Origin of the sequence: uncultured Microbulbifer sp., from assembly GCF_913055755.1 — a bacterium.
In the GTDB taxonomy this organism is placed as follows: domain Bacteria; phylum Pseudomonadota; class Gammaproteobacteria; order Pseudomonadales; family Cellvibrionaceae; genus Microbulbifer.
The window spans coordinates 1-57,671 of sequence record NZ_CAJXKH010000006.1 but is presented as its reverse complement, the minus strand read 5'-3'; the positions used below and the strand labels follow the sequence as shown (position 1 = coordinate 57,671).

The 57,671-nt window shown below is 57.4% G+C and carries 43 protein-coding genes and 2 rRNA genes (1 of these 45 running past the window's edge); 18 read left to right on the top strand and 27 right to left on the bottom strand.

What is annotated here, in order from left to right; genetic code table 11:
* From QZ511_RS02590 to glpQ, 9 genes are all read left to right on the top strand, one after another.
* Positions 1–173: the 3' portion of a hypothetical protein gene (locus QZ511_RS02590; RefSeq protein ID WP_295798514.1), read on the top strand. Its footprint begins 136 nt before the window's first position; the window shows 173 of its 309 coding nt (coding positions 137–309); the start codon falls outside the window, past its left edge; it ends in the stop codon at positions 171–173.
* Positions 174–262: 89 nt separating this feature from the next.
* Positions 263–1,057: a MotA/TolQ/ExbB proton channel family protein gene (locus QZ511_RS02585; protein WP_295798511.1), complete on the top strand. Its 795-nt coding sequence runs from the start codon at positions 263–265 to the stop codon at positions 1,055–1,057.
* Positions 1,058–1,139: 82 nt separating this feature from the next.
* Positions 1,140–2,444, top strand: a complete 1,305-nt coding sequence (locus QZ511_RS02580) for a hypothetical protein (protein WP_295798508.1) — start codon at positions 1,140–1,142, stop codon at positions 2,442–2,444.
* Entirely contained in the window at positions 2,434–3,516 is a 1,083-nt protein-coding gene (locus tag QZ511_RS02575; protein ID WP_295798505.1) for a vWA domain-containing protein, read from the top strand. Before QZ511_RS02580 ends, QZ511_RS02575 begins: the two co-directional genes overlap by 11 nt.
* Positions 3,513–4,517 (top strand): VWA domain-containing protein, encoded by a 1,005-nt coding sequence (locus QZ511_RS02570; protein ID WP_295798502.1) that lies wholly within the window; start codon positions 3,513–3,515, stop codon positions 4,515–4,517. The genes QZ511_RS02575 and QZ511_RS02570 overlap by 4 nt, the downstream gene beginning before the upstream one ends.
* Positions 4,518–4,542: 25 nt before the next feature.
* Complete coding sequence (locus QZ511_RS02565; RefSeq protein WP_295798498.1) at positions 4,543–5,211, top strand: hypothetical protein; 669 nt, start codon at positions 4,543–4,545, stop codon at positions 5,209–5,211.
* Between the two features lie 57 nt (positions 5,212–5,268).
* The gene (locus tag QZ511_RS02560; RefSeq protein WP_295798495.1) at positions 5,269–5,931 is read left to right on the top strand and encodes a hypothetical protein; all 663 of its coding nucleotides are present in this window, start codon (positions 5,269–5,271) and stop codon (positions 5,929–5,931) included.
* 54 nt (positions 5,932–5,985) lie between these two features.
* Positions 5,986–7,449: a M48 family metalloprotease gene (locus QZ511_RS02555; protein WP_295798492.1), complete on the top strand. Its 1,464-nt coding sequence runs from the start codon at positions 5,986–5,988 to the stop codon at positions 7,447–7,449.
* Positions 7,450–7,747: 298 nt separating this feature from the next.
* Complete coding sequence (gene glpQ / locus QZ511_RS02550; protein WP_295798489.1) at positions 7,748–8,893, top strand: glycerophosphodiester phosphodiesterase; 1,146 nt, start codon at positions 7,748–7,750, stop codon at positions 8,891–8,893.
* A gap of 16 nt (positions 8,894–8,909) precedes the next feature.
* On the opposite strand, the gene QZ511_RS02545 is transcribed toward glpQ, so the two are convergent.
* Complete coding sequence (locus QZ511_RS02545) at positions 8,910–10,766, bottom strand: diguanylate cyclase (RefSeq protein WP_295798486.1); 1,857 nt, start codon at positions 10,764–10,766, stop codon at positions 8,910–8,912.
* 282 nt (positions 10,767–11,048) lie between these two features.
* Positions 11,049–11,828, bottom strand: coding sequence for an enoyl-CoA hydratase (locus QZ511_RS02540; RefSeq protein WP_295798482.1), 780 nt, complete (start codon positions 11,826–11,828; stop codon positions 11,049–11,051).
* A gap of 265 nt (positions 11,829–12,093) precedes the next feature.
* Here QZ511_RS02540 and QZ511_RS02535 point away from each other — a divergent pair, with 265 nt between their 5' ends.
* The gene (locus QZ511_RS02535; protein ID WP_295798479.1) at positions 12,094–12,876 is read left to right on the top strand and encodes a tryptophan 2,3-dioxygenase family protein; all 783 of its coding nucleotides are present in this window, start codon (positions 12,094–12,096) and stop codon (positions 12,874–12,876) included.
* A gap of 127 nt (positions 12,877–13,003) precedes the next feature.
* Here the strand turns inward: QZ511_RS02535 and QZ511_RS02530 are convergent, their stop codons facing one another.
* Positions 13,004–13,435, bottom strand: coding sequence for a biopolymer transporter ExbD (locus QZ511_RS02530; RefSeq protein WP_295798475.1), 432 nt, complete (start codon positions 13,433–13,435; stop codon positions 13,004–13,006).
* A 168-nt stretch (positions 13,436–13,603) separates the two neighbouring features.
* On the bottom strand, positions 13,604–14,074 hold the full coding sequence (locus tag QZ511_RS02525) for a methylglyoxal synthase (RefSeq protein WP_295798472.1): 471 nt from the start codon (positions 14,072–14,074) through the stop codon (positions 13,604–13,606).
* Between the two features lie 200 nt (positions 14,075–14,274).
* On the opposite strand from QZ511_RS02525, the gene QZ511_RS02520 reads away from it, so the two are divergent.
* On the top strand, positions 14,275–14,688 hold the full coding sequence (locus QZ511_RS02520) for a hypothetical protein (protein WP_295798469.1): 414 nt from the start codon (positions 14,275–14,277) through the stop codon (positions 14,686–14,688).
* A gap of 103 nt (positions 14,689–14,791) precedes the next feature.
* Here the strand turns inward: QZ511_RS02520 and QZ511_RS02515 are convergent, their stop codons facing one another.
* Positions 14,792–15,613 carry a hypothetical protein gene (locus QZ511_RS02515; protein ID WP_295798466.1) on the bottom strand — a complete coding sequence of 274 codons (822 nt, stop codon included), beginning with the start codon at positions 15,611–15,613 and terminating at the stop codon, positions 14,792–14,794.
* Between the two features lie 122 nt (positions 15,614–15,735).
* Here QZ511_RS02515 and QZ511_RS02510 point away from each other — a divergent pair, with 122 nt between their 5' ends.
* Positions 15,736–16,548 (top strand): hypothetical protein, encoded by an 813-nt coding sequence (locus QZ511_RS02510; RefSeq protein WP_295798461.1) that lies wholly within the window; start codon positions 15,736–15,738, stop codon positions 16,546–16,548.
* Between the two features lie 78 nt (positions 16,549–16,626).
* Here QZ511_RS02510 and QZ511_RS02505 read toward each other — a convergent pair whose 3' ends face one another.
* The 3 genes from QZ511_RS02505 to QZ511_RS02495 form a co-directional block, all read right to left on the bottom strand.
* Positions 16,627–19,794: an efflux RND transporter permease subunit gene (locus tag QZ511_RS02505; RefSeq protein ID WP_295798458.1), complete on the bottom strand. Its 3,168-nt coding sequence runs from the start codon at positions 19,792–19,794 to the stop codon at positions 16,627–16,629.
* The gene (locus QZ511_RS02500; RefSeq protein WP_295798454.1) at positions 19,791–20,984 is read right to left on the bottom strand and encodes an efflux RND transporter periplasmic adaptor subunit; all 1,194 of its coding nucleotides are present in this window, start codon (positions 20,982–20,984) and stop codon (positions 19,791–19,793) included. Before QZ511_RS02500 ends, QZ511_RS02505 begins: the two co-directional genes overlap by 4 nt.
* A 299-nt stretch (positions 20,985–21,283) precedes the next feature.
* Positions 21,284–21,985 carry a cyclic nucleotide-binding domain-containing protein gene (locus QZ511_RS02495; protein ID WP_295798453.1) on the bottom strand — a complete coding sequence of 234 codons (702 nt, stop codon included), beginning with the start codon at positions 21,983–21,985 and terminating at the stop codon, positions 21,284–21,286.
* A 398-nt stretch (positions 21,986–22,383) separates the two neighbouring features.
* On the opposite strand from QZ511_RS02495, the gene QZ511_RS02490 reads away from it, so the two are divergent.
* The 3 genes from QZ511_RS02490 to QZ511_RS02480 all read left to right on the top strand — a co-directional run bounded on the left by QZ511_RS02490 (position 22,384) and on the right by QZ511_RS02480 (position 27,943).
* Positions 22,384–23,583 (top strand): TonB family protein, encoded by a 1,200-nt coding sequence (locus tag QZ511_RS02490; protein WP_295798451.1) that lies wholly within the window; start codon positions 22,384–22,386, stop codon positions 23,581–23,583.
* A 238-nt stretch (positions 23,584–23,821) separates the two neighbouring features.
* Positions 23,822–25,900, top strand: a complete 2,079-nt coding sequence (locus tag QZ511_RS02485; protein ID WP_295798448.1) for a M13 family metallopeptidase — start codon at positions 23,822–23,824, stop codon at positions 25,898–25,900.
* A 156-nt stretch (positions 25,901–26,056) separates the two neighbouring features.
* Positions 26,057–27,943: an MFS transporter gene (locus tag QZ511_RS02480; protein ID WP_295798445.1), complete on the top strand. Its 1,887-nt coding sequence runs from the start codon at positions 26,057–26,059 to the stop codon at positions 27,941–27,943.
* Positions 27,944–27,998: 55 nt separating this feature from the next.
* Here the strand turns inward: QZ511_RS02480 and QZ511_RS02475 are convergent, their stop codons facing one another.
* The 6 genes from QZ511_RS02475 to prfC all read right to left on the bottom strand — a co-directional run bounded on the left by QZ511_RS02475 (position 27,999) and on the right by prfC (position 33,697).
* A complete protein-coding gene (locus QZ511_RS02475) occupies positions 27,999–28,637 on the bottom strand; it encodes an RpiB/LacA/LacB family sugar-phosphate isomerase (RefSeq protein WP_295798442.1) in 639 nt (212 codons plus the stop codon).
* A gap of 191 nt (positions 28,638–28,828) precedes the next feature.
* Positions 28,829–30,235: a M20/M25/M40 family metallo-hydrolase gene (locus QZ511_RS02470; protein ID WP_295798439.1), complete on the bottom strand. Its 1,407-nt coding sequence runs from the start codon at positions 30,233–30,235 to the stop codon at positions 28,829–28,831.
* A gap of 29 nt (positions 30,236–30,264) precedes the next feature.
* Entirely contained in the window at positions 30,265–30,612 is a 348-nt protein-coding gene (locus QZ511_RS02465) for a hypothetical protein (protein ID WP_295798436.1), read from the bottom strand.
* A 3-nt stretch (positions 30,613–30,615) separates the two neighbouring features.
* A complete protein-coding gene (locus tag QZ511_RS02460) occupies positions 30,616–31,383 on the bottom strand; it encodes a TSUP family transporter (RefSeq protein WP_295798432.1) in 768 nt (255 codons plus the stop codon).
* A 17-nt stretch (positions 31,384–31,400) separates the two neighbouring features.
* On the bottom strand, positions 31,401–31,925 hold the full coding sequence (locus QZ511_RS02455) for a 1-acyl-sn-glycerol-3-phosphate acyltransferase (protein ID WP_295798553.1): 525 nt from the start codon (positions 31,923–31,925) through the stop codon (positions 31,401–31,403).
* 188 nt (positions 31,926–32,113) lie between these two features.
* Positions 32,114–33,697 carry a peptide chain release factor 3 gene (gene prfC / locus QZ511_RS02450; protein ID WP_295798429.1) on the bottom strand — a complete coding sequence of 528 codons (1,584 nt, stop codon included), beginning with the start codon at positions 33,695–33,697 and terminating at the stop codon, positions 32,114–32,116.
* A gap of 290 nt (positions 33,698–33,987) precedes the next feature.
* Here prfC and QZ511_RS02445 point away from each other — a divergent pair, with 290 nt between their 5' ends.
* Positions 33,988–35,763: an aminopeptidase P family protein gene (locus QZ511_RS02445; protein WP_295798427.1), complete on the top strand. Its 1,776-nt coding sequence runs from the start codon at positions 33,988–33,990 to the stop codon at positions 35,761–35,763.
* A gap of 32 nt (positions 35,764–35,795) precedes the next feature.
* On the opposite strand, the gene QZ511_RS02440 is transcribed toward QZ511_RS02445, so the two are convergent.
* The 7 genes from QZ511_RS02440 to QZ511_RS02410 form a co-directional block, all read right to left on the bottom strand.
* Positions 35,796–36,824 (bottom strand): alpha/beta hydrolase, encoded by a 1,029-nt coding sequence (locus tag QZ511_RS02440; RefSeq protein WP_295798422.1) that lies wholly within the window; start codon positions 36,822–36,824, stop codon positions 35,796–35,798.
* Entirely contained in the window at positions 36,821–38,209 is a 1,389-nt protein-coding gene (locus QZ511_RS02435; protein ID WP_295798418.1) for an MATE family efflux transporter, read from the bottom strand. The genes QZ511_RS02440 and QZ511_RS02435 overlap by 4 nt, the downstream gene beginning before the upstream one ends.
* Positions 38,210–38,242: 33 nt before the next feature.
* Entirely contained in the window at positions 38,243–38,737 is a 495-nt protein-coding gene (rimI, locus tag QZ511_RS02430; RefSeq protein WP_295798415.1) for a ribosomal protein S18-alanine N-acetyltransferase, read from the bottom strand.
* A 43-nt stretch (positions 38,738–38,780) separates the two neighbouring features.
* Positions 38,781–39,578, bottom strand: coding sequence for a hypothetical protein (locus QZ511_RS02425; RefSeq protein ID WP_295798412.1), 798 nt, complete (start codon positions 39,576–39,578; stop codon positions 38,781–38,783).
* A 26-nt stretch (positions 39,579–39,604) separates the two neighbouring features.
* Positions 39,605–41,140 (bottom strand): 2-isopropylmalate synthase, encoded by a 1,536-nt coding sequence (locus QZ511_RS02420; protein ID WP_295798409.1) that lies wholly within the window; start codon positions 41,138–41,140, stop codon positions 39,605–39,607.
* 443 nt (positions 41,141–41,583) lie between these two features.
* Positions 41,584–42,060, bottom strand: coding sequence for a MarR family transcriptional regulator (locus QZ511_RS02415; protein ID WP_295798406.1), 477 nt, complete (start codon positions 42,058–42,060; stop codon positions 41,584–41,586).
* Positions 42,060–42,539 carry a glutathione peroxidase gene (locus QZ511_RS02410; RefSeq protein WP_295798403.1) on the bottom strand — a complete coding sequence of 160 codons (480 nt, stop codon included), beginning with the start codon at positions 42,537–42,539 and terminating at the stop codon, positions 42,060–42,062. Before QZ511_RS02410 ends, QZ511_RS02415 begins: the two co-directional genes overlap by 1 nt.
* 183 nt (positions 42,540–42,722) lie before the next feature.
* On the opposite strand from QZ511_RS02410, the gene QZ511_RS02405 reads away from it, so the two are divergent.
* Positions 42,723–44,651 carry a cytochrome c/FTR1 family iron permease gene (locus QZ511_RS02405; RefSeq protein ID WP_295798401.1) on the top strand — a complete coding sequence of 643 codons (1,929 nt, stop codon included), beginning with the start codon at positions 42,723–42,725 and terminating at the stop codon, positions 44,649–44,651.
* Between the two features lie 138 nt (positions 44,652–44,789).
* Here QZ511_RS02405 and QZ511_RS02400 read toward each other — a convergent pair whose 3' ends face one another.
* From QZ511_RS02400 to wecB, 4 genes are all read right to left on the bottom strand, one after another.
* Complete coding sequence (locus QZ511_RS02400; RefSeq protein WP_295798397.1) at positions 44,790–45,665, bottom strand: DUF4434 domain-containing protein; 876 nt, start codon at positions 45,663–45,665, stop codon at positions 44,790–44,792.
* Positions 45,665–48,832, bottom strand: coding sequence for a tetratricopeptide repeat protein (locus QZ511_RS02395; RefSeq protein ID WP_295798395.1), 3,168 nt, complete (start codon positions 48,830–48,832; stop codon positions 45,665–45,667). The genes QZ511_RS02400 and QZ511_RS02395 overlap by 1 nt, the downstream gene beginning before the upstream one ends.
* Positions 48,833–48,902: 70 nt before the next feature.
* Positions 48,903–51,083 carry a glycosyl transferase family protein gene (locus QZ511_RS02390; RefSeq protein WP_295798392.1) on the bottom strand — a complete coding sequence of 727 codons (2,181 nt, stop codon included), beginning with the start codon at positions 51,081–51,083 and terminating at the stop codon, positions 48,903–48,905.
* Positions 51,076–52,188, bottom strand: coding sequence for a non-hydrolyzing UDP-N-acetylglucosamine 2-epimerase (gene wecB, locus QZ511_RS02385; protein ID WP_295798390.1), 1,113 nt, complete (start codon positions 52,186–52,188; stop codon positions 51,076–51,078). The genes QZ511_RS02390 and wecB overlap by 8 nt, the downstream gene beginning before the upstream one ends.
* 425 nt (positions 52,189–52,613) lie before the next feature.
* Here wecB and QZ511_RS02380 point away from each other — a divergent pair, with 425 nt between their 5' ends.
* Positions 52,614–54,572, top strand: coding sequence for a DUF2334 domain-containing protein (locus QZ511_RS02380; protein WP_295798386.1), 1,959 nt, complete (start codon positions 52,614–52,616; stop codon positions 54,570–54,572).
* Between the two features lie 471 nt (positions 54,573–55,043).
* On the opposite strand, the gene rrf is transcribed toward QZ511_RS02380, so the two are convergent.
* Together rrf and QZ511_RS02370 are read right to left on the bottom strand one after the other, a co-directional pair.
* Positions 55,044–55,159: ribosomal RNA gene (rrf, locus tag QZ511_RS02375) — 5S ribosomal RNA — on the bottom strand.
* A gap of 190 nt (positions 55,160–55,349) precedes the next feature.
* Positions 55,350–57,671 (bottom strand): 23S ribosomal RNA (locus QZ511_RS02370); the annotation flags it as partial.

The following is a 57,671-nucleotide window of genomic DNA, read 5'->3' as shown; positions in this document are numbered from 1 at the left end:
CGACCGCGACAGCCGAGGAAGCAAAAGCCCAGGAAGTAAAGGCACAGCAAACGAAAAGCACTACCCAGAAGGCCACGACCATCAAGGCCCAGAGCGCCAAGAACGCCGACAGCTATGAGGCGTCGGAAGAAATTTCAGAAGACCTGTCGGTTTCCTACCCGATAGATATCTGAGCGCACCGCAAACCGGGAAGCGATCAACACGCCCATAAACACGAGAAGTCGCCGCCGGAACGCGGCAAGCAAACAAGGCGGGAATGCCCATGAAATTCAAGTCATCAGATTTTGTCTTCCAGATATTCGCCCTGCTCGGGGCTGTTATTCTGGTGCACGCCATTTATGTGGGCATCATCCGCCCCAACGCGGATGCCCTGATCGAGGAACAGCTGGCCCGCGAGGCCGCGGGAGAAACCTATATCCAGCAGCGCTCCCTGTACATCGTGATGCGCGACTACGAACAGGAAGCCTGCTTCGTGCTGATGCTCTGGGCTATGGCCATCATGGGGCTCAAGGCGCGGCGCAGCATGCGCGAGCGCAAGTTACTGGACCAGGCCCTGCTAAATGTCAGCGAGGGCACCCCGATTCTCCCGGAAGACACCCGCGACCTGTCGCGCCCCATCCAGGCGCTGCCGGAAGAAGAGCGCAATTTCCTGCTGCCCCGCGCGCTGCTGACGGCACTGCAACGCTTTGGCTCCACCCGCAATGTGGCCGCGGTGTCCAACTCCGTGAAGGAGGTGTGCGAAACCGAAGGCGACCGGCTCGATTCCGAGCTGGCGATGGTGCGTTACATCACCTGGGCGATTCCCTCCATCGGGTTTATCGGCACCGTGCGCGGTATCGGCGAAGCCCTGGCGCAGGCGCACAAGGCAGTGGAAGGCGATATCGCCGGCGTCACCGTCAGTCTGGGTGTGGCCTTCAACTCCACCTTTATCGCGCTGGTGATCAGTATCGTCATCATGTTTTTCACCCACCAGCTGCAGCTTATGCAGGAACGCCTGGTACTCGACACCCAGAATTACTGCGACAACAAATTGCTGCGATTCCTCAAGGTCAGCTGAGTAGCTGTTGATCGGATTTTTTGTCGCTACCGGAAAAGGCGATACCAGGGAATTGGTATCCGGATCATACACAGGAGCTCCCATGAGCAAAGGCGTACTGGAAATTAACGACTGTGGACTGCGGGTGTTCAACGGCACCGACGAGGTGCTGGAAAGCCCCGGGGTGGCCATCATCAACAACCGGGAAATACTCACCGGCACCCAGGCTCTGATGCGCGCACGCAGCCACCCCACCCAGGTCAATCACCAGTTCTGGCGGCGGTTGAGCCTGGAATCGGTGAAATCGGACAATCCCGGCTGTCGACACCATGCAGACCTGGCGTTTTTTCACCTGAGGGAAATTGCCGGACTTTGCGACATTTCAGACGAATATGCCCTGGCGGTGCCGGGTAACTTCACCCGCGAACAACTCGCCCTGCTGCTGGGTGTGATCAAGGAGAGTCCATTCAACGGTGTCGCGCTGGTGGATGCCGCCGCCGCCTGTATCAGCAGTTGCGCCCCCCGGGGTGTGCACCTGCATATCGAGCTGCAGCGCCACCAGACCCTGGTGAGCAGGGTTGCAGTACATGAGCACGCAGAACTCGACATTGCGGAAACCGTCACCGATGCCGGCCTGCACCATTTCCAGGACGCCTGGGCGCGCGTATTTACCGATGCCTTCATCATGCAGTGTCGCTTTGATCCGCTGCACTCGGCAGAAGCGGAACAGCAGCTGTACGACCTGCTGCCCCAGTGGATCGCCAAAGCAATGCGCCAGGGAGAAGTGATGGCGGAGCTGGATGATCGCACCGCCAAGGTCAGCCTGCGCCAACTGCAGGATGCCAGTACACCGATCCTGTCCCGGGTGCGCGCGATGATCGACAACCTCAGCGAAGGCAGCAGCATCGTGTTTGTTTCCCACCGCTGGGCGGATATTCCCGGCGGCGCGCAGCTCGCCGAACGCATTCACCTGCTGCCCCACAATGCCGTGGCCCAGGCCATCGAACAGCGCTGGCATGAAGTCCACAGTGAAAACGACAGCCTGCGCCTGGTGAACGCACTGAGTGCGGCGCCCCCAACCGAAGTGGCGATCCAGGTAAACGCCGCCGCCGAAGCAGCCGCCACCCACCTGCTGTTCGGTCACCGCGCCCTGGCCGCGATGCAACCGCTGTTTGTGAGCTGGCAGGCGGGCAAACTCGATATCACCCCGACCCCTCCGGAGCACCCTGCCGCCACCATCACCAACCACGCCGGCCGCCTGGCACTGCGGGTGGATGCCGGCGCGGAATTGATGCTGAATGGCGAACGGATTTCCGCCCCAGTGAACCTGAATGCCGGCGACCGCATCGGTGCCGCCAACTTCGACGATGTAATCACTGCAATCAGCGTGGAGCATTATGGCGCGTAGAAACCGGCGTTTCAGCACTTCCAGTCTGTCGTTTCTCGACATCATGTCCTGTGGCTTCGGGGCCGTGGCACTGATCTTCCTGATCATCAAACACGGCTCCGACCATGAGATCGAAGCCGAGCACGAAGACCTGTCGGCGGAGGTCAACCTGCTGGAAGAAGAGGTCCAGTTCGGCCGCGAACACCTGGTGCTGGCGCGCAACACCCTGGACTCCACCAGTGATGACCTGGCCAAGGCCCAGGGTCTGGCGCGACGGATCATGGAACAGATCGAGGAAGTGCGCGGCAATATTGCCGAGGTCGACAGCACCACAGAAGAAATGGATGTCGCCCGCCTGCAGGAAAAGCTCAAAAAACTCGAGCAGGCCAAGAAAAAGCTGGAAGAAGAAAACAAAAAGCTTGGCAACAATGTGCGCATACATGTCGGCGATGGCGACCGCCAGTACCTCACCGGACTGCGTCTCGGCGGCGACCGCATTCTGATCCTGCTGGATTCGTCCGCCAGTATGCTGGGGGATGAACTGATCAAGGTCATCCGCACCCGCAACATGTCGGACGCGGTAAAAAAAGACACGGAGAAATGGCGTCGCGCCAAACAGACGGTGTCCTGGCTGGTTTCGCAGTTTCCCCAGGACAGCCAGTATCAGATCTACACTTTCAACACGGGCTTTCGCGCGGCCATTGTTGGCACCGAAGACCGCTGGCTGAATGTGGATGATCGCGACCAACTGGACCAGGCGATCAGGGAACTCGACGACATAGTGCCGGATAATGGCACCAGCCTGGAGCGGATATTCAATGCCGTCAACAGCATGTCGCCGCTGCCGGACAACATCATCCTGATCACCGACGGCCTGCCCACCCAGGGAATGAAGAAACCGCGCGGCAATACCATTTCCGGCAAGGAGCGGCTCAAGCTGTTCCGCGATGCGGTGCACGCCCTGCCGAAGAGTATTCCGGTCAACGTGGTATTGGCCCCCATGGAAGGCGATCCCTTTGCCGCCAGTGAATTCTGGAAACTGGCGATGGAAACCCAGGGCTCCTTCCTCGCACCGTCAAAGGACTGGCCATGAGCAGGAAACGCAACAAGAGACAGCAGGAAGAATTCAGCATCTCCTTCCTCGACGTCGTGTGCTGTGGCTTCGGTGCCATCGTTCTACTGTTGATGATTGCCAAGACCGTGGAGCCGATTGTACTGGAAGAGGCCGAAATCGACCTCGATGGCCAGGTGCAGCAGCTGCAGGAACAACTGGCGGAGATCCGCGGCGAGACCACGGTTCTCAACCGTGATCTCAACGCCAAGAAGGAACAGCTGGATATCGAAACCAAGCGCATTGCCAGGCTCAAGGGAGAACTGGAAACCCTGCAGGCCATGTATGCGCGCAAAGCCGAGGATGAGAGCGAGGAAGGCAAACTGAAGGGCGAGCTGACCATTGCCCTGCAGAGTATGACCGACGAAATGCGCCGCCTGTTAGGGGAAAACTACCAGCGCAAGAACAACGTGATCGGCGGCATCCCGGTGGACAGCGAGTATATCCTGTTCATCATCGACACCTCCGGCAGTATGTTCAATTACGGCTGGGACCGCATGATCCAAGAGATGGTCAACACCCTCAATCTCTACCCCAACGTCAAGGGCATCCAGGTAATGAATGATATGGGGGACTATATGTTCTCCAACTACCGCAACCGCTGGATTCCCGACACCCCCGGTCGCCGCAAGGCGGTACTGGATCGCCTGCGCTCCTGGAACCCGTTCAGTAATTCCAGTCCGGTAGAGGGCATCCAGAAGGCGGTGCGCACATTTTACGACCCCAACAAGAAAATCAGCATTTACGTACTGGGTGACGAATTTACCGGCAAGTCCATCCGCAACGTGATGATGGCGGTGGACCGGGTAAATGCCCAGCGCGGCGAAGACCAGCGCATGGTGCGCATCCACGCCATTGGCTTCCCGATCCAGTTTTCACGGCCACTGCACCTGCAGACCACGGGATTGCGCTTTGCTGCACTGATGCGGGAACTCACCTACCGCAATGGCGGCACTTTTGTGGGACTAAACGATTTCAGATAGCCCGGGAAACGGGCAGGAGCCAAGGATGAACTGCTTGCCATACGGAATAAAAGCCATCGGGAAATGCGCCGCGCTGGCACTGGCCGCCCTGGTGGCGGCCTGCTCACATACGGTCAGGGTAGACGGTCAGTTTCCCCAGCCTATCGGCGACAAGCACCCCCTTACCGTCGGCGTATACCTGAGCGACGACTTTCGCCAGTTCACCTATTCCGAAAACCGCGATGATCGCGACGAGTGGAATATCAATACCGGGCGCGCGCAAAAAAACTTGTTCGAAACCGTACTGAGTTCCATGTTCAAGGAGACTGTGAACATCAATCAGTACCCCTCGAACCTGCCCACGGGAGTCGACCTGGTGATCGTGCCCGAGGTGCGGGAACTGCAGTTCACCATGCCCCGGGAAACCCGGGTGAATATTTTCGAGGTGTGGATCAAATACGACATGCATGCCTACGACTCACAGGGCGATGCGGTTGCCGAGTGGGTGATCACCGCCTATGGCAAGACCCCCACCGCCTTTCTGAAATCTCAGGAGGCGGCACTGGCACAGGCCATCAATGTGGCGTTGCGGGATGCCGGGGCCACGCTCTATACCGGGTTTGAGCGGGTACCGGAGCTGCAGGCATTTCTCGCCAACAAGCAGCGGGCACTGACCCTGCAGCAAACCGAACCCGATGAGGTTCCGCCGCAATAGCCAACGCGCAGCGGAACGCATACTGGAAATGCCCACTGGCAATACGGAGGTTACCCAGTGAAAAGTCTGACTCTAATTTTGTTAGCGCTACTCAGCAGTGGCTGTACCACGGTAGTGATCGATGAATACCGCCGCAGTACCGGAGAACTGGCCATGGGGGACTCGGTGGTAATCCTGGGTCGCCGCCATTCCAGTGAATACGAGACCGAACCGGACCTGATCGATTGCGTGGGCAAGTCGCTGCACAACCCGGAAGCGGGAATCAACATCATTCCGGAAAACCAGTTCGTCGATGCGCTCTACCCCTGGTTTGAGCCCCGCACTGCGCCCATGCATATCAAGTCGCTGGACAAACTGATGGATATTCCGGAAGTGCGCGATCGTATGGCCACCTACGGGGTGAAATATATCGTGTGGATTGACGGCTCCACGGAAACCACGTCCAGCGCCGGCTCCATCGGCTGCTCCATCGGTACCGCGGGCGCCGGCTGCTTTGGTTTCGGCACCTGGGACAAGGAGTCCGATTACGAAGCTTCGGTGTGGGATTTCCGCGACCAGGAACTTTCGGGAAAGATCAGCGCCGATGCCCAGGGCACTTCCTACATGCCCGCGATCGTGGTCCCCATCCCGCTAATAGCCAGAGTGCAGAACAACGCCTGCAAGGGCATGGCGGCACAGCTACAGGAGTTTTTACTGCCCCCGCAATCTGCCAGCCGCTGACTGGTAACGGCAAAACAATAATCACCTGAAGTAACTCACGACAGGAGAATAATGATGCACATAGTCAATAAAGTACTGGCGGGGATATTGCTGGCCACCGTTACCGGCTGCGCCTTCAACCCCGCCACCAACAGGCCCGACCTGGTGCTGATGTCCGAGGAAAAGGAAATCAAGATCGGCCGGGAAATGCATGAAAAACTGGTGGCCAGCACGCCCATCTACAACGACCCGATCCTTACCGCCTATGTGGAACACGTGGGCCAGAAAGTCGCCAAGGCCAGTGATCGGCCGGAACTGACCTATCACTTCACCATTATCGACAGCCAGGACATCAACGCCTTTGCCCTGCCTGGCGGCTACGTCTATATCAATCGCGGATTGCTGACCTACCTGCAGTCAGAGGCGGAAATGGCCGCGGTGCTGGCCCACGAGGTGGGCCACATTACCGCCCGCCACGCGGTGCGCCAGAAGACCGCGGCTACCGGCGCGGGGGTGGCCTCGGTGCTGTCGGTTCTGGTGACCGGCAGCGGTGTGGTGGGTGACGTTACCAACCTGTGGAGTACCGCCGCGGTAAAAGGCTACGGCCGCGATATGGAGCTGGAGGCCGACCGTTTCGGTGCCCAGTACATGTACAGCGCCGGCTACGATCCCCAGGCAATGATCAATGTTATCGCCCTGCTCAAAGATCAGGAGACCTTCGCCCGCCGCCGGGCCCGGGTGGAGGGCAAGAAACAGCAGAGTTACCACGGTGTTTTCTCCTCGCACCCGCGCAACGATGTGCGCCTGCGGGAAGTGGTGGAAGCCGCCGGCAAGCTGCCGGAAGACAAGAAGATTGTGAAAACCGAATACTACCGGGAAAAAACCGAAGGGATTGTGTACGGCAACAATGTGCAGGAAAGCGAGAAAAACCGCTATAACCACAAGAATCTCGGTTTTTCCCTGTTGTTTCCCGAGGGCTGGAAGGTGAAAAACGAGCGCACCGCCATCGTCGGCACGGCGCCGGACAATTCTGCCTCCCTCACCATCCGCGTAGCCCGCAGGGATGGCAACCAGCCGGCGGACATGGCGTTGCGGGGCGTCTACGATGTGCGCAGCCTGGAACAGGACGAGGCGCTGAACCAGTACCGCCTGCAAGGCCATACCGGCAAGCTTCCGGACAAGACTGCCGCTGCCCCGGACCGGGTAGCGATCCTGTTTTACGGCAGCCGCCAGTACATCCTGGAGGGCAAGGTTCTGAATGCGCCCGCGTCGAAAAAGGATTCTGCGGAATCGGCAAGCGAATATGACAACCTGTTTATGACCAGTATTCGCAGTTTCCGCCCACTGCGAAAGAGCGACATAGTCCAGCCGGATATCAAGCGCGTGCGCTATGTGCGCGCGAATGACAAGACCACCTTTTCTTCCCTCGCCCGGCATATGGAAATCGGGGACTATGCGGAGGAACAACTGCGCCTGCTGAATGGATACTACCCGCGGGGTGAGCCCAAGCCGGGGGAGTGGATCAAGATCGTGCAGTAGTGACCTGCGACTTTACACGGAGAACGATTGAGTTAAGTGGCGGTGACGCTGCCGGGTATAGCTATGCGAGACACGCCGTGAACCCATCCCTGGGGGCTCTTCGAAAACATCCTTGTTTTCGAAGGTCTCGCAAAGCTGTACCCGGCATCGTCACTTTCGCAGATAGTTCAGAAGGCTAATTAACCTAAAACTGTCATTACACATTAGATTATTCACCCATGCCCCGGTTTTTCTTGTCATGGTAACCGGGTAAGGTTATTTCCCTATACATGCCTCCGTATTGGGACTCTGATCTGTCATGAATCTGAAATTTTCGCTTCCACCGCGTATTTGCGCGGTTCTGTTACTGGCAACGGGGTTTTCAACAACCTCAGCGGCAAACGCCTCGGAAAATCACCAACCCCTGGTCATCGCCCACCGCGGTGCTTCCGGTTACCTTCCCGAACACACCCTGGAGGCCAAGGCTCTCGCCTACGGTATGAAGGCGGACTATATCGAACAGGACCTGGTGCTCAGCAAGGACGATCACCTGATCGTCATGCATGACATCTACCTGGACGACACCACCGATGTGGCCGCGCGGTTTCCCGGGCGGGCGCGGGACGATGGCCATTTCTATGTGATTGATTTCACCCTCGAGGAGCTGAAGCAACTGCGCGTCACCTCGACTTTCCTTCCGCAGACTGCGGGGAGTCCGGCAAAATATCCGCAGCGCTTCCCTCTGTGGAAATCCGAATTCAGGCTCGCGACTTTCGAGGAAGAACTCGAGCTGATTCAGGGGCTGAACCATTCCCTCGGCTACAACACCGGCATTTACCCGGAAATCAAGAAGCCCTACTTTCACCACCGGGAGGGCCGCGATATCGCGCGGCGGGCGCTGGAGGTACTGCAGCAATATGGCTACACCGGCCCCCAGCACAGGGTTTTCCTGCAGAGCTTCGATGCGGAAGAACTGCAGCGCATCCACCGCGAGATGATGCCGGCGATGCACATGGCGTTACCGCTGGTGCAACTGATTGCGGAAACCGGCTGGGGGGAAAAGCTTGTTGAGCGGGACGGGGACTGGGTAAATTACGACTACGACTGGATGCGCACCCCGGCCGGCCTGGAAAAGATTGCCGGCTACGCCAGTGGCATTGGCCCCTGGTTCCCGATGCTGGTGGAGGGCAAAGACAACCGCATTGTGGCCACTGCGCTGACCGGGTCGGCGCAACGGCTGGGGCTCCAGGTGCACCCGTATACCTTTCGCGCCGATCCCGGGCAGGTTCCCGAGGTCATCGGCAGCTTCGAGCAGATGCTGGCACTGTTTGTGGATAAAGTGGCAGTGGACGGGCTATTTACCGATCAGCCGGACAGGGTGCGGGCGTTTTTGCTGCAGCGGCAACGGCAGGCGGGCGAGCAGGCCCGCAAGGCCGAAACCGCGGCGCTTCTCCAGCCAAACTGATCAGTGACGGCGGAACTCAGGCCGGCTCTGGTTCTGGCTCGGCGGTAACGCGCGGGAGCTGATATTCAACGACGACGTCGCGCCCCCGCTCCTTGGCGATATATAGTGCCTGGTCCGCCAGTTTCAGCAGCTGCTCCACGGATTCGGCGTGGTGCCTGTGGGCGATGCCGATACTGGAGGTAAAGCGTATTACGCCGGCGGGACACTCGAGGCGGATGCCGGCAATACAGCCCCGCATCCGCTCTGCGGTGCGCACGGCATCCTCCGGGCTCTCCACAATCAACAGTGCAAATTCCTCACCGCCAAGGCGACCGAAGACATCGGTTTCCCGCACCTTTTTCTGGATGGTATTGCTGAACTCACGCAGCGCCTCGTCTCCGATACTGTGGCCGTGGCAGTCGTTGATGCTCTTGAAGTGGTCGATATCAAACATCAGCAGACTGGCAGGCAGGGATTTGCGCTGCGCGTGCTTCAGGCAGAATTCCGCATCGGCGAGAAAACTGCGACGGTTGCGGATACCGGTGAGCGGATCTGTGCGGGCTTCCAGCTCCGCCTGCCGCTTGGCAATTTCCAGTTCCTCGGTGCGGGCCCTGACCTGTGCCTCCAGTTTCACCTTGGACTGCTCCAGATGCCGGCGGTACTGGCGCTCAGACCGGATACTCTGGATCCGCAGGCGGCGCAACTTCATGCCCATGGCCGCCATGATGGTAATCATCTCGATAAAGGAACTGAGTGGCGGCAGGTAATAATTGACCAAGTTGTGCTCGACGTAGCCGAGGTCCCGCAGCGCCTGATAAAACAGCCCTGCAAGTAACAGGGTCCAGCCCACGGCAAACACCGCCGCTTCGCTGGAACCCTGGCGCCAGCGCACCAGCGCGATCACCGTAGACATCGGGTACAGCAGCAACGCGAAGGTGATGGTCATCAGGGCCATGGCCTTGATCTGGAAGATTGCGCTCAGCAGTAACAGGCTGGCGTTCACCATCATCAGCAGCAGTACATAATCCAGTCGCGGGGTGTACTTGCGGGTCTGCAGGAACATACGATCAAAGATGACCCCGCAGAGAATACTGATGGCCCCGGTCATCGACATGTAGGACCAGTGGAAATCGTTGCGTAACAGGTATTGATGGGTAAGCCCGAGAATGGTCCCCCAGGCAACGATCTTGGAAACGCCATAAATACTGTAGGCAAAGAAACTGACCTCTCCGGTGGTCAGGCCCACAATAAAGGAAAAGACCGCGATCAGCGCGATACCCCCGAACAGGAACGCCAGCAGCGCAGTCTCACCGGTATGGGACTGGCTCAGGTGTTCCGGGCTCCAGATACGCATACTGGGAAACACAAAGCCCGCTTCGTGGGAATCGAAGCGCACCAGCAGTTCCCGTCCCTCGCCGGCATCCAGCGTGATAGGAAAGACGAAGCGGTTGTGAAAAACCGGGCGCTCGGAAAATGGGGCTCCCATGGATAACCGCACCAGCTGTTCGAACTGCCCGGAGGTGTCATTGGACCTGTCGTAGGCAACGAGGTCGATCAGCTGGTGATCCACATATTCGATATTCAGGGTGAGGGGCGCAGGCGAGGTGTTCTGCAGCACAAACCTGGACCAGTAGGTGCCCTTTTTCAGCCCGGTAGACCCCGCCGAATGCAGAGGTCCGAATTCCCCGGCGCGGTATGCGGCCAGTACCTCTTCCAGACCTGCGGTACCACTGGGGTCATGCCAGATCTCGCGCTGACCGGTGCGAGTGTTCCCCTCCTCCCCCGGCCCCACCAACACCGGCGCAGCGGAAACCGCAGAGGCCAGCAACAGGGCTATCAGCAAGGAGATCGCGGTGCGGATGAACGAATGGGAAGTGAAAACGCGGCTTATCATTATTCGAGGTCACGGTAATTGCCGGAATTTGTACGAGTGTACCGGTTAGCAAACTGAGAATCATGTCCCAATCGCGACCGGCGATACTCCACAAACTGTTGCCGCGGGACTCTAGCACAGGCGCGGTGGAACAAACGTGACAGACTGCCAATCGTACCCTCGGCCACCGAAAGGGGCGCGCCATTGCACACAGCCTTAGTCGCTACCGCAAAGCGCAAACGCCCTGAAACAAAATGGCCACCCCGAGGTGGCCATTTTTTCAGCGATTATACTTGCCGCAGCTCAGTCAAACTTGGAGAAATCTGCCGGCCGCTTTTCCATAAACGCGGTTGCCGCCTCGCGAAACTCTTCCGACTGCAGTCGCTGCTGGAAGTGTCCCGCCTCCTCCCGGATGAACTCCAGCCCGCGGGCGTGGATCCCCTGGCGCAGCAGCTTCTTGGTCAGCCGCACCGCCTCGGGGGCCTTGGCCGCCAGTTCCCTGGCGTATTCCCGTGCGCGCGCCAGCGTCTCACCGGAATAGACTACCTCGTTGAGAATATTGACGTTCGCCGCGGTCTGCGCATCGAACTTGCGCCCCAACAGGAGCAGCTCGGAGGCTTTCGCGTGCCCCATGATTCGCGGCAGCAGGTAGCTGGATGCATACTCGGGACACAGCCCCAGGTTCACGAAAGGCATCTGGAATACCGCGTGCTCATCGGCAATCGCGAGGTCGCAATGCAACAGCAGAGTCGTGCCTATACCGACCGCCACACCGCTGACCGCGGCTACTACCGGTTTCGGGAATTCGTACAGTGCCCGCATAAACTGGAACACCGGAGAGTCCTCACCGGACGCGGAACCACCGAGAAAGTCCGTGAGGTCATTGCCACTGGTAAATGCCCCGTCGCAGCCGGTAACAATCACCGCCCGCACACCGGGGTCTGTGGCAGCGTCTCGCAACAGCACTGCCATGGCCGAATACATGGCCATGTTCAGCGCGTTTTTGCGCTCCGGGCGCTGGATGGAGATTTCGAGTACCCGGTCGCTCACCTGGGCCTGAATTTCTGCACATGAGCTCTGCATGAATATTTGCCTGTCTGGTTCGTTTGCTGCCAATTCCGGACTCTATAGTAGTGGCAACTCCCGTTTGTGCGAGGTCCGAATCAATCAGATTGCTTAGCCGATAGAGCAGTCACCACCCGCACCCCTTAAGGATTTTTTCACTCTACCCGCCTGCAACATTATAATAACGCCCAACCTGATATATTTGCGCAATTTCATCTCAAATTTCGCATTTTAGAAGAATTTTTTTCCACCTCGGGTGGATATCAGCAAGAGACCTGAATATATGACCGTTACTTACAGCTCCTATCTGAAAGTAGACGAACTTCTGCAGTGCCAGCAGCCCCTGTCCGAGGGCCCGGAACACGATGAACTGCTGTTTATCGTGATCCACCAGAGCTACGAACTGTGGTTCAAGCAGCTGCTGCACGAACTGGACTTCCTGGTCCGGCTTTTCAATGACGGTGAGCGCAACCGGGCCCTGCATACCCTGAAGCGGGTCGATACCATCTATCGCACCCTTATTCAGCAGGTGGACATCCTGGAAACCCTGACTCCGCTTGAGTTCATGTCATTCCGGGATCGCCTGTCCACCGCCAGCGGCTTTCAGTCTTACCAGTTCCGTGAGCTGGAATTCCTGTACGGCGCCAAGGATGCGAAAAAACTGAGCAACTACGAGCCGGGGTCGGAGCACTACAACCGCCTGCAGAAGCGCCTGCAAGCGCCCACCCTGTGGGACGCTTTCCTCAGGTTCCTGGCCCACGAGGGGCACGACATCCCCCGCGCAGAGCTCGAGCGCGACTTCAGCCAGGTGGCCGCCCCGTCTACCGCAGTGCAGCACGTACTGATTGATGTCTATCGCAACGATCCCCTGGTGAGCGAGATCTGCGAAGCACTGGTGGATATCGATACCTCACTGCAACAGTGGCGCTACCGCCATGTGAAGATGGTGGAGCGCACCATCGGTAGCAAGATGGGCACCGGGGGCTCCAGCGGTGTGGGCTACCTGCAAGGCACCCTGTTCCGGCCAATCTTCCCGGACCTGTGGGCCATCCGCTCCGAGTTCTGAGCGGCCATTCCCGGGGCCTTGCGCCCCGGGCGCACAAACCCGAAGCACAAATTCCGGACACAAAAAAAGCCAGCAAATGCTGGCTTTTTTCGCTCCTGTGAGAGGAGACTCCCCACCGGGAGCAGTATTAGCGCTTGGAATCCTCGAACGGGACCAGGGATACCTGGATGTTCGAGTTAACCTCTTTCGCCGCGTCCGCGATGGTTACGTAGGTGTCAGCACTGGACTTGATGTGCGCACGAACGATCACGATGGCCTGCGGGTTTTCAGCGAAAAGCTGCGCGATACGGGCGCGCACTGCACGGCTGTCGATACGGCTGTTGCCCATCCAGATCTCATCCGCGGAGTTTACGGTCAGCAGGATGTTCTGTTTGTCGGGATCCGGAGGAGTCTGTTCAGTCTCGTTCGGATCGGGCACGTTTACGTCCAACGCCTTCTCTTTCACGAAAGATGCCGTCACGATAAAGAAGATCAGCATGATGAACACGACGTCCAGCATGGGGGTCAGGTCGATATCGGCCTTTTCTTCTTCTACGGCCTTACCGCGTCGTCTACTCATATAACACCGTACAGTTTTAAAATTAGAATAACGCCGGTTTCACCGGTCTAATCAGGTGGGCAAGATTGCCGGGATTTGGCCAGCAATGCAAGTGCAACCTGCCCAACAAAAAGAATACCCTTTAAAATCAATCAGTTACAGACAGAGGCCAGCCCGAAAGGTCAAATTTCAGACAGCAGTTTCCACCTTTCTGGCGGCAAGATAGCCCTGATAGTCAGGTACCAAACGGGAAAAGCTGCGCTCCATCAGGGCCGACTGGACCATCATATCCGCGCTGCTCGCGTTGCAGGCAACGGGAATATTCCACACCGCGGCAATACGCAGCAGGGCCTTCACATCCGGATCGTGAGGCATGGGCTCGAAGGGGTCCCAGAAGAAGATGAGGATGTCCACATCTCCCTGACAGATCTTTGCCCCCAGCTGCTGATCTCCACCCATGGGGCCGCTGAACAGCTTTTCGACCGCCATCCCGGTTGCCGCTTCAATTTTCGTGCCGGTGGTGCCGGTGCCCAGTAACTGGTGCTGCTCGAGAATGTCCCGATGCTTATGGCACCACTCGATCAGGCTGGCTTTGCGGTTGTCATGGGCCACCAGGGCAATGCGCTTTTTCTCAGCGATGGGCTGATCTATATATTCCACTTGAAATCCCGATCATTGGTCGACTGAAAGCCGATTATGCAGAATTCCCCGCATCCAATCCATTTCCCTGGCCGCCAGGACTGTCCCGGGGTGCACGCACCGGCTTCACGCTGGCGATTCGGCAGGCGCCCCGAGCGCCTGTATACTGCCGAATTCTACTTTTTGTTCAATTGATCACAGAGCCGATCCAAGGGGTACTTATGAGTGTGGGCGCGTGGGAGCCGGAAAAGGCGCCGGGAGACAGGGACAATGACCACTCGAGAGACGAGATCGATCGCGCACTGCTGGAAAAGATTATTGCCTCCATGCAGGGCGACGTAAACACAGTGGCAACCTTCCCGCAGGAAATTATTGAAGCCAAATGGCTCGCGGGCCTGCCGGCACAACAGTGGCTGGATGAAGCCACCGCACTGGACCCGGATCGGCTCTGGGCCCTGATCCGCTTTTTCACCCTGGCAGAAATGCAGCTGCCGGATTGGCAGGGTGGTGCCGAGTCACCGGTCATCCCGCTGGCCAAATCCCTGCGCCGGCGCAAAACGCCGCTGAGTCGCGATCAGTTGATGTGGATCCGGCAGCATTCCGACAACCGCTACCTGCCCTACGGGCCACTCTGATTCTTTTCACCTCAGGCCACTTGCACGGAGCGGGTTTCAGCTGACCCGCTCCATTCCCCTCTTCAGCGACTTCCCCAAGGCTATTCCCGGAGCCCACAGAAGCTCAGTCATCAAGTCGGTATAGCTGGTCCGCAAACAGTGCGGCGGTACCCGGCACACGATAGTTACCGGGCAGGTGCCGCCAGATCACGGTTCCCTCACAGTCCAGTAACCAGGCACTCGGACGGACCGCCTCTTTCTGTCGGGGCCACAACAATAGCGGCGCCCCGAAACCGGCAACGAAAGATGCGTTTTCCTGCGCTTTCGGATCCGCTTGCCAATAGGAGAATTCCCCCATTACAAATCGCGGCCACTGCAGCCGCGGCTGCGCTCCGACTACCAGTAATGACACCTCTCGCTCTTTCAGCCGCATCTCCAGCTTGTGCAATTGCCCAAGCAAGGTGCGGCTGCCCGCACAAAATGCCCCGCGCAGAAACACAACCAGCACACCTTTTTCGCCTACCTTACGGCACAGCTCGGCGGGATTCCCGGAGGCATGATTGCAGACAGTTAATACAGGAAAGTGCGCGCCCACGGCCGGCAACCTGGAATGTCCTATGGTGCTGAGGTGAAACAGATAAATCAGAACCACGAACAGATTGTAAATCGCCAGGTAAAGCGGAAGCCCCTTTTGCGTATCGGCCAACAGCGCGAACCCCAACCCCAATAACACACCGGCAAAGGCCGGCGATTCCCGCAAATCACTCGCAGTTTTTTCCGGTAGCAGGTATCGAATCAGCATCCATAACGGCAATGCGAATGCGTTGATAACCAGCCCGGCCCAGGCGGCATTTCCGGAGCCAAACAAAGCGTAAATTCCCCAGAAACCACACAGACAGAGCCAGAGAAATGCCAAAAAGGTAAAAAAAGCCTTAAATTTATTCATTATGGAGCAAAAACACCCTTAAAATACTTGCATTCCAGTATATAAATAAGCTGCAATTAGCGCGATGAATTCCACTCATCCAAAATAAATCTTAAAACCACGTTCAGACACAGGGATATTTTATGGCCGCACGTAAAAAAGCCACCACTCCGGTGAGCGCCGTTGCCAAACTGGAAGCGGAGCTCGCATCACTGAAATCTCAGCTGGAGAGCGCCCGCAGCAAGCAGGAAGCCGACTTTAAAAAGGAAGCTGACAAGCTCGGCAAGGCTGCCGACCAGGCGGCCAAGAAAGCCGAAGCTGCCCTGAAAAAAGTAAAAACCATCCGCGCTAAAAAGAAATCTGCCGCACAGCAGAAGCAGCTGAAAGCAGCCCAGACTGCCTCCGCTGCCGCCAAGAAAGTGGCAACTGCAGCCAAGTCTGCAGCCAAAGCCGCCAAGGACAAACTGGCCGCCGTTGTTGCCGAGAACAAGCTGGCAGCCAAAATTGGCAAGGCTGTAGCCAAAGAAGAGGCTGCGATCACCAAGAAGCTGGCCGCTGCAGAGAAGAAGAAAGCAGCTGCTGCCAAGAAGAAAGCCGACGCCGCCGCGAAGAAGAAAGCCGCTGCAGAGAAGAAGAAAGCCGCTGCCGCCGCCAAGAAGAAGGCCGCTGCAGAGAAGAAGAAAGCAGCTGCTGCCAAGAAGAAAGCTGCTGCCGCCACCAAGAAAAAGGCCGCTGCAGAGAAGAAGAAGGCCGCTGCTGCCAAGAAGAAAGCCGCAGCCAAAGCCAAGAAGGCTACCGCCAAGGCCAAATCTACGGCCAAGAAAAAGCCCGGTCGTCCGCCGAAGGCTGCCGCCAAGTCCGGCGCTGCCAAGAAGAAGCCAGGCCGTCCGCCGAAGGCCGCTGCGGCCAAGAAGACCCCGGCTCGCCGCGGTCGTCCGCCGAAGGCCAAGTCCTGATAGCCTGGGATACCGCCAGCAAGCAAAAAACCCCGGTTACCCGGGGTTTTTTCGTTTTGGCAGAAGTGAACCCTGCCTTTAATCCTCCCCCCACTGGGCGCCCCGGATACCCGGAGGTATCAGCCCGGCAAACAGCTCCCGCAGCGCCCCCGGCAGAGCGAGCATTACCGGGGTCACCACCAGGGTCAGCAGTGTCGAGAAGCTGAGGCCGTAGACGATGGCGCTGGCCAGTTTCACCCAGAATGAAGCAATCACGCCGTTGACCACTACCGTACGCCCCAGCATGTCCACACTGGCGCCGAGAGCCAGGGGCAGCAGGCCGAGAATGGTGGTAGCGGTAGTGAGGAATACCGGTCGCAGGCGCTGCGCTGCAGCCCTGACCGCGGCGGTGCCGGCACTCAAATCGGGCTCTGTCCGGCGCACGTGGTTATAGGTATCGATCAGTACGATATTATTGTTCACCACGATGCCGGCCAGCGCCACAATCCCCACTCCGGTCATGATCACGCTGAACGTACTCTGGGTGAGGGTCAGTCCCAACATCACCCCCAGCGTCGACATAATCACCGAGGACAGAATCAATGCCGACTGGTAGAAGCTGTTGAACTGGGTCACCAGTAAAATAAACATCAGGAAGAGCGACAACGAGAAAGCTACCTGTAAAAAGACCAGGGACTCGTTCTGATTCTCGTCCGCGCCCCGGAAAATCAGCTCGACCCCATCTGCCACCGGGTGCTGTTCCAGCCAGTGGCGAATTTCCCTGACCTTGTCGTCCGCCAGCACCCCGTCCTCGACGTCCGCCTTGACCTGCATCCGGGTAATACCATCGATGCGTTCGATCTTGTCCACCTTGGGGCGGGCAACCGTTGTTACAAAACTGCTTACCGGAACCGCTCCCTGTGCGGTGTTAACCTTCAGGCCATCCAGCGCCGTGATTCCGCGGGCGTGATCCGGATAACGGATACGGATATCCACTTCCTCATCGGAATCGTCGGGCCGGTACTCTGCCATCAGTACACCGTTGGTAACCAGCTGCACCGCTCGCCCCACGCCGGTGAGGTCAGCACCGTAAAGCGCAGCCTTGGCGCGATCGACCTTCACCTCCCACTGAATCCCCGGCAGTGGCGCGGTGTTGACGATATCCCGAATCCCCCCGATCTCAGTTTCCAGCGCCCGGTGCAGGCGCCAGGTTTCAGCCAGCAGGCGGTCGTAATCCCGTCCGCGGAACTCCAGCACAATATCCTTGCCCACCGGAGGCCCGCCTTCGAACGCCTTGGCACTGGTCTTGATACCGGCAAAATCGGTGGTGCGTTTGCGAATGTCGGCAAAGATTTCCCGGCTTTTGCGCTCGCGCTGCGACGCTGGCACCAGTTCCACCAGCAGGTTGGCGATCTGATCCGGTGCTTTTTCGTTGTTTCCGGAAATACCGCCGTCGCCCACTGCGGTATACACCACGCGCACCTCCGGCACGTCCATCACCGCGCGCTCCACCGGGGATACCAGTGCCTTTTTCTCCTCCATGGAAAGGTTGCCCTGGGCGCGCACCTCCACGTTGCCATACTGCTCCTCGGTGTCGGTAAAGAACTCCACCCCGGGATTGAAGATGTTGAACGCTAAGAAAATGGCAACCAGTGCCGCCACCGTGCCGCCGAAAGAAATCAACGGGTGACGGACGATGGGCTCCAGCATCCGCACATAGGCACCGGTAATTCCCGGCAGGCGCCCTGGGTCGCCAGACTCCAGCTGTTTCAGATATTGCTGTGTCTGCAGGTCCAGCTGGCTTTTGCCGAACATTGAACCCAGCACCGGGGCAAAGAACAGGGCATAAATCAGTGATCCGGCGAGTACGGCGAAAACCGTTACCGGCAGGTACCGCATGAAATCGCCCACCACACCGGGCCAGAAAATGATTGGCAGGAAGGCCGCGAGCGTAGTGCCGGTTGATGCCAGCACCGGCCAGAACATCCGCCGTACGGAGATGCTGTAAGCCACCCGGGGGGAGAGCCCCTCGGCCATTTTTCGGTCCGCGTACTCCGTAATCACGATGGATCCGTCGATCAGCATACCCAGTGCCAGCAGCATTCCGAACATCACCATGAAGTTGAATGAATAACCCAGATACCAGCATACGATGGCGCCGAACAGCAGGGAAAACGGAATCCCGAAGCCTACCAAGAGTCCAGAGCGGAACCCGAGCGCTGCGACCACGATGATCATGACCAGCAGCATTGCAGTGAGAATATTCCCCTCCATCTCGCTGACCATATCCCGGGCAAATTGCGACTGGTCGAACACGAAATTGACATCCACACCCCGGGGCAGGAAATCCCGCTCGGCGTCCACCGCAGCCCGCACGGCATCCGCGAGATCCACGGAACTGGCGCCGGTGCGCTTCTCGACGCTGATGGAAAGTCCCGGGCGGCCGTTGACACTGGTATAGCTGGTGGCGTCTTTGAATGTGCGGCGCACGTCGGTGACCTGCCCCAGGGTCACCACGCCCTGTCCGGACTGCTTCAGCGGTATCTGATAGACATCGTCCGCGCTTTCAATCAAACCCGGCACCTTGACCGAAAAGCGCCCTTTGCTGACATCCATTTCGCCGGCGGGGATCAGCAGGTTATTGCCCAGGACCGCATTGATCAGTTCGCCACTGGTGATCTGGTAGTGCTCCAGGCGTACCGGATCAATAGTGGCTTCAACCACTTCCTCGCGATTGCCGTTGATGTTCGCACTCAACACCTCGCCAATGTTTTCGATTTTGCGCTTGAGCAGCTGCGCACCCTGCAGCAGTTCCCGCTCGCTCACGCCCTCCCCGGCGAGTGTCACCACGATCGCCGGGAAAGGTTGCGCCGACGCCTCCTCGACAACGGGTTCTTCCGCATCCCTCGGCAGTTCCGCCTTGGCCCGGTCTACCGCATTGCGCACCTCGTCCACCGCGAGGTCGATATCCACCGCAGAGTCGAACTCGATCACCAGGTAAACCAGGGATTCGCGGGCGGTCGCCATCACCTCTTTCACCCCCTCCAGCGCACGCACCTCCTGCTCTAGCGGGCGAATCAATAACCGCACACCATCTTCCGGCGAAATCCCTTCGTGCATCACCTGCACGATCACTATCGGCGGATTCACCTCGGGACTGGATTCCACTGTCATGGCCGAACGGGCGGCAATGCCCACGATGACGATAAGCAGCATTAGGCTGATGCTGCTGCGAAAGCGATCGACGGCTCCTTCCAGCAGGCTCATTGTGGCAATGCCTCGTCCTGGGATGCGGTCATCTCGCCCGCCTGACCACCCTCCCGAGTATCACCCAGTGCTGCAGAGGGCGCCGGCAGGTCGCCGGCGGACTGTTCCAGCTCCACCGCGACCTGCTCCCCCACGCTCACATATTCCTGGCCTACGGTAATAATGGTGGGCTGTGGCGGCAGACCGGTTACCCACACACCGGCATTTTCGTCGCTCACCAACTGCACATTGGCAAAGCGTACCCGCTGGTCCCCATCCAGTATTCGCACCCCCAGGTCACCGCGGTCATCGAGGGTCAGCAGTGATGCATTGATGCGGTGCGCCATCACCTCTCCAGTGGGCAGCGCCATCCTCGCGCTGATGCCGCTGCGCAGCTGCCCTCGCGGGTTCGCCACCGCCACTTCAACCCGGTAGGCCCGGGTCACCGGGTGCGCCTGCTGGCTGATATAGCGCAAGCTGCCCTCAACCACCTCGCCGAGCTGCAAGCGGGCACTGGCGATACCGCCCTGCTGCAGGCTGGCCACCTGGGTTTCAGAAACTTCACCGACCACCAGGATCGGGTCCAGGTCGAGGACGGTCGCGCACTCTTCGCCGCGACGAATAAAATCCCCCAGCTCTACCGCGCGGCTGTTTACCACGCCGGCAAAAGGCGCGCGCACCTGCAGGTTCTGCACATCCACTTCCGCGCGCCGGAAATCCGCACGGGCGCTGGCCAGCGCCACTTCCTGCTGTGCCATCGCAGCCTCCGACTGCAACCCCTTGCGCTGCAGTTTCTGTGCGCCGGCATAATCCAGCTCCGCTTTGCGCAGCGCGGCGCGGGCCTTGGCGAGGCGCTCGGGGCGATCCTCCGCGGCGATTTCGCAAATCACTTCGTCCGCCTCAACCCGGCGCCCCTCTGCCACCGGCAGGGCGGCAATCACGCCGTCCAGCTCCGCGCGAACCTGAACCGCGCGATTGGGCTCGGTGCGACTGTTGACCACCACCCGGGTGGTATAGGGCTGGGCCTGCAGCCTGCGCGCTTTCACTCGCAGCGACTCGCCCGCGTCAGCGGAATTTCCCTGCAGTACCTTTTCCGGCGCAGCGCCGCTTTCACCCAGCAACCCGCTGCCCAGCCACAGAAGTGCCAGCAGAGTCACAATCAGTGCCACGCGATAATTGCGCTGGCCCCAGAGGTTCGACAAAAATTTCATTTCGACAAGCCGCCCCAACATCCAATAAGTGATCATTCACTGACCAGGTTTACCGCGCGCATTTTATGCGCAATATGACCGCCGCACATTGGTCAAATCTGCCGGATTACGAAATCCACAGGGAATTGGATCAGATTTGCGGTTGATAGCATTCCCGCACCAGCCCCACCCGGTGATTCAACCCATAAAAAGTAGTCAATGAAGTGGGGAGGGACGCGGATAACACAAGGAGGGGGTTGGGAGGCGGTGCACAAGGGCGTACACCGCAGGTCTTCGCTTCGCCCCGGGCGGGCAAAACGTCAGGAGAGTATCGACTCCAGGAAATCTGACATATCGGACTCCTCGGCCGCCAGGTGGCCGCTACCGAATTCGGCATTCCAATCGAGTAGGATACGGGCCAGGGACCTGGCCTGATCCGCCAGCGCTACCAGTTCTTCCTTGCTGTTTTTTGGGCCGGTGTACAGCTTGAGACGTCGGTGACTATTGGCCAGCTCGTGGGTCGGGTACTTGGAGCGATACACCTCCAGCTTCCAGCGCAGGGAATGGACCATATTGCGGTAGAAAACCAGCTTGGTGGGAAGGTGCAGCAGAGAAAAGTCTTCCAGGTCGCCGAACAGGGTACAGTCCACCGCCAATACCTGGATATCCTGGCCAACGGGAGCCGCAACAATGGTCGCACTACGCGGCTCCGTCAGCAGCATGGACAGGTCCCCGAAAACCTCACCCGGCCGGATCACCGCCAGTGGCCGCTCTCCATTGTTGGCCGCCGCATCGTCCACATGCACCTGAAGCTCACCGCGCAACAGGAAATAAACCCACTGATCCACATCACCGGCATGCAACAAGGGTTCACCAGCAGATAGCGTCACCAGCCGCGAACGTTTCAACAGGACGTCGTACTGCCATTCACTGGTGGCACGAATATCACGAAACAAATGAATGACATTTAAAAGACGGTCAACCGCATCGCGCGGGTAATCACTGAGAGGTTTGTAATCCATGGAAAAACTGAATTTTATGTCGGTCGGGTATCGGGCCCTGAGCCCGCCGGCGGTGCATGGCGGCACATGAGTGCACTATTTAAGCCAGCATTCTAGGCCGAAAGTGACAGCTGTCTGCCCCGGGCTTTCAGGAAATTGAGAAAACGAGACATTTTACCCATTTCAGGGTTGAACTCCGTTGCAGTTGAAGTAGAGTTGGGATGTGATCCGGTTAATTTTTTGATTTTTCTGTGCGCTTTCTCACACGGTTAAATCACAGCCTTTTCCGGACCTGCACCTTTCGGGGGGAAGGTGCTTTCGAAGCGCAAGAAAAGTTTTCCGGGGTATTTTGATTATTTTTTCAGCGCTTAATCTGCCGGTTTCTTCCCATCCGGCGATTCAGAAGATACCAAAGCAAAATGAAATCTAACAATTTTGTCATTGCCCTGCTGCTGTTCGCCACGGCCCTGACTGCAAAAGCGGCTCCGCTGCTGAATGGCCTGGCGCTGGAACAGCAATTCAATAAAGACCGCTATATCGCTGCAGTATATTCCGAACGCCTTTCCGGAAATGCCCACGAGCTGCTGGACAATAGTATGCCGCGCAGCCTGCAAGTCAGGATTATCGCCGACCGCCTGTCTGCACGCCGTTTCCGCAACCAGTGGATGGAAGGGATCGCCATTAATAACGCGGGGAACACCCTGTCCGGACAAGCGGAAAACATGGTGACCTTTGCCAATCTGTTCAAGGGCCGTTTTATCGCCGGTGACCAGTTGCGCGTGGACTACGCTGCGGACAGCGGCACCACGTCAATTTTTCTTAACGATGTTCTCCTCGGAAAAGTGGCGGACCGGGAGTTCTTCAATACCCTCCTGAACGCCTGGATCGGTCCGGTACCTCCCTCTACGGAATTCCGCGATAACCTGATGCGCTCCGGCAACGTGGATTCCGGACTGCTGGCCACCTACGAAAGCCTGAAGCCGGCAGATGATCGTATTGCCCAGGTCACCGACATGGTTGAGCAGCGCAATGAGCCCAAGGAAGCGGCCCCAGAACCCGCCAAGCCTGAACCCGCTCAGGTTGCCGCCGCCAAACCCAAGCCGGAACTCAAGGCGGACATCCCCGCGCCGACCCTGGCCTCCCTCGGTACCCCCCCGGTAGAGAAGCCCGCAGCCGCTCGCCAGCAGGCGTCGCAACAGAAAACCGCAGCCGCCCAGGCACCCTCCAAGCCGCAACCGCTGAAACCCACCAAGTCCCGCCCGGCGGCTCCGGAAGAGGAGTTCGAGGATGAAGAGGAAGAAGCACCGCTCACCGCAGATATGATCCTGGCGCGCCAGATCTATCACTCCATGCTGCTGCGCCACACCTTCAAACACATCCGCTACCCCAAACGCGCCCAGGAGCGTGGCCAGGAAGGCAGTGTGCGCCTGAATGTCACCATCGATGCCAAGGGTAAGGTAAAAGACGTAACCACCGTGCAGGAGTCCCGCTACGCGAGCCTGAACCGCGAAGCGGTCGATGCGGTCGAGCGTGCCGGGCCCTTCCCCGCCACGCCGTCACAGCTGAATATGGATGAATACAGATTCTCCGTCCCAATCACTTTCCGACTGCCGGACTGAGACAATAAAAAGCCCCGCGAAAGCGGGGTTTTTTATTGCCTGAATCGCACACAGTTAGAACTTTTTCCCACCCCACAACCTGCCAGCGCACTCTCTCCCTCCGCTACCACAGTCCACCGGATACAAGACACCTTTGACCGCAGTCCGGCTTGCTCCCGAACCGAGGTCTGAATACTATCCGGGATCGGGTTTACTAACCCCAAAGATCATTCTGCATAACAAGCCCAAAAGGCCAAAGATGAAAAAGCTGCTTTTACCTCTCGCTATTGCCGGTGCCATTGCCGGTTGCTCCCAATCCGACAAGCCCGCGGCCACAGCCAGCGCCAAGGAATCCCCCGCTGCCCAGGAAACTGCTGCAGTCCAGGTGACCGAGCTGGGCTCCGGTATCGACCTCACCGCCATGAACACCAGCATCCGTCCCCAGGACGACTTTTATGGCTACGTGAATGGCAGCTGGATGGAGAAAACCGAAATTCCGGCGGACAAGTCGCGCTGGGGTGGCTTTAGCATGCTGCGCGACAAGGCCACCAAAGAGGTGAAAGAGCTGATTATGGAGGCCGGCGAGCACGCCGACAGCGTCGACGCCAAGCAGATCGGTGCCCTCTACAACAGCTTCATGAACCAGGACCAGATCGAAAAGAGCGGGCTTTCCGCCATTTCCGGTGAACTGGAAAAAATCGATGCAATCGAGTCCATGGACGACCTGACCCGCTACTTCGCTTACGCGGATATGGCCGGTTACGACGCCCCCTTCGGGACCACCGTTTACCAGGACCTGAAAAACGTCGAATCCTATATGGTGTTCTTCTGGCAGGCCGGCCTGGGTCTTCCCGACCGCGACTACTACTTCGACGAATCCGAAAAAGGCCAGAAACTGCAACAGGCCTACAAAGCCTACCTGGTAAAAGTACAGCAGCTGGCAGGTATCGAAAATGCGGAGGCCGGAGCGGAATCCCTGTACGCGCTGGAGAAGAGCCTCGCTGAACACCACCGCACCCGTGTGGAAAACCGGGATCCGGACAAGTACTACAACAAAACCGCTGCCGGTGACATGGCCAAGCTGATGCCCGCGATCAACTGGGACATCTACCTGGCCGATGCCAAGCTGGACAAGGAAGCTTACTTCTCCGTGGGCCAGCCGGAATACCTGGAAGCCGCCAACAAGGTGATCGCCGACACCGACATGACGACCTGGAAGCGCTACCTGAAGGTCAAGGTACTGACTTCCATGGCCCCGTACATGCACGACGAGCTCGCCCAGGCTCAGTTCGATTTCTACGGCACCACCCTGCGCGGTACCAAGGAAATGGAACCCCGCTGGAAGCGCGCGGTGCAGTTTGTAAACGGCTCTGTCGGTGAGCTGGTCGGCAAGCGCTATGTAGAAAAGCACTTCCCGCCGGAAGCCAAGGCGCGCATGGTCGAGCTGGTAAACAACCTCAAGGCTGCCTACAAGGAGTCCATCGAGGAACTCACCTGGATGAGTGACACCACCAAACAGGAAGCCCTGATCAAGCTGGCAAACTTCACCACCAAGATTGGCTACCCGGACAAGTGGCGCGATTACAGCGCACTCCAAGTGAGCGCTGACAACCTGACCGGCAACGTGCTTGCCGCGCGCCTGTTCGAAGCCAACCACGAGCGCAGCAAACTGGGCAAACCGCTGGATCGCACCGAGTGGGGCATGTCACCGCAGACCGTGAACGCTTACTACAGCCCGGCGCGCAATGAAATCGTATTCCCGGCTGCCATCCTGCAACCGCCGTTCTTCAACATGAACGCCGATGACGCGGTGAACTACGGTGGTATCGGCGGTGTGATCGGCCACGAAATCGGCCACGGTTTCGATGACAAGGGCAGCAAGTTCGACGGCAAGGGCTACCTGAACAACTGGTGGACCGACTCCGACCGCGACAACTTCGAGCACCTCACCGGCAAGCTGGTTGCCCAGTACGACGGCTTTGAGCCCCTCGAAGGCGAGCATGTGAATGGCGAACTGACCCTGGGCGAGAATATCGGCGACCTGTCCGGTCTTGGCATTGCCTTCAAGGCGTACAAGATGTCCATGAGCGGTGAGGAAGCACCGGTGATTGACGGCTTTACCGGTGACCAGCGTGTATTCCTGGGCTGGGCCCAGGTATGGCGCAGCAAAATCCGCGACGAAGCCCTCAGCGAACGCATGAAGACCGACCCGCACTCTCCGGCGGAGTACCGGGTGAAGGGCGTGTTGCCGAACATCGAAGCGTTCTACAGTGCCTTTGACGTGAAGGAAGGCGACGGCATGTACCTGCCGAAAGAAGAGCGTGTTGCGATCTGGTAACAGGTCTCCCGGCTAGCGCCGGGGTAACACGCTCCAACAAAAAAGCCCCGCAATTCGCGGGGCTTTTTTGTTGCGCCGGGTAGTTGGCGCCAGAAACTGTCCTCCAGCGGAGAATTATTAGTAACATTGGGCGAGAGCCAGCCAAAGGAGTCTCCCATGGCCGCAAAAGGTCAGTTTCAGCTGCTCGGCAGCCGCCGCTTTCTGCCGTTCTTCTGCACCCAGTTTCTCGGCGCCTTCAACGACAATGTATTCAAGAATGCACTGATCGTGATGATCGCCTTCCGCCTTGCCGCCAGCGAGGCCAACTTCCTGATCAACCTCGCGGCGGGCCTGTTCATCCTGCCGTTCTTCCTTTTTTCCGCCACCGCCGGCCAGGTGGCGGACAAGACCGACAAGAGCGTGCTGATTCGCCGGATCAAGCTGGCGGAAATCGGCATCGGCGCCTTCGGCGTCGCCGCGCTGTTCAGCGGCAACAATTATCTCTGCCTGGCGGTGCTGTTCCTGCTCGGCGTACAGTCCGCTTTCTTCGGCCCGGTCAAGTACGCGATCCTGCCCCAGCACCTGGCAAAGGCCGAACTGGTGAGTGGCAATGCCCTGGTAGAAATGGGGACTTTCGTATCCATTCTGCTCGGCACCATTGTCGGCGGCCTGCTGGCGGGAAAGACCGGCGAGGGCGAGTCCGGTCTCTGGTGGATATCCGCCATCATCATGACCACCGCCTCCCTGGGTTATCTCGCCGCGCGCAATATCCCCAGGGCCAAGGCCCCGGCGCCGGACCTGAAGATCAATTACAACCCGGTTTCGCAGACCGGCAGAATCCTGCGCGAAGCGGCCAAAACCCCGGCGGTGTTTTACGCCATCATCGGCATTTCCTGGTTCTGGCTGCTGGGGGCGGCCTACCTGACCCAGATTCCCAGCCTCACCCGCAACGTGCTCGGCGGCAGTGAATCCCTGGTGACCCTGCTGCTGTGCTGTTTCACCATCGGCGTCGCCATCGGTTCGCTGCTGTGCGGAAAGCTGTCCGGCGGGCGTGTGGAACTCGGCCTGGTCCCCATCGGCGCGGCCGGGCTGACCCTTGCCGGGGTATTGCTGGCGAGCGCGACCGGTGGCTATACGCCACCTGCAGAGATGACCATTGCCGCATTCTGGGCGAGCCCCGGCGCTTTTTCGATCCTGATCAACCTGACCCTGATTGGCATTTTCGGCGGTTTCTATATCGTGCCACTGTACTCCATGATGCAGGAGCGCTCGGCACCGGAAATACGCGCGCGGATTATCGCGGTAAACAATGTGCTAAACGCACTGTTTATGGTGGTGGCCGCCATCATGGGCATCGTTTTCCTGAACATGCTGGGCGCGACCATTCCGCAGTTTTTCCTGATCATCGCGCTGATGAACGCGGCGGTGGCGGTGTTCGTGTTCAGCAAGGTGCCGGAGTTCGCCATGCGCCTGCTGATCTGGCTGCTGTCCCACACCATGTACCGGGTAAAGCATCAGGGCCTGGAACTGGTACCGGAAGAAGGCCCGGCGATCATCGCCTGCAACCACGTAAGTTACGTGGACGCGCTGCTGCTGGCAGGTGCGGTGCGCCGCCCCATCCGCTTTATCATGTACAAGCCCATCTACGAAATCCCGGTACTGCACTTCATCTTCAAAACCGGCCGCGCCATTCCCATCTGCTCGAGACAGAAAGACCCGGAGGGATATGCTCGCGCGTTTGAAGAGATCGAACAGGGCCTGAAAGACGGCGACCTGTTGTGTATTTTCCCGGAGGGCCAGTTGACCCGAGACGGGGAGCTGCAGCCCTTCAAGGCTGGGATTGAAAAGATTCTGCAGCGCACACCGGTACCCGTCATTCCGATGGCCCTTAGTGGGCTGTGGGGCAGCTTTTTCAGCCACAAGGACGGGCACGCCTTCAGTACATTACCGAAGCGTTTCTGGTCAAAAGTCTGTGTGGTGGCCGGCCAGCCGATGGAGGCAGCGGCGGTCAAAGCCGAGCAACTGCAGGAAACCGTCTTGGGACTGCGCGGCGAACGCCGCTAACGGTTGAGGGAAGCCATGTCATTGCGCCGGGATCCGGCGCAATGACATGACTGGATCACGCGTCCAGCAGACTGCGCACGTAATCGGTCAGCGCCTGGTCCTGGCTGTGCTCGAAGAAGCACGCCTGGAAGCGCTCGCCGGAAACTGCGGTTTTCACCAGCTCCTGATCCAGCGACTTCAGCGCGTCCAGATAATCCTTGGATACCGCATTTTTAACCTGAGTCAGGATGCCCGCGTTGCGCACCTGGGATTCCTTGCGCTCCGGCGGGTAGCCCTGCCCCTTCACGCCGGTAAAGGCTTTTTCAAACATGTAGCGGATATTCAGCTCCGCACCCCAGCCGAAGCCCTTGGCAAAGGGAATGGCCAGCGCATTGCCGTTATTGATCTGTGCAAACAGGAAGGCGTCCGCCGGGTCGATGCAGTAGCCGCAGAAAACGCCGGGATAGGCATTCAGGGACATCAGCGCGCCCTGGCCGGTACCACAGCCACTCACCACAAAATCCACCGCCCTGGAATTCAGCAACAGGCTGCCCATGACGCCCAGGTGGATATAGGTGAGGTAGTGATCGTTATCATCGCTCATGCCGGTATTGAACACGGTGTGCCCGAGTTCACCCGCCACATCCTGCAGCTCTTTCAGCACGATGGCATTTTTCGACGCCTGGCTGAATTCGTTCATCAGTGCGATTTTCATCAGTGGATCTCCGTCTGAATCGGTACGTTTACGCCGGCGGTTCTGCTGTTGCACGCACACAGCAGCCATGCCCCGGTCGCCCCAAATTGGTCAGTCCGGATATTGTACACACTTGCCAAGCAAACTAAACCGGTCTGACAACAACAAAAAAGCCCCGCGGGTGCGGGGCTTTCTGGAGAGTGAGTATTTACTCAGTGCTCTGTGGGCACCCGACCAAAGTCCCCTTCCATTTCTGCGGCCAGGAAGGACATCACTACCCAGGCGGCGACGTTCTGCTTGAGGTTGTCCGGATCCACCTTGTCCAGGGTGTCGTTGGGCGTGTGGTGGTAATCGAAGTAGTCACTGCCGTCCTGGTATAGGCCCATGGCGGGGACACCGCGGGCAACGAATACACTGCTGTCCGGGCCGCCGGAGGACTTGTTGTTGCCTCGCTCGATGCCCAGCGGCGCCAGCAGCTGCATCATCTGGTCGGCGATGGCGAACTTGTTCTCCGGGATACGGGTGTCGAAGCGCCAGATTTTGCCGGCACCGAAATCGGACTCGGACACCATCACGATTTTTTCCAGTTCGTCCCGATGCGCTTCCACATACTGCCTGGCGCCGACCAGGCCAATCTCCTCGGCACCGTAGAGCACTACCCGCAGGGTACGGCGCGGGCGCTGGGGTAGCTCGGCGATCAGTCGGGCAGTTTCCATCACGATGGCGACACCGGCACCATCATCCAGGGCACCGGTGCCCTCGTCCCAGCTGTCCAGATGCGCACCGATAATCACCACCTCTTCCGGCTTTTCGCGGCCGAGCACTTCGCCAATCACGTTAAACGAGGGGCCGTCTTCCAGGCGCTGGTTGTCCACATTCAGTTTTACTTGCACCGGCTTGCCGCGCTTCAGCATGGCTTCCAGCAGGTTGGCATCCGGCGCGGACAGGGCCAGGGCCGGAACCGGGTTTTCCACCCCGTCGATGGACATCATACCGGTGTGGGCGAAGCGGTCGGAGTCGGTACCGACGGAGCGCAGCAGCAGCGCCGCCGCCCCCTTTTCCGCCGCCGCGCGCATGCCCTTGCTGCGCCCCTGTACCGCCGGTCCGTAGCCCTCACCGGTGCGAGCGCGCTCCATGCGCTTGTTGATAAAGGCAATCTTGCCCTTCACCTTGCGCGCCGGTGCCTTCATCAGTGCTTCAACGTCTGCGAACTCCACAATTACCGCGGTCAGGCCGGCTTCCGGGGTGGCGGCACCGTAACCGAGGGAAGTGACCACCAGTGGCTGCGGGAAAGGTGCCACCACTTCCGCGTGGGCGTGACCGCGGGCCCAGCGCTTTACGTCGATCTGCTCGGTGTATACCCGGTCAAAGCCCAGGGATTGCATTTTCTCCTGCGCCCAGGCCACCGCTCGTTCGTCCCCCTTGGTGCCGGCACGGCGGGGGCCCACCTCAACGGTCAGCGACTCTACCAGGCTGTAGGCGTCGGAGGACTCCAGCGCGCGGTCGCGCAGGACTTCTGCCACCGAGAGGTCTTCCTGCTTGAGGGGCGCAGCCTGCGCAGTGGCGACCAGCAGTGCTGCGGCCAGGCCACCGGTAAGATGCATCAGGGGTTTCAACATGTTTTTCTCCAATTTACGGCGCGTTGGAATTATTCGGATTGGTCTTGCGGCGGCAACGCCAGTAACTGTTCACGTACTTCGCGCAGGCGCTCCAGCCCCGCTTCGGTGAACAGATAGGGCATCCTGCCGGTATATTCGGTTTGTTCGATTTCCAGGCACTTGAGCCGCAACTTTTCCAGCGGCGGATCGTGGCGCATGGGGTAACCGGTGAGCACCCGCCACTCGTTGTCATCTGCCTGCCCGGTAATCACCTCCTCCAGGCCATGCAGGAACTGCGCCCGCTCCATGCGAAAGCGCGGCGTGCGCATGTGCATCAGCCCCCACACAATCACAGCGAAGACCGCGAACGACAGGCACAGGGTTATAACAATTGTCATTGCCTACGCCTCCAGCAACAGCTTGATCGCCACCAGCAGCGTGGCGACGATGATGACCGGCTTTACCAGTGCGGCACCGCGGGCAATCACCAGGTTCGACCCCAGACGCGCACCGACAAACTGCGCGCCGGACATACACAGTGCCAGCGACCACAGCAAATGGCCACCGGCCATGAAAATAATCAGCGAGGTAGTGTTGGTGGCCAGCACCAGCGGTTTGGTATGCGCCGTGGCCCTGCGCATGTTGTACCCCAGCAGGGCAGCAAATGCGAGGGCATAAAAGGACCCCATGCCGGGGCCGAAAAAGCCCCCGTAAAAGCCGACGCCCCCGCCCACCAGCAGGTTGAACCAGCCGTTGCCCATTCGCGGCTTGCCATCCAAATCCGAAATCCGCGGCGAAAAGGCAAAATACAGCGCGATGGCAATCAACAATACCGGCAGCAGGGTGCGCAATTGCTCGCCGCCCAACCGGGTTACCGACCAGGTTCCGGCAGCCGCCCCCGCGGCCGCGGCCAGCAACCCCGGCCACAGGGGACGGAAATCCAGGTGCCCCTTGCGAAAGAAATTGAGAGTGGAGGAGAGAGTGCCGAACACACTCTGGAATTTATTGGTACCCAGGGCGTCCAGTGGTGGGATGCCGGCCCACAACAGTGCCGGCAGTGTGATCATGCCACCGGCGCCGGCAATCGAGCTGATAAAGCCTGCGGCGAACGCCACCGCGGTCAAAATCAGATAAACAACAGCTGTCAGCTCGCCGGTAATTTCCGTCACGGAATCCCCAGTCTGGCTCAGGCCGCCTCGTCAAAATCCGTCTGGTTTTGCGGGTTGCGCCCCTGGTATTTGTGAAAGCGCTTCTGTATCTCGCGCATATCGATATCCCTGTCGCCGGTAGGGCGATAAAGGGAATCCACCACAACCCGCTTGGAGGGAAAATCCCACGCAATGAGCAACACCGGCACGTCGGCGGCATAGGCTATGCGCAGAAAACCGTTTTTCCACTTGTCGGTTTTCTTTCGAGTCCCCTCGGGAGTGATCGCAACCCACATTTTTTCATTCTGGCGAAACTGGTTGGCTACCTGTTTCGCCATCCCCCCCGCCGCCGAGCGGTCGGTGGGAATGCCGCCAAGCGCTTTGAACAGGTTCTTGAAGGGAAAGAAAAAAGCCTCTTTCTTCATCAGCCAAGAAGCTTTCAAACACAGCGCCATAATAAATGGCATCGCTACGATAAAGTCCCAGTTGGAAGTGTGCGGAGCCAGGGCCACCATCACCTTCTTTTCTGGCGGAAACTCGCCCTCAAGACGCCAGCCAAGCATTTTCACGATCAGCAGGCCGAGGCCCTTGGTAAATGCATTGCCGGCTCGCGGCATTTCTTCCGGCAGCCCGGTGGGAATTGTAGGCTTTTTGGCAGCGCTCACTTTTTTCAGTCTCTTCTGTTTTGTCACCGCAACGCTTTCTGTTACGGCCAAATTTGTTTACTGCGAAATCATTGCCGTAACGGCAATCAGTGCTCGCGGGTCGCATAGAAACGCACATCCGGATAGCGCTCCTCTGCCAGCTGCAGGTTTACCCGCGTCGGCGCCAGATAGGTCAGGTGGCCGGAGCCGTCCAGGGCGAGGTTGATGCTCGCCTTGCGCTTGAAGTTTTCCAGTTCCTTGGCGCTCTCACTGTCGACCCAGCGGGCGGTATTTACATTCACGTTCTCGTAAATGGCTTCCACCTTGTACTCGTCTTTCAGACGGTAGGCCACCACCTCAAACTGCAGTACCCCCACCGCGCCAACGATAATGTCGTTGTTATCCAGGGGGAAAAATACCTGGGTAGAACCCTCTTCCGACAGCTGCTGCAAGCCCTTCTGCAACTGCTTCAGTTTAAGCGGATCCTTCAGGCGGATTCGGCGAAACAGTTCCGGGGCAAAGTTCGGGATACCGGTAAACTTAAGGGCCTCTCCCTCGGTAAAGGTATCGCCAATCTGGATGGTGCCGTGATTGTGCAGGCCGATAATGTCACCGGCAATGGCCTCCTCCACATGGGTGCGGTCGCCGGCCATAAAGGTCACCGCATCGGCAATTTTCACATCCTTGCCGATACGCACATGTTTCATCTTCATACCGCGGCTGTAGGTGCCGGAGCAGACACGCATAAACGCAATGCGGTCGCGGTGCTTCGGGTCCATATTCGCCTGGATCTTGAACACGAAACCGGAGAACTTATCCTCGCTCGGCAGCACCTCGCGCTCACTGGTTGCCCGCGGCTGCGGACCCGGGGCCCACTCCACGAAACCGTCCAGCATCTCGCGCACACCGAAATTACCCAGCGCGGTACCAAAGAATACCGGTGTCAGCTCACCGGCGCGGTAGGCCTCCAGATCAAACTCGTGGGTAGCACCGCGCACAAGGTCGATCTCCTCGCGAATATCTTCCGCATCTTCCCCCAGCAGCTCGGTCGCCTCGTCAGAATCCAGCCCCTTGATCTGGATATCCTCGGGAATCGTGTGCCCCTGCCCCTGCTTGAACACATGAATGGTGTCCGTATACAGGTTGTAAACACCCTTGAAGTGCTTGCCGGAACCCAGCGGCCAGTTGATCGGCGCCGCCTGGATATTCAGCACCTCTTCAATCTCGTCCATCACCTCGATGGGATCGCGGATATCCCGGTCCAGCTTGTTGATAAACGACAGGATCGGCGTCGTGCGCAGACGACAGACATTCATCAGCTTAATGGTGCGATCCTCAACACCCTTGGCGCCGTCAATCACCATCAGCGCGGAATCCACCGCCGTCAGTACCCGGTAGGTATCCTCGGAGAAGTCCTCGTGCCCCGGCGTATCCAGCAAGTTCACCACCCGCTCCTTATACGGGAACTGCATCACCGAGGACGTCACCGAGATCCCCCGCTCCTGCTCCATGGTCATCCAGTCAGAACGCGCGTGCGGCCCCTTCTTACCCTTCACCGAGCCCGCCAGCTGGATCGCATTCCCGAACAACAGCAGCTTCTCGGTCACCGTGGTTTTACCGGCGTCCGGGTGAGAAATGATGGCAAAGGTACGGCGGCCATTGATGCCCGCCAGGCTAGAAGACTGACCCATAATGCAACTTGAGACTGGATAAAAAACAGGCGCGCATTATACACGTCTGGCGCGCTGGAATCGCTGGAAATGGCGATTTAAGGGGCCTAGACTGCGGCTAAATTTCATTACTGCCACTATCTAGTGTCAGCGAAATACGATGCGAAGGATTCGATGGCCGGGGACAACTTGCGGGACCGTCTGCGGCCTGGATGGCCGCAGCCGAGCCCCCATGGATGGGTTCACGGCGTGTCCCGCAAGTTGTCCCCGGTCAGCGGATCCGCCACGGGATTCAAGCAATGAGGTGAATAATGAGTCAGGAACGATTGGAAGCGCTGCAACAGGCCCTGTCTGAGCAGCAGGTACAGGGCTTTCTGGTGCCCCGCTGCGACGAGTACCAGAACGAATACGTGCCCGCCGCAGACGAACGCCTCGCCTGGCTCACCGGCTTCACCGGCTCCGCCGGCCTCGCCGCCACCACCATCGAACGCACCGCACTGTTCGTCGACGGCCGCTACACCCTCCAGGCCAAACAGCAGATCGGCACCCAGCCCATCGAACAATGTAACCTGGTGCCCGCAGACATCGCCAACTGGCTGTGCGACGCCCTCGGCGAAGGCGCCATCCTCGGCTACGACCCGCGCCTGCACACAGAACCCGGGCTAGCCCCCCTGAAAAAACGCCTCGACGAATGCGGTATCACCCTGCGCGCACTGGACAGCAACCCCATCGACAGCATCTGGCAGGACCGCCCCGCCCCCCCAAGCGGCCCCGCGCGCCCCCACCCCCAGACCTTTACCGGGGAAGACTCCGTCAGCAAACGCCAGCGCATCGCCAGAATACTAGAGCAGAAAAACCAGGAAGCCCTGTGGCTCGCCAACCCCGAAGTCTGCGCCTGGCTGTTCAACATCCGCGGCAGCGACATACCCCACCTGCCCGTGGCACTCTCCATGGGATTCCTCTACAAGGACGGCAGCGCCACCCTGTACCTGGCAGAGAACGCAACCGGCGACGCCCTGCGCCAGCACCTGGGCCACGACGTGGAACTGGTCAGCGACAAAGCTGCACTGTTCGCCGCCGCAGAGCGCCAGCATGTGCAGCGTGTATGGGCGGACCCGCTGCTCACCAACTGCTGGACCCTGCATGAACTCAGAAACCGGGAAATGCAGATCCTGCAGGAACGCGACCCCATCACCGGGGCCAAGGCGCGCAAGAACGCCGTGGAGCTGGAAGGCAGCCGCGCCGCGCATATCCGCGACGGCGCCGCGCTGTGCGAATTTCTCGCCGAACTGCCGGACGCGGTGCAGGGAGGGAACTTCGGCGAATTGGAAGCGGTAAAACTGTTGCGGGAAAAACGCGAACAGCGGGAAGGCTTTACCGACGACAGCTTCGATTCCATCTCCGGCTACCGCGGCAACGGCGCCATCGTCCACTACCGCGTCACCCCGGAATCTAGCCTGCCCATGGAAGCCAGCGGCATTTACCTGATCGACTCCGGCGGCCAGTACCCGGACGGCACCACCGATGTCACCCGCACCGTGGCGCTGGGCGAGTTCCCCGCCGCGGCAAAAGATCATTTCACCCGGGTGCTCAAGGGACATATCGCCATCGCCGCACTGCGCTTTCCGGTCGGCACCTGCGGCGAACAGATCGATGCCTTCGCGCGCAAGTCCCTGTGGGATGCGGGCCTGGATTATGCCCATGGCACCGGGCACGGCGTCGGCAGCTTTCTCAGTGTGCACGAAGGGCCCCAGCGCATCGGCAAGGCCAGTAGCAACGTCGCCCTGGAAGCCGGCATGATCGTATCCAACGAGCCGGGCTTCTACCTCACGGACGAATATGGCATCCGTATCGAGAACCTGGTTTTCGTCAAAGAGAGCGCGGCGTTTTCAGGATTTCTGGAGTTTGAAGAGCTGACCCTGGCACCGATCGAGCGCCACCTGATTGAACCGGCGCTGCTTACAGATGCGGAATTGCAGTGGCTGAATGACTACCACGAGAAAGTGCGCGAGACGCTGACACCACTGGTTGACGAGAAAACCCGGGCCTGGCTGGCTGATGCGACGCAACCGCTCGCGCACGGCTGACAGCCTGGCAACGGTCGCGGGCAGTGCCGCCTTTATTCTGCCGCCAGCTGCCCGCGATTTTGTAAAAACGGAACCAGCTGGGCCAGTACCCGCCGGCTTACCACCGGCTCCAGCGCATGCCCCATCCCCGGAACGGCGACAAAACGTGCACCGGGGATCTTTTCCGCCGTGTCCCGCCCGTGATCCAGTGGCAACAACGGATCCTCCTCACCGTGAATCACCAGTGCCGGCGCCTCGATACGCTGCAGTAACGACGAGCGGTCACCGCTGGCGAGAATCGCCTGAAACTGGCGCACCACGCCCGGCGCGTAACTACCGCGGTTCAGCACCCGGACCGCGAGCTGCCGCGCATAGTCCTCACTGAAATATTCCGGTGAACCGATGGTGCGGGCAATAGCCATGCGCGTGGCAATATTCTCGCTGCGACTGTCGCCCGCCCTGGCGCCACTGGCCAGCGCCTCGATCGCTTCGGGAGAGGATTCCGCCAGGCCGGGGGCGCCGGAACTGGACATGATTGAAGTGAGGCTGGTGGTTCGCTGTGGATATTCTGCCGCCAGTACCTGGGCGATCATGCCGCCCATGGACGCGCCCACCACGTGCGCGCGCTCGATGGCAAGCGCATCCAGCACTCCCACGGCATCCGCGGCCATATCATTGAGCGAATATGGCGGCTCGGGATTAAACCCCACCTTGTTGCGCACCAGCGCCCACCACACCGGTGGCGCGGACAGCTGGTAAAATTTCTGCGACAGCCCCGCGTCGCGATTGTCCAACAATACCACCCGGTAGCCGGCATCCAGCAGCCCCTGCACCAGGGTGTCGCCCCAGTGCAGCATCTGTGCACCCAGTCCCATGATCAGCAACACCGGCTCGGCGTCTGCCGACCCCATATCCTGATAGGCAATCGCAGTGTCGTTTACGGTGGTGAAGTGGATTGGGTAGCGGTCAAACGGGCTGCTAACGGAGCCGTTTTCCGCAACTGCCGGCAACAACTGCAGGGAAAAAATCAGCAGAACACTATGCACCAGGCGCTTTGCTGCCAGTACTTTCGATTGCGTCATTGGGAAGCCTCCCGCTCCGTAGCGCCATTGGCGGTATCCGCCGCCTGCCCACCGATATAGTGCCGCAGCCAGAAGAAAGCCGCCGCCCCCAATACCAGGTTGGAGACTGCGGTTGCCGCAAACAGCCCCTGTATACCCCAGAATGTGTTGCCGAGCCATGCCAATGGCAGGTACAGACCCAGCACGCGCAGAAATGAAATCAGGGTGCCGGGCAGCGGGTGCCCGAGACCATTGAATGCCGCATTCGCCGACATCACAAAGCCATAGCCGCAGTAACTGAAGGGCACCAGGCTCAGGTAAGCCACGGCCACCGCCAGCACCTGTGGAGAATCGCTGAACAGTGATGCCAGCGGCCCACCGAGCAAAAACAGTAGTGCGGCGAGCAACACACCAAAAAGCAGACAGAAGCGCCCCAGTACCTGCACTGTCTGCCGCAAGCGTTCATCCTTGCCCGCACCCGCATTCTGCCCCATAAATGGCCCGACGATGGAAGACAGCGCATAGAACACGATCAGCGCCATTGGCTCGATGCGCAGCGCCACCCCCAACCCGGCCACGGCATCGACACCGTGAACAGCAACCAGCGCCACCACCACGCCTCCGGACATGGGGATTATCACGTTGGTGGCCATTGCCGGCAGCCCCACTGCCAACAACGTCCGCCAGGACTCTCTGAGCGCGGCCCACTGAAAGGTCGGCAGGGCAAGTATCTGCTCTCGGCGCACCAGAAAGTACAGCGCGGCCAGAAAACTCACCGCGCGGGCGATGACCGTGGACAGTGCCGCCCCCTGCAACTCCAGCCGCGGGAAGCCCAGCAACCCGAAAATCAGCAGCGGGTCCAGGACCAGGTTGAACACCGCGACCGCGATCATGATACGCCCGGTCAGCGCGCTGTTGCCGATGGCGCGCATGGCGGAAAGCGCCACCATGGGTACCACCGCAAACACCGCCCCCAGGTACCAGGTCTGCATGTAATCACGCACCAGTGGCAGCAGCGATTCGTCCGCACCAAGCAGGCGGAACAGGGGCCCCACGGTGACGAGCCCGAGCGCGGTGACGAGTACCGCAATGATGAATGCGAGCAGCGTGGCGTCGGTTACCAGCCGGCGCACCCGCGCCATATCTCCGGCCCCGTATGCGCGCGCCACTGCAGAAGAAGTGCCGGCGCCCAGGCCGATTGCCAGGGCATTGATGACCATCACCACCGGGAAAGTAAAACTCATCGCCGCCAGCTGCCGGTCCCCCAATTGGGCAACAAAGTAGGTATCCACCACATTGAATGACATGGTGGCGAGAATGCCCCAGACCATGGGCAGGGCGAGGCGATGCAGGTGGGCGGCCACCGGGCCTTCGAGCAGGGATGGCTGAGTATTGGGGGATAGCATGAAATTTCCGTAATACAGCGGACGCGGTGGCAACTACAGTACCAGACTCATCAGCAGCGCGTCTTCCCGGCTGCCGTCGGCTTTCGGGTAGTAGTTCTTGCGGCGGCCGTCTTCGGAAAAACCGAGCTTGTGGTACAGGCTGCGGGCCGGGCGGTTTGACGCGCGCACCTCCAGCAGTACGCGGGCGATTTCTTGCGGCAATTGCGCCAGCACCTGTTGCAACAGACTGGCCCCCAGTCCCTGGCGCCGGCAGCTGCTGGCCACGGCAACATCGAGCACTTCCACCTCGTCCAGCAGCTGACTGGTCACACAGCAGGCAAAAATATCCTGCCCCTCAGCGGCGCGCAAAACCCAGCAGGTGTGGCCGGATTTCAGGCTGTCGCGATACTGGCCGGCATTCCAGGGATGGGTGTGTGCTTCGCGGGCGAGGCGCGCCAGTGCATCACAGTCGGCAACGGAGGCACGGGCAAAGTGCAGGTCCGCCAGCGGGGTGGCGGGCAGCGAGCGATGGCTTGAAGGAGCATTCACAGCGGGGCAACTTTCGTGATCAACCGTGGGGAAACGCAGGATATCAGCGCCGCGTGTGTTCCGGGTAGAGTTTGCGCAACAGCTGCCACAGGTCCCGCTTGCGCAGGGGCTCGTTAAGCAGCTCGGAGAGGCTGGGCATGCCCACCACTTTGGCACCCTGCCACTCGCTCACCGGTTCTTCCAGCGGGGCCGGGGCACAGAACTCCCGCGCCTGGCTCCCCATCAGCCAGATGGACTTTACCGGCTTCCTGGCGCAGGCGGCTTCCAGCCAGCTGCTGCAGGTATCGCGGGCATCCTCGGCACCAGCAGCCGCGGCAAAGGGGTTCTCCGCCAGTGGCCACCTGAGCTTGTCCCGCTCTGTCGCCAGCTGGTGCCACCCCAGGGCGCGGGCAATATTGCCAAACAGGGTCTCTACCGGCAGTGCGGTGCCCGGCTCGCGACTGTCGATGGCGAGAAGCTCCCCCCCCAGCCACCAGCAGTTGAGCACAAATGGGCCGACCCGCTCCGCCGGCGGCGCCACGGCAACCGGCTTCGCCGGTTGTGCGGCAATTTTGGTCTCAGCGGTAAGGCTGCCGATGACCCGGCCGACATCCGCCACCGGGGCAGATTCCGCGGACGGCGGAGCGGTCGCCGCCGCGGTCGCCACCGCGGCCGTTGCCGCAGGTTCTGCCGCACCGACTGCCGCCATCAATGCCGCTGCAGCGGGCGGTTCGGCAACCTCTTCCGCCGCTGGCGGCAGCAACGCCTGTACCGGATCCGGGGCGAGCGGCAGGCGGAACCTGGGCATATAACTGGTTACACCCAGTGCCGTAAGATATTCCGTCCGCTGTAGTTCGTTCACTCTAATCCCCAAATCCCAACCAGGACCTAAACGCCCTGCTGTTTGCTACTGTTGCTGGCGAGCAAGTTTAAAGCATCCAGGTAGGCTTTGGCGGATGCAACGAGCACATCGGTATCCGCACCGACCCCATTCACCAACCGGCCTTCCCGCTCCAGGCGCACAGTAACACCGGCCTGGGAGTCGGTACCCTGGGTAACCGCGTTTACGGAATATAGTTTCAGGTCCGTCTTGCTGTCCGCCACGGACTCGATAGCCTTGAAGATGGCATCTACCGGGCCGCTGCCCTCGGCACTGCAGAGGGAGGTTTCACCGTCGATCTGCAGCTGCAATTGCGCGTGCGGGGTGGTACCGCTCTTGCTGAGCACCTCCAGCTCCTGCAGCTGGTAGTGCTCAACCGGATCTGCGGCACCGGAAATCAGCGACTGCAAGTCTTCGTCAAAGATTTCGTGCTTCTTGTCCGCCAGATCCTTGAAGCGCTGGAACAGCACGTTGAACTCCGCCGGGTCGGAGAAATTCACACCCAGCTCTTCGTAGCGCGCTTTTACCGCAGCGCGGCCGGAGTGCTTGCCCAGTACCAGGCGGTTCTGGCCCCAACCCACGTCTTCCGCGCGCATGATCTCGTAAGTTTCGCGGTGCTTGAGCACGCCGTCCTGGTGAATGCCGGACTCGTGGGCGAAGGCATTGGCACCGACGATGGCCTTGTTTGGCTGTACCGGGAAGCCAGTAATGGAAGAAACCAGTCGCGAGGTCGGCACTATGTGGGTGGTGTCGATGCGGGTTTCCACCGGATAGAGATCCTGACGGGTGCGCACAGCCATCACGATTTCTTCCAGTGACGCGTTGCCGGCGCGCTCGCCGAGGCCGTTGATGGTGCACTCCACCTGACGCACACCGTTCATCACCGCGGACAGGGAGTTGGCCACCGCGAGACCGAGGTCGTTGTGGCAGTGGGTGGAAAAGATGGCCATGTCCGAGTTGGGTACATTCTCGATCACCCGCTTGAACATGGCTCCGTATTCACCGGGTTCGCCATAGCCTACGGTATCCGGAATATTGATGGTGCCGGCACCGGCCTTGATCACGGCTTCGATAATCCGGTACATGAAATCCGGCTCCGAGCGGCTGCCGTCTTCCAGCGAGAACTCCACGTCATCGGTAAACTGGCGTGCGGTTTTTACCGCTTCCACCGCCTGGCGCAGCACATCTTCCGGATCCATCTGCAACTTGTACTTCATATGGATCGGAGAGGTGGCGATAAAGGTGTGAATGCGGCCGGAGTTGGCCTTTTTCAGGGCTTCGCCGGCGCGGATGATATCCGGCCCGACGGCGCGGGCAAGGCTGCACACGGTGGAGTCCTTGACGATCTCCGCCACCGCCTGCACCGCCTCGAAATCCCCCTGGCTGGCAATGGCAAAGCCTGCCTCGATCACGTCCACCCTCATGCGCTCGAGCATGGTGGCGATTCGGATCTTTTCCTCTTTGGTCATGGAGGCGCCGGGGCTCTGCTCACCGTCGCGCAGAGTGGTATCAAAAATGACTAATTTATCTTTTTTAGTGTTCATCAGGGCTCTTCTCCTAAGCTGGCCCGAGGCTAAACAGCGGTTAAGCCGCTGTCTACGCGCTGCTCAAATTTAGTGCGGAATTCTGTCGTGAGGTACGGGAATAAAATTATATGCCGCAAGGCGGCAGTCGTAGCGGGAGCGCTAGCAGGCGAGCAGATAGGCAGGCTGGGTGGGCGCTGTTGCGCGCTGACATGGCCGGGGGAAAAATAGAAAGGGATCCGGAAGAGACCGGGCACCGGACTTGCACTATCGGGATAGTGACGGACATGGCTGTTGCTTCTATCTGGTTAGTAGGGATTTGCCTGTGATCGGTCGCAGTGACCGCAGGGCCGACTATACGTTTTCCAGTCAGGCAAAATCAACATTCATCCTATTTTGCCATGCAAAAATGCACGATTAAGCAAAAATAAAAGTGCATTAGCGAACAAGCAAAAACAAACATCCTAAATTTTCCCATCCGGCTGCAGTTCATCCAACAGCAGCCACAACTCCCTGTGTAATGCAGACAAACGCTCCGCGGGAACTGCCAGCTCGCCCAGCGCCCGGTCCCTCCAGGCCTGGGCCTTTGGCCGCAGTGCAAGCCCCCCTTCCGTGAGCCCGACCAGGGTCACCCTCTCATCCGACTCCCAGCGGCGACGAGAGACCAGCCCCTGCTTTTCCATGCGTTTGAGCAGCGGCGTCAGGGTACCCGAGTCCAGCATCAGGCGTGCGCCCAGTGCGCTTACCGTCCACTCACTGACCGGCCTGCCGTCCTGGTCCCACTGCCATAGCAACAGCAGAACCAGGTACTGGGGATAGGTAATGCCCAGCTCCCGCAACATTGGCTGGTATGCGCGGATCATTGCCCGCGAGCAGGCATAGAGGGCAAAGCAGAGCTGGCGGTCCAGCGCCAGATCCGACCTGGAGGTATCCTCTTCCATCAGAGCAGCTGCTCAATATCCGCAGCAAGCTCTTCCGGCTTGTCTTTGGGCGCGTAACGATTCACCACCTCACCGTCGCGATTGACGAGAAACTTGGTGAAATTCCATTTGATCCCCTGGGTACCGAGAATCCCGGGTGCCTGCTTTTTTAAATAGGAAAAGAGCGGGTGCGCACCGTCACCGTTAACTTCCAGCTTTGCGTACACCGGGAAGCTGACCCCGTAGTTCAACTCGCAAAACTGCTGGATCTCGCTGTCACTGCCCGGCTCCTGCTTTCCGAACTGGTTGCAGGGGAACCCGAGAACTACCAGCCCGCGGTCCTTGTACTGCTGGAACAACTCCTCCAGCCCCTTGTACTGGGGGGTAAATCCGCACTTGCTGGCCGTATTCACGATCAGCAGCACCTTCCCCTTGTACTGATCCAGGGTCGCTTCGCTGCCTTCACTGGTTTTCACCGGTATCTGGAATAAATCCGCCATAAAAGCCTCCTCAGGGTTAGAGTGCCCACAATTATATTGCACACAACCTAAATAGCAAGAACCCCCCGTTCCTCCTGCTTACCCCGCTAAATTCCTCTTATCTGGCCTGCAGGGCTTTATTGTGAGAATCATTATCAATAATATTACGCAACTTGATAACTTAAGCCCTATGGACAGCTTTTCATGCGTTACGTTTTCCAGATTCTGTCGACACTACTGCTTGCCGGCAGCCTGATTGCCAATACTGTGGCCGCGCCCGCAGACCCGCTGGAGCTTCGCCAGCTGATGCAAATGGCGGAATACATTGGCGTCGACTACTCCGAAGCCGTGGTCGACGGCAAAATCGTCAACAACGACGAATACGCCGAAATGCAGGAGTTTTCACAGTTACTGCTAGACCGCGGCAGGGCACTCCCGGCGTCTGGAAAATCCGCAGCCATCGAGCGTCAGACGAAGGCGCTGAAACTGGCAATTGACAACAAGGCGGGGCTCGCTGAGGTGCAAAAGCACACCGCTGCGCTGCGCCAAAGCCTGTTGGAAATCTCCCCCCAGCTTTCCCTGCCTTCCAAGTTATTGCCAACGGAAGAAACCGCGGCCATTTACCAGCAGCAGTGCGTGAGCTGCCACGGGGTCGAAGGCAAGGGCGACGGTGCGCTCGCCGCACAGCTGGAACCACCTCCCACGGACTTTCACGACCGCGAGCGAGCAGACAACCGTTCGCTGCTCGGACTGTACGACGCCATCAGCAGCGGCATCGACGGCACGGGCATGACCGCCTTCAAGGCGCTGGATGATCAGCAGCGCTGGTCCCTGGCTTTTTATGTGGGTGGCAAAGCGTTTGCCGGAGCTGACGCACCCCAAGGCACCGGAGCGATCACCCTCAACGACCTGGTCCAGTACAGCCCTAACGTACTGAAAAGCAATAAAGCCGAAATCCGCGACGAGCAAATCGCGGCCCTGCGGGCGAATCCTGCCTCCCTGTTCACGGCAAGCAAAGGCGGCGCCTCCTCCATTGATGTTGCCCGCAGCCAACTAGAGGCAGCACAGGCTGCCTACAACGCAGGCGATTACAGTGATGCGCGCACCCTGGCCATCAGCGCTTACCTGGACGGTTTCGAGCTGGCGGAAAGCAGCCTCAACTCTCACGACAGTGCGCTGAGACTGTCCATTGAACGCGACCTGCTGGCCCTGCGCGGCCAACTCAACGCAGACAGTGACCCTGCTGAGGTCACCAGCAATTTCCAGGCAATATTTGACCGCCTGGACCAGGCCAAAGAACTGATTGAAGGCGGCAGTCTTTCCAGCGGCGCGCTGTTTCTCGCCAGCCTGATCATCCTCCTCCGTGAAGGCCTGGAAGCACTGCTGGTTGTCATTGCGCTCTCCACGGTGTTGATCAAGACCGAGCGCCGGGATGCCATCAAATATGTGCACTTCGGCTGGATTGCGGCGTTTGCCGCTGGCTTCGCCACCTGGCTGGCAGCCCAGAACCTGGTCACCATCAGTGGCGCCAGCCGTGAAATCATGGAAGGCGTCGCCGCAGCCGTGGCCGCAGCCGTGCTCTTTTATGTGGGCTTCTGGATGCACAGCAAAACCCAGGCCCACGAGTGGCAGCGCTATATTCACGACAACATCAACAAGCATCTGGGCGCCGGAACCCTGTGGGGGATCGCCGGTCTGTCGTTTATCGCGGTATACCGCGAAATCTTCGAGACCATCCTGTTCTACCAAGCGCTGTTGAGCCAGACCACCGCGGGACAGGAATCCTCTCTGTGGGGCGGCCTGCTCACCGGTGTGGCGCTATTGGTGGTGTTCGGCTGGCTGATGGTGCGTTTCTCGAAGCGCCTGCCGATCGGCAAGTTCTTCTCTGCCACGACCTTCATCCTGCTGGCGCTGTCCTTCATCCTTGCCGGCAAGGCCATTGCTGCACTGCAGGAAGCGGCGTTAATCAGTATGACGTCACTGCCGGTAGACTTTAGCTTCGACTGGCTGGGTATCTACTCAACCTGGGAAGGCATTAGCGTCCAGACAATAATCCTGATCGTGTCGCTCTATCTCCTGCTGAAGGAGCGGCACACTGGAGGCCAGGCAGCCCCCTCAAAGACTGCTGGTTAATTGCCGATAGACGCAAAATACCCCGCAATGCGGGGTATTTTTTTGCCTTCTGAGTAACACCCCATCACCGCGGAAACATTAACAGTATCGCTCCCCTTGTCTCACCCAACCTTAAAGGACACGTCGAACCAGTACAGACTAACTCTTGCACGAACCACAAAGTCTGCCCCTCGCGAACGGCATGTATCTCAGTGAAAAATAGCCAACCCGCTGAAAACCAAGTCCGCGATAGTTTTTTTCGAGAAGCCGGACCTCCTCCTGGTCACGGGGCTGCGCCACAAACTTCTCTTCGTCATTGCGCTGCTGGAAAGCCTCAACAATCACCCCGCTATTCACTTTATCGATAGCATCAAGGTAGAACGTCCGCTGCCCGTCGGTTAAAACTCCTGTACCGCTTCCGTCCTGAATCCAGATATCGTATTTCAAACCCCGCAACCAGTCCGCGTAGTTGGCCGGAGACTGCCACCCCGTAAAAAAGCTTGTTGTCGACCAGGGTTTGGACGTGCGTTCTGCAAGTGCCGCGTCCCATTTCCCCAATTGGTCGCGGAGCAAATTTTGACGTTTAACGGAAAACCAGTATCGGTCATCAAACTCTGCCGGCAGATACCAACCAGAAATTTTTTTCTGCACAGGCCTAGCTGCCAACTGCTCAAGTATCCGCAAATTCTTCACCAGGTAACTGTTGAGATATGCGCCGACTTCAAAATCCGTCCCCGTTATACGGGTAAAGAAATCCGGATCAGAATACAGGCCCATCACCACACTCAACCCCTGGTCATGGGCTATACCTACAACCTGCTCAAGCCATCCACCAGCACCCCCGAAATCCGCATCTCCGTAACGACTCCACTGCACGACAATACTGGTAAAGCCAGCGTCTCTCGCCTCCGCAAAGATTTCCTGCCATTCATTTCCCCCGAGAACCCCATCGGTATTGTGGGGCTGATAGAAAATCGTATTGGCTGTAGCAAAAACCGGCAGCAGACAAACCAGAAAGGCCATTAAAGCTTTCATCAGAGCCTGGCCTCCAGCTTCAAGAACACCCCGTCACCGTCGAAATAATTGGAGTCGATATACCTCTGGTACTCAAACTTCAGAGAGTAGCTTTGCCGATAGGCGTCGTAATCATTTTTCCCGGACCAAAAATTAAACGCAAAGCCAACACCAGCACTGACACAGGAAACAGGCTCTTCAGATATTTCGCCAGCCAGGGAATTACGCAAATAATCTGCCTGCAAGAAGCCGTACGGTTGAACTGTCGAAGGTGCCTTCAAGAAGGTCTTAAACTGTGGACCCGCGGAATAACGCGCGAACAGTGAATAATCTTTCGCTTCGACCCAATAAGCGCCATCCAGATAAAACTGCTGGACGAACCAGCGATCCACGCTCACATGCCAGTCATTTTGAGCGGAAAACGCGCTAAGCAGGTCAGTTGATGCCCTCAACATCACGTCTGTGCCGGATCGCCCCTGTGCGAACGACCTGTGGTTTAGCTCCGCCATCGCACTGACATCCAAACCCAGATCCGGCTTCCAGTGGACACCTACGCCGGAGGTGTGAGACAGCCCCGAAAACCGATGATCCGTTGACTCAGACACAATCGCGCGCCCGTATACGGATAACGCTCCCCACCCAGTCGAGGCGCCATCCACCAGCCGATAGTCGTAATCAAGTTGGACACCCCGGCTATTAAAGGCACTACCATAAACTAACTGATCACTGCCGCCCCCTCCTCCACCAGCGCCACTCCAACCGCCCACATAGAAACGATGGCGCCTTGTGAGCCTTTCATGCATACGCTGGAATGCATATATTTTATCGTTGACCGCTTCCGATGAAGTGCCAACAGGTGGAAGATCGGGATCCAGTTGATCGAGTAATTGCTGAATCTGAGCCGTTGCCTCAGGGGACCTACCCTCTGCCGCTGAAAGATAGATATATTGCTCGCGGAGCGCACTGTATTCAGGAACCGCTCGTAATGCTTCAAGTAACCGCGTAGCAGACTCTTCCCGATCCATATCACCCGAATTAAATGCCAAATGTGCCTGTGTCTCTGCCGTCACATCTGCGCGCCCAGCCAGCTGCGACTCATCGGCCTCGGCAAGCTCGATATTGCCTTGCTCGCGCAATAACATGGCGCGAGAATACAAGTACTCGGGATTCAATTCAGCTGAAGCCGCAATTGCCTGATTGAGCCGCTGCGCCGAAAGCGCCAGCTCACCCCGTAATCTGGCGATCATGGATCCGGTAAACCACCACTGCTCGGTCTTTATATCGGCCTGTCGCCACCACCGTTCAGCAAGCACGGCATCTTCCGCGGCAAGCGCAGATATCGCAGCGGCAAACGCCTGGTCATCAGACAAGCCACCACGCTCTAGCTCCAGCCACGTATCCCGCGCAGCACGATAGTCGCCTCCATAGTGATAGTTGTATGCTTGATAGATCGCTATCCCCTCCACGCCGCGAGAAGCAGCCACCGCATAGTAATATGCTGCCAGGCCAGGGGCTGATACCTCGTAGCATCGCGCGAGTATTACGAAGTGCCTGCTGGCATGAAGAGTAGGCGCAAGTTCGGTGAGTTCCTGGCACGCAGCCGAATTTCGCCAGAGATCTCCAAACTTGATCGCAAACCCCATACTGAAAGGAGCATCGACCATTTCCTGCAAGACAATCTTCTGCTTAGCTGGCGGAAGAAGATGAAGTAACGAGAGCAACCGTTCATTCAGCAGCTCCGGATTTTGCGTCTGGTCAAAAGGAAAGTTTCGCTCCAAAAGATCCGCCGCGGCATTGTCCTTTTCGCCGAGCATATATAGGTAAGAAGCCTGATCCAGTATTCTGTCACGGGAAATGTCACCTGAGGATTTCTCGTCACGGAATACTTCAGCACGAGAACCAGGGTCGATAGAGTTAGCCAGCACTTCTTCATAAGACTTTGCCGCCTCTAAATAACGTTGTTCCTGTTCGAGCGCGCCGGCGAGCGCCAGTTTCAGATCTGGAACGAGTATTTGATCTTTGCGTGACTCGAGCAGGTGGATGATTTTCGCATGGCGATGGGAGCCAATATAAATATCCACCAAGGCCCTCAACCTTACTATTTCCAGCTTCCCGTTAAAGGATGTTTTCCGCAAGGCATCTTCGTCTCTCAGGTTTATCGCGGCATTCAGCCAATCAGCGGCACGATTTTCTTGTGCACAACTTTCCAATTCTTCTTTAGCCCGTCCTTTTTGGGCCAGCTCTAGCGCCAAATCAATCAAAAACATGCAGCCGCGCTCACCACCCTCTTTGAGCAGCTCGCGCGCCGCGTGGAAGTCTCCCGACGTAACCAAGAGGCGGGCATACTGCTCCTCCTCGGACTTTGTCAGTCGGTCTATTTTTGACAAGCGCTTAAATTGACGCCTGGCGAAATCATCCTCCCCCATCGTAACCGCCCGCATAATACTGGCGCGGCGCAGCGCTAATTCGCCACTCACATCTAAAAATTGGTTGGACGCGAGAAACGCTTCCAGGGTACGGAACCTGCGCATGTTGAGCAGCGCAAAACCGTAACGCAGTGATTCGCTGTCGCGCAAGGGCCGAGAATGCCCGATTTCTTCCACATCGGATACAATACGCTGCCATCGATTCGCCTGCTCATCATATGCAGTTTTCAGTGACAGCAACTCAACCCGGTCCTCGCCAATAGCGTATTCCAGAGCCCCTTCCAGAAACGCCAGTGCTAACTCCGGCCCGCCAGACTTGAACAACCTGTGAGCCACGCCTTCCAGAACCCCCCTGCACCTTCCGGGCATGCATGCGCTCACCATGGTCGAAATATCACCGGCATCTAGCGGATCGAAAGTCTCCAGCAACAGAAATAGAAATTTATCTCTCGCAGGATCCGAGCGGGACATGACTGGCTCGAGCACTTCGAGCGCACCGCCATAGTTCCCCCTTCTCATAAGAACATGAGCTAGGTTTGCGCGTATTTCCTGGCTGGTGGGTTGCAGTTCCAGAGCGCGCCGGTAGCTCTGCTCCGCAAGAATAAGGTTTCCTTCCTGCTCGGCCCGGAATCCTCTATCAAGGTAGGGAAATAAAACGTATCGCTGATATTCGGATTGCTGACGTTGAACCACGTCGGGTGACAGGTCCTCTGCTTGCACCCCGCAACAAAACCCAAAAACTACGAACAACATCCATTTCATTCAATCCACCGAAATCCATCCTTAGTTATGCGCGATCCCATTTATCTTTGGCTACTCGATATCTGTATAGTCATACTTCCCGCACCATAGCTTCGAGCTCCTCAATATCGGAACGAATACGCAACCCGCGCAGCATATTGATCTCTCTCTCACAGAGGGAGAGGTCGCTTTCAGTAATAATCCCCTTTTCCACAAGCAACCTGCCCAACGAACAGTCATCTTTGCCCAATTCGAGGCAGACCTGTGATAAAACCGCAGGATGTACTTTTTTCGTTCGCACAAGAAAATCTTTTAGCAGAACCCGATTGAAACACTCGTTCCATTCGGGAATTTCCGTGAAAAATGATTCTTCGGAACCGACTTTCGACGCTTCCTCGGTATTCCAGAGATCAATTGCCATCGCGACAAATCCTGGCGGCGCCACGACACACTGAACCTGAAGTCCCGTAGCTCTCGAGATAGCAGCTTTGGCGATTGGGGAAACTCTTTCTTCCGAGGCGATCATCAGAATTCCGTCGTTAAGTCCGACGGGAATAACGCTGTATTTCATCGCCAGATGAAGCCCGAGCACGTCAGTTATCTTTCGATCTATGTGCCACAAACTTTTCGTCAAAACTCCCAAACCGGAAACTTCTGCCTTCAAGGTCGCCACATCTTCTCCAGAAACCCGACCTGTATAAATAAGGTATTGATAGACATCAAAACCTTCGGGACAGTGCTGCTGCCATGACGTGAGCCAGTCTTCAGTAAAGTTTTCGAATTCCTTGACCACATCAAGATCTTCAATCCGGGTACTTTTTACTTCCGGGAAGTGATGTGTCGTTTTATCCCAGGGAACAGCAGATACCGAGTTTGCTGACAACACTTGCCTTATTGCTCTAATACAAGCCCAAAAATTAATTACATTACCCCAAACCATTCTCGGCAACGACAGCAATCCCTCCAATAGACCGTAATACCTTGAAACAAAATACATTCGATGGAAAATACGACTAACAAGAAAGGTCATGTTGCAGAAGATCAAAAATCGTACGACACTATCTTCAGAAAAGTCCGCAAGAAACCGGTAGCCGTTCGGCACGAAATACTCATACAGGAATAGGAAGGAAAGATTTAGAACAACCAGTATCGCGGAGAAACCGAGCAGATTGGTTATACCACCTCGTCGATCGCGCCATAGGAAATAATTCATTCGAAAAGATTTGGTCCAGCCCAAGGATTTGTACCCCTGAAATACGATACCGACAATCCATCGTGTTTTTTGTCTAACGGCGGTCTTCAAGGTGTCCGGGAAAAACTCACGAACACAGATCACACTTTGATCCTGAGTATTCGACCCAAACTTTTTTTCCCTTTTTGTTTCCTCAGTTAGCACTTCGCTGCGGACAAAGATCTCCTTGATACCCAGAAGCTTCAATCGAAAACCGATGTCATAATCCTCCGTGAGGCTATGAGTATTAAATGTTTCTCCCTCATTGAGCTTGCGAAGAGTTAATATCGCATCACGACTGAAACAGGTCCCGACACCGGCACTCGGAACCTGGCCAGAAATCCAGCCCCTGACAACCACATCCTTTCCATGTAGTTCCGAGAATTCGTCCGCATAATGTCCTGCCGTGAATTTATGCCACTCACGCCCAAACGGGTATACGGGGATCTGGATAAAACCGTGGGTGTCCAGCATGTAGTTGTACATCAACAGTTCGTAGCTACTCACTACATCTTCCGCATCATGCAAGATATAGCCCTGAAACTGGATTTTTGCGGCCGACTCAAACTGCCCGATAGCAATCAGTATATTGTTGAGGCAGTCGGCTTTAGATGTGGGTCCCGGCCTGGCACATACAACCTTATGTATGTTCGGATAAAGCTTGCAGACATCATCAACCTCGCCTTGGGTCTCCAAGTCGTTCGGATAGGTTCCCACAAAGATCTGATAATTTTCATAATCCAGGGTTTCGACCAGTAATTTGGCCATCGGCGCCACGACACCAATCTCGCGCCATGCGGGAACCATGATCGCAATCGGTTTCTCCGTCTTCCGATACAGGCTTTCTTTATTGTTGGGTACAATCGTCGGTCGACTTTCATTGCTATATTTCGAAAGTCGTGTCTTGATTTTCAGCAGCCAGTAAGAGGCATCTACGAAAATGTCATCAAGGCCAAAGAACAGCATGCAGAATGCGAGTCCGATGAAAACCCACTTCAAGCTGTAGAAATAGGTCGCAACGAGCACCACCAGATCAGGCATTCGCTGCCTCCTTTGGATGCTCCTGCTGTGGCTCAACCAGCGCGAGGAAGGTCTTTATATCCTCCCAAATCCGGGTGGCAGCTTGTCCGTCTCCAAACGGGTTTTCCATGCTCCTGAGGGGCTGTGCCAACCAATAACGGACCTGTTCCTCAATAACACTTGCATCCGTGCCAGCCAAAACCGCCTGACCACTTTCTATAGCCTCGGGGCGCTCCGTGGTCTGCCGCAGTACCACACAGGGAACGTTGAATCCTGGAGCCTCTTCCTGAATCCCCCCAGAATCAGTAATTGCCAACACAGCTTGTGACAGGCAACGCTGCAACTCGAGATAGCCCAGCGGACGACTGAGCACAACATTCGGAATGTCCGCCAGAGTGTCTAGAACAACCGATGACACCGCGGGGTTGGGATGAACGGGCAGTACGAACTCTAGTGCCGGGTATTCATACGCCAACCCCCGAATCACTTCGCAAAGGAGCTGAATCTTCGGCCAGTTCTCCCTGCGGTGCATTGTGACCAGCACCTTGTTTCGTCTTTGGTCACATAGCGCCATCTGTCGTGCAATCAGCTTCTGCGCATCAACGACGGTATTCCCGGTAATCGTAATTGTATGTCTGCATGCGCCTTCTCTCAGCAAGTTAGCGGCAGCTCGAGGGGTAGGTGCATAGTGACGACTTGCCAACATGCCAACAATTCTTCGGTTGCTTTCTTCTGGATATGGATTTTCGAGATCACCAGAGCGCAATCCGGCTTCTACATGAGCGATAGGGATGCGGCGATAAAATGCCGCGAGCGCTGCCGCGAGAGTGGAGCTGGTATCACCGTGCACTAGCACCAGGTGCGGCTGGCGCCAGTCCAGAATATTATCAATTGACTGAACCAGCCCTCCCAGTAAGTCACTAAGCCCCTCACCCGGCGGGCGGTCCAGTATTACGTCAGGCTTGATATCAAACTGAGCAAACATTTCCCGGGCAACTTTGCCATGTTGACCGGTGTGACACCAGAGCAAGTTGATGCAGGGTTTTTGCTCCGTAAGTTTTAGGTACACAGGCGCCATTTTAATTATTTCGGGCCGGGTTCCGGTAATGAAAAGAATGGTTTTCAAAGCAGACCTCTTTACTGATCTCCGGAATAAAGAAACCTGTGACTTCGCATCGACTGCGAACGACAGTGCTTCCAACTTCCCTGTCGGAGATGGCATTGATTTACAGCGGCGGCGTATCTATCTCACCCGCCCTCACATACGCGAGACTCATCACATCGCTTTCGTGATTCTAGTCACACCGCGTCGGCCTGCCATGGAGCGGGAATAAATAATTTCGCCCAAGTCGACAAGGCAAATATCATTTAAATTAACGCCAATTTTCCCTCATTCTTTCCCAAACCCTCCTGACCTTCTGGTTGATCTGCTAAACATCAATAATTCCAAGCAGATCACAAAGTTGGCACGTCTATATCTTTTTGATTTGCCAATTTTCATGACTGAACTGCGTTGCTAAGACTCTACGACGCTCGTAACAGGTACTTTGTATGTGGCACAGCTTTTTAACCGACATCAAAAATTTAAATTTGATGACGGTCTTAGTACTTTTTTTCGGCCTAAGCAGTGCACATGCACAGGTTTTCCAGCCGGATGGTAACCACCGTAAACTCACACCAACGCCAGGTACGGCGGTGAGGGCTGGTACTCCGGATAGAAATCAAGATGCATGCAATGACAGGGAAAAAACTGACCCCTGCAGAAGGAAGAAAGAAAAACTTAAAATCGAAGCCAGACAGCTATTCAGGCAGTTTCGAGATAATCCAAAGTCGAAGTTACATCAGGCGGCACAGGAAAAATCCAGTTTAACCGACCTGCTGCTGGCTCAAAGTGAAGGCGGGAGCGGGGAGGCATCACTGCTGGCCAGTCTGGGAATCGGCGCGCCCTCTCGGTCAATCCTCGTGCTGTATGATGCCCCCGCAGGAGTGCCCTATGCCAAGCTCGGGTATACCTACGCCATTATGCTGTCGAATGTGCTCGGCCACTTTAACGCGGACATCACGCTGATGGATGTGTCCAGCTATGCCGCAGGCGAACTGGATAATCATGATGCATCTTTTTACCTGGGAAGCTATTTCGACAATCCCCTGCCACAGGCATTTCTAGTCGATGCCAGTAACACCACCAAGCCCCTAGTCTGGTTTAGGTATAACATCTGGCAGCTTGCGTGGAACAGCGCTTACAGCTTTTCACAAGTCTTCGGCTTGAGCTTTTACGGCTTGAGAGGGCTCGACAGCCAGCCCAGCGAGAACAATCCATCTCCGGGCTTCTTCGACACGGTGTCCTATAAAGATCGATCGCTTATCAAATACTATGATTACAATGTGGAGTCTGGCGTCATCAACTCGGACCCGGATGTCGGTTGGATGGGTATCACTGACTCCACCAAGTCTGAGACTGTCGTCAACATAAGCAATAGCGTAACCGGAGAGTCAATCCCATATATTTCTCGCTCAGGTAATTTCTGGTATTTCGCTGACCTGCCGCTCTCTTACATCGGACCACGTGACCGTTATCTGGTGCTGTGTGATATTTTGCACGACGTACTGGAAATTGATCATCCCCCCTCCAGGTACTCTATGCTGCGTATCGAGGATGTCGCCGCGCTCGTCAACTTCAGAAATATACGACGCTTATCTGACTTCCTGAGTGATCGAGGAATCCCATTTACAATCACTGCGGTCCCATTCTATCGCGATCCGGCCGGCGTATTTAACCAGGGCATTGCTCAGGAAATTTACATGGCGGATTCGGAGGCCATGCTCAGCTCTCTGAATTATGCCGTAGAGCGAGGAGCCAAAATCTCCCTGCACGGCTACACCCATCAGTACAGGGAGGAACCCAACCCTTATAGCGGTGTCACCGGGGATGACTTCGAGTTCTGGCATATTCCCAATAATGCGCCCGTGAGTGAAGACTCGGAGGCATGGGCAACGCAGAGGATGCTGTCTGGTTACTATGAGCTACTTGAGAACGGCTTTATGCCATATACCTGGACTACGCCGCATTACCAGGCTTCTCCCAACGCTTATCGCGCTTTTGGTACCTTATTTGAAAGCCGCTACGAACGTTCGCTTTACTACACGTCCACTTCACCAGAATTAAACAGGGACACCAACGACCCGGCACGCGATTTCGCTGCGGGGCAGTTCTTTCCATACCCGATCTCTCGGGACTTCTACGGAGCGAAAATCTACCCTGAAAATTTGGGAAATATTGAATACGACATCCGGGAAATTGACCCCGCTTCCTTTATTGATTATTCATGGGAAGAGGTATACCTGAATGCGGTCTACGCCGGTGTGATCCGCGACGGAGTGGCCTCTTTCTTCTTCCATCCGTTCTGGCTGGAAAGATCTCTGGGGGTCCACGGCTTCTCTGACTTCCGTAACCTAGTCAACGGTATATCCGATCTCGGCTATGAATGGGTCACACCGGATGAAATATAGGCATGAACGTGGAATAGGGCCGGGAATTAATTTCCGGTATCCAGTTCTCTCCCCAGCAGTTACAGGATTTTAGCAAGCGTTCAAAAACCGCCGATCAATCATTCAGTGACATGCCGTGGTGATACCCGGCACCGCGCCCATGGTGCATAAGTTTGCAGAGATAACGACCTTTGATCTCGCAAAATCACGAAGCGATCTGATTTTTCGGTTTTTTCCGGGTTATGCACAGGCTCGTTACTCACAGAATCACTGGATAGAGCTGGGGATAACTACGGGATATTGGCGCTGAGTGGCACCACTACTGGGTTTGCCAGTGCGTTTAAAAAACCGTCGGTGCGGCGCAAGTCAGGTTTTGAGGATAGCGTTACAAAAAAGGCCGCCCAATCGGGCGGCCTTTTTATTTTTTTATGTTTCCGTAAACCGAAAAGAAGAAAGGCCGTACAGTTTCCTGTACGGCCTTTCGGATTTGATGCCTGACGATGACCTACTCTCACATGGGGAAACCCCACACTACCATCGGCGATGTTGCGTTTCACTTCTGAGTTCGGCATGGGATCAGGTGGTTCCACAACTCTATTGTCGTCAGGCAAACTGGCTTGGGTTGGATGGTCTTACAAGCATCTGGCTTGGCCTTCCTGTTATCGCTGTTTGCCTCGGCCATATTGCTGACCGGCGATAACCCCAAATAAGTCGGTAAAACAATCTGTAGTAATACACCGCAAGTTGCGCGTCTCTCGTTTGGACACAATCCAAATCGTTAGTAACCATCTCTGTTGTATGGTCAAGCCGCACGGGCAATTAGTACTGGTTAGCTCAACGCCTCACAACGCTTCCACACCCAGCCTATCAACGTGGTAGTCTTCCACGGCCCTTCAGGACTCTCAAGGAGTCAGGGAGATCTCATCTTGAAGGAGGCTTCCCGCTTAGATGCTTTCAGCGGTTATCCCGTCCGAACATAGCTACCGGGCAATGCCACTGGCGTGACAACCCGAACACCAGAGGTTCGTTCACTCCGGTCCTCTCGTACTAGGAGCAACTCTTCTCAAATCTCCAACGCCCACGGCAGATAGGGACCGAACTGTCTCACGACGTTCTAAACCCAGCTCGCGTACCACTTTAAATGGCGAACAGCCATACCCTTGGGACCGGCTTCAGCCCCAGGATGTGATGAGCCGACATCGAGGTGCCAAACACCGCCGTCGATGTGAACTCTTGGGCGGTATCAGCCTGTTATCCCCGGAGTACCTTTTATCCGTTGAGCGATGGCCCTTCCATACAGAACCACCGGATCACTATGACCTACTTTCGTACCTGCTCGTCATGTCTGACTCGCAGTCAAGCGCACTTATACCATTATGCTCATTGCATGATTTCCGACCATGCTGAGTGCACCTTCGTACTCCTCCGTTACTCTTTGGGAGGAGACCGCCCCAGTCAAACTACCCACCATACACTGTCCTCGATCCGGATTACGGACCAGAGTTAGAACCTCAAACATACCAGGGTGGTATTTCAAGGATGGCTCCACAATGACTGGCGTCACTGCTTCAAAGCCTCCCACCTATCCTACACAAGTAGGCTCAAAGTTCAGTGCAAAGCTGTAGTAAAGGTTCACGGGGTCTTTCCGTCTAGCCGCGGGTACACTGCATCTTAACAGCGATTTCAATTTCACTGAGTCTCTGGTGGAGACAGCGTGGCCATCGTTACGCCATTCGTGCAGGTCGGAACTTACCCGACAAGGAATTTCGCTACCTTAGGACCGTTATAGTTACGGCCGCCGTTTACCGGGGCTTCGATCAAGAGCTTCGCCGAAGCTAACCCCATCAATTAACCTTCCGGCACCGGGCAGGCGTCACACCCTATACGTCCACTTACGTGTTTGCAGAGTGCTATGTTTTTAATAAACAGTCGCAGCCACCTGGTCACTTCGACCGGCCTCAGCTTAGGGAGCAAGTCCCATCACCAAAACCGGCGTACCTTCTCCCGAAGTTACGGTACCATTTTGCCTAGTTCCTTCACCAGAGTTCTCTCAAGCGCCTTGGTATTCTCTACCTGACCACCTGTGTCGGTTTAGAGTACGGTTCGCAATTGCCTGAAGCTTAGAAGTTTTTCCTGGAAGCAGGGCATCAACCACTTCACCTACAAAGTAGGCTTCGTCATCAGCTCTCAGCCTTAGGGACCCGGATTTGCCTAAGTCCCCAGCCTACTACCTTAAACATGGACAACCAATCGCCATGCTGGCCTAGCCTTCTCCGTCACTCCATCGCAGCAATTGCAAGTACAGGAATATTAACCTGTTTCCCATCGACTACGGCTTTCGCCCTCGCCTTAGGGGCCGACTAACCCTGTCCCGATTAGCGTTGGACAGGAACCCTTGGTCTTCCGGCGGGGAGGTTTTTCACCCCCCTTGTCGTTACTCATGTCAGCATTCGCACTTGTGATACCTCCAGCAAACCTCACAGTTCACCTTCAGCGGCTTACACAACGCTCCTCTACCATGCTCATAAGAGCATCCGCAGCTTCGGTTATCAGTTTGAGCCCCGGTATATCTTCCGCGCGGGCCGACTCGACTAGTGAGCTATTACGCTTTCTTTAAAGGATGGCTGCTTCTAAGCCAACCTCCTAGCTGTCTGGGCCTTCCCACATCGTTTCCCACTTAACTGATATTTGGGACCTTAGCTGGCGGTCTGGGTTGTTTCCCTTTTCACGACGGACGTTAGCACCCGCCGTGTGTCTCCCGCGATTGCACTCCACGGTATTCGGAGTTTGCATGGGGTTGGTAAGTCGGGATGACCCCCTAGCCCAAACAGTGCTCTACCCCCGTGGGTGAGACGCGAGGCGCTACCTAAATAGCTTTCGAGGAGAACCAGCTATCTCCCGGCTTGATTAGCCTTTCACTCCGATCCACAGGTCATCCCCTAATTTTTCAACATTAGTGGGTTCGGTCCTCCAATTGATGTTACTCAATCTTCAACCTGCCCATGGATAGATCGCCGGGTTTCGGGTCTATTGCCTGCAACTGAACGCCCTATTAAGACTCGATTTCTCTACGGCTCCCCTATGCGGTTAACCTTGCTACAGACAATAAGTCGCTGACCC

What these genes read in the sequence shown, in the direction of transcription:
- QZ511_RS02585 (WP_295798511.1), top strand. Translation starts at nt 263, where the DNA reads ATGAAATTCAAGTCATCAGATTTTGTCTTCCAGATATTCGCCCTGCTC.
- QZ511_RS02580 (WP_295798508.1), top strand. Translation starts at nt 1,140, where the DNA reads ATGAGCAAAGGCGTACTGGAAATTAACGACTGTGGACTGCGGGTGTTC.
- QZ511_RS02575 (WP_295798505.1), top strand. Translation starts at nt 2,434, where the DNA reads ATGGCGCGTAGAAACCGGCGTTTCAGCACTTCCAGTCTGTCGTTTCTC.
- QZ511_RS02570 (WP_295798502.1), top strand. Translation starts at nt 3,513, where the DNA reads ATGAGCAGGAAACGCAACAAGAGACAGCAGGAAGAATTCAGCATCTCC.
- QZ511_RS02565 (WP_295798498.1), top strand. Translation starts at nt 4,543, where the DNA reads ATGAACTGCTTGCCATACGGAATAAAAGCCATCGGGAAATGCGCCGCG.
- QZ511_RS02555 (WP_295798492.1), top strand. Translation starts at nt 5,986, where the DNA reads ATGCACATAGTCAATAAAGTACTGGCGGGGATATTGCTGGCCACCGTT.
- glpQ (WP_295798489.1), top strand. Translation starts at nt 7,748, where the DNA reads ATGAATCTGAAATTTTCGCTTCCACCGCGTATTTGCGCGGTTCTGTTA.
- QZ511_RS02545 (WP_295798486.1), bottom strand. Translation starts at nt 10,766, where the DNA reads ATGATAAGCCGCGTTTTCACTTCCCATTCGTTCATCCGCACCGCGATC.
- QZ511_RS02540 (WP_295798482.1), bottom strand. Translation starts at nt 11,828, where the DNA reads ATGCAGAGCTCATGTGCAGAAATTCAGGCCCAGGTGAGCGACCGGGTA.
- QZ511_RS02535 (WP_295798479.1), top strand. Translation starts at nt 12,094, where the DNA reads ATGACCGTTACTTACAGCTCCTATCTGAAAGTAGACGAACTTCTGCAG.
- QZ511_RS02530 (WP_295798475.1), bottom strand. Translation starts at nt 13,435, where the DNA reads ATGAGTAGACGACGCGGTAAGGCCGTAGAAGAAGAAAAGGCCGATATC.
- QZ511_RS02520 (WP_295798469.1), top strand. Translation starts at nt 14,275, where the DNA reads ATGAGTGTGGGCGCGTGGGAGCCGGAAAAGGCGCCGGGAGACAGGGAC.
- QZ511_RS02515 (WP_295798466.1), bottom strand. Translation starts at nt 15,613, where the DNA reads ATGAATAAATTTAAGGCTTTTTTTACCTTTTTGGCATTTCTCTGGCTC.
- QZ511_RS02510 (WP_295798461.1), top strand. Translation starts at nt 15,736, where the DNA reads ATGGCCGCACGTAAAAAAGCCACCACTCCGGTGAGCGCCGTTGCCAAA.
- QZ511_RS02505 (WP_295798458.1), bottom strand. Translation starts at nt 19,794, where the DNA reads ATGAGCCTGCTGGAAGGAGCCGTCGATCGCTTTCGCAGCAGCATCAGC.
- QZ511_RS02500 (WP_295798454.1), bottom strand. Translation starts at nt 20,984, where the DNA reads ATGAAATTTTTGTCGAACCTCTGGGGCCAGCGCAATTATCGCGTGGCA.
- QZ511_RS02495 (WP_295798453.1), bottom strand. Translation starts at nt 21,985, where the DNA reads ATGGATTACAAACCTCTCAGTGATTACCCGCGCGATGCGGTTGACCGT.
- QZ511_RS02490 (WP_295798451.1), top strand. Translation starts at nt 22,384, where the DNA reads ATGAAATCTAACAATTTTGTCATTGCCCTGCTGCTGTTCGCCACGGCC.
- QZ511_RS02485 (WP_295798448.1), top strand. Translation starts at nt 23,822, where the DNA reads ATGAAAAAGCTGCTTTTACCTCTCGCTATTGCCGGTGCCATTGCCGGT.
- QZ511_RS02480 (WP_295798445.1), top strand. Translation starts at nt 26,057, where the DNA reads ATGGCCGCAAAAGGTCAGTTTCAGCTGCTCGGCAGCCGCCGCTTTCTG.
- QZ511_RS02475 (WP_295798442.1), bottom strand. Translation starts at nt 28,637, where the DNA reads ATGAAAATCGCACTGATGAACGAATTCAGCCAGGCGTCGAAAAATGCC.
- QZ511_RS02470 (WP_295798439.1), bottom strand. Translation starts at nt 30,235, where the DNA reads ATGTTGAAACCCCTGATGCATCTTACCGGTGGCCTGGCCGCAGCACTG.
- QZ511_RS02465 (WP_295798436.1), bottom strand. Translation starts at nt 30,612, where the DNA reads ATGACAATTGTTATAACCCTGTGCCTGTCGTTCGCGGTCTTCGCTGTG.
- QZ511_RS02455 (WP_295798553.1), bottom strand. Translation starts at nt 31,925, where the DNA reads ATGCTTGGCTGGCGTCTTGAGGGCGAGTTTCCGCCAGAAAAGAAGGTG.
- prfC (WP_295798429.1), bottom strand. Translation starts at nt 33,697, where the DNA reads ATGGGTCAGTCTTCTAGCCTGGCGGGCATCAATGGCCGCCGTACCTTT.
- QZ511_RS02445 (WP_295798427.1), top strand. Translation starts at nt 33,988, where the DNA reads ATGAGTCAGGAACGATTGGAAGCGCTGCAACAGGCCCTGTCTGAGCAG.
- QZ511_RS02440 (WP_295798422.1), bottom strand. Translation starts at nt 36,824, where the DNA reads ATGACGCAATCGAAAGTACTGGCAGCAAAGCGCCTGGTGCATAGTGTT.
- QZ511_RS02435 (WP_295798418.1), bottom strand. Translation starts at nt 38,209, where the DNA reads ATGCTATCCCCCAATACTCAGCCATCCCTGCTCGAAGGCCCGGTGGCC.
- QZ511_RS02420 (WP_295798409.1), bottom strand. Translation starts at nt 41,140, where the DNA reads ATGAACACTAAAAAAGATAAATTAGTCATTTTTGATACCACTCTGCGC.
- QZ511_RS02415 (WP_295798406.1), bottom strand. Translation starts at nt 42,060, where the DNA reads ATGGAAGAGGATACCTCCAGGTCGGATCTGGCGCTGGACCGCCAGCTC.
- QZ511_RS02410 (WP_295798403.1), bottom strand. Translation starts at nt 42,539, where the DNA reads ATGGCGGATTTATTCCAGATACCGGTGAAAACCAGTGAAGGCAGCGAA.
- QZ511_RS02405 (WP_295798401.1), top strand. Translation starts at nt 42,723, where the DNA reads ATGCGTTACGTTTTCCAGATTCTGTCGACACTACTGCTTGCCGGCAGC.
- QZ511_RS02400 (WP_295798397.1), bottom strand. Translation starts at nt 45,665, where the DNA reads ATGAAAGCTTTAATGGCCTTTCTGGTTTGTCTGCTGCCGGTTTTTGCT.
- QZ511_RS02395 (WP_295798395.1), bottom strand. Translation starts at nt 48,832, where the DNA reads ATGAAATGGATGTTGTTCGTAGTTTTTGGGTTTTGTTGCGGGGTGCAA.
- QZ511_RS02390 (WP_295798392.1), bottom strand. Translation starts at nt 51,083, where the DNA reads ATGCCTGATCTGGTGGTGCTCGTTGCGACCTATTTCTACAGCTTGAAG.
- QZ511_RS02380 (WP_295798386.1), top strand. Translation starts at nt 52,614, where the DNA reads ATGTGGCACAGCTTTTTAACCGACATCAAAAATTTAAATTTGATGACG.